Genomic DNA, 57,064 nt, shown 5'->3' with positions numbered 1-57,064 from the left:
CGTCGACCGCAACTGTATCCCCATACTGTTTGGTTGCCGCCACAAGTTCCAGATCAAGGGATGTTGCCATGTCCGGGCTTCTCCATGTGAATGCCATGTTCGGACAGGAAGTCAGCAAGCGTCGTGCCAAACTCAAGGAGTGGCGGAATTCAGCCGAAAAGTCGGGGTGTGTGACAGGTGCTTTCGTAAGCCACGAGTTTAAGTGCACAATAAATTGGCAAATAGAATACACATTGCTCAAAAATTGTATACGATATTTCATTGTGGTGAATGTGCATGAAGAGTAGGATCAGGCCATTGCTTGATCCTTCTTGCCAATCAGACAACGACGAAGACCATGACCAACGCCGCTCTCAGCGATAGCAGCCATCTGCACGAGGTGATCGCCTTGCCTCCGGGACGCGCGCTGGAGATCTGTCGCAGCCTGCATTCGGCTATCCTGGAGCACAAGTTGGTGCCGGGTTTGAAGTTGTCTGAAGACGAGGTCGGAGAAATCTATGGTGCCAGTCGTACGGTGGTCAGGGCGGCATTGCAGGCGCTGGCCCATTCCGGTTTGGTCAGCATCGAAAAGAACAGGGGCGCCTTTGTCGCGAAACCCTCCGTCCAGGAGGCGCACGAGGTCTTTCAGGCCCGCGCTTTGATCGAACCTGCGGTTGCCCGCTTAGCCGCAGACATGATCACTGATGCGCAGATCAAACGCCTTTACGCTCATCTGGAAGCTGAACACAAAGCGCTTCATGACGGAGATATGGGAAAGGCATTGTTGCTCTCGGGCAATTTTCATACAGAAATTGCGGATGTCGCCGATCACAGGGTCTTTGCCGGAATGGTCAGGTCCCTGATCTCACGTTCCTCGCTGGTGATTGCGCTCTATTGGAAACGGTCTGACACGGCATGTGAAAGCCACTCTCACCATGCCCTGATGGACGCTTTGGAAAAACGCGATGCTGAAGCTGCTGAGAGTATCCAGAAAAGCCACATCATCGACCTGCATTCAGGCCTGGACCTCAGGTCAAAATCAGATCAGGGTCTGTCGCTTAGCCAGGCGCTGCAAGGCGAATAGTCTTTCACTGCGGTTGCATTTCCACCACTGAGCAATAGACATCCAGAGCGGTCATCTGAGCAACCGGGAAGCTAGCTAAAGCTGTAAACCCTTCAATGATTTTCGACTTTCGCCGGTTTTTTGAAGAGCTTCAAAAGCGGCAGAATAATCTTGTCTGTTACGGGGATTAGCGCCAGACCTAGCGCAAGTCCGAAAACGCCGTCGAGAGCGGCTGTGACTGCCCAGGTTACGAAACCTTGTGCAACCTGAACCGCATGGGCTGCACCATGACTGATATCGTGGATGATATGATAGAGCCCTCCAAACCCGAGGACTTCGGTTCCATGCAGCACGATCGAGCCTCCAACCCACAACATGGCCGCGGTGCCGACGATCATCAGTAATTTCATGAAACCCGGCATCGCTTTGACAATACCTAGACCAAGAGCCCGGGTGAGTGCCAGGCTGCCTTCTTTGGACATGTGAAGGCCGACATCATCAGCTTTGACAATCAGCGCGACGGAACCATAGACGAGCACCGTGATGCCAATGGCGACGACGGCGAGTGTTGCGGCTTCCATCCAGATATTGCTGTCCGGGATTTCCGAAAGCGCAATCGTCATGATCTCTGCAGAGAGGATGAAATCGGTCTTGATTGCGCCCGACACTTTCTGTTCTTCCAGGTGGACGGGATCAGGCACATATCCTTCCGGCTCATCTGCGTCGTGATGCTTGGGCTGGAACAGGTGATAGACTTTTTCTGCTCCTTCGAAACACAAATACGCTCCACCAATCATCAATAGGGGAGTGATGATCCATGGCAGGAAGGTGTTGAGCAAAAGGCCGACAGGCAGAAGAAAAATCAATTTGTTCTTCATCGATCCTTTGGCAATACGCCAGACGATCGGGAGCTCGCGGGCCGGAGAAAACCCGGCAACATATTTCGGCGTAACCGCTGCGTCGTCGATGACCGCACCTGCCGCTTTTGCTCCGGCTTTGGCTGCCTGACCGACAACGTCATCAACCGATGCTGCGGCAACTTTGGCAATTCCGGCGACATCATCCAGAAGGGCAAGCAATCCGCTCATGTCAGCTCCAAATGTGCAATTTTGAAAAGTGTTCTTACTAGATACCGTGTTTAGCAGCATTTAGCCGACAGCTTGAATTTTTTCCACAACGCCTGTGCTCCAAACCTGAAAAAGATGACGCAGAGTGGTCGTAACTTCTGGCCTTGGGTCTTTGATAGAAGCTTCTGTAACGTGACCTTAGGTGATCTTTGTGTTTACGCTGGTTCCCTTAGAGCATAGGTGCACGAGAGTTGAGCTGATGTGTTTGAAACTGGTTCGCAGCGTTTTTCCCGTTTTCGCGTTTCTTGCCTTTCTGATTGCCGCGGGCCTGCTCGCGCGCGCCGATGAACCCATTGGGGATGGGGTCAACGACCTTCCGCTTTTTGATGCGCATATGCACTACAAGGAACCGGCCTGGGAGCGGTATCCGGTTGAAAGCGTGATTGAACTGATGGACGAAAACGGTGTCGCGATGGCCTTGGTTTCTTCAACGCCTGACGAGGGCACGATCATGCTCTGGGAACATGCTCCTAACCGCATTGTGCCGGAGCTGAGGCCCTATCACGGCAGCGCCGGGTCCGGGAACTGGACCAAAATGAAGGGTATGGATGCCTATCTCGAGCGCCGGTTGGAACAGTACCCGCACGAAGGGATCGGCGAGTTTCATATCCATCGGCTCGATACGTCCGATGAAGCGCTCTTTCGCAAGGTTATCGGGATGGCGCGGGAGAGGGACATTTACCTGCATGTTCACTCGGGAGCTGAACCGGTTCGATGGCTGTTTTCGCTTGATCCCGATGTAAAAATAATTTGGGCACACGCAGGCCTGAGCACGCCGGCACCTGATGTACACAAGTTGATGTCGGACTTTCCGACATTGCTCGCCGACACGTCCTTGCGTGAATGGGAAATTGCAGGCTCAGGGAGCAGTCTTGACCCGGAATGGGCAGAGATCGTTTTTGATTTTCAAGACCGTTTGATGATCGGAAGCGACACCTGGGTGAATGCGCAATGGGACAAATATTCCGACATCATGGCATCCAACCGACAATGGCTTGCGATGCTACCGAAATCGGTTGCCGAAAAGATTGCGTATAAAAATGCTGAACGCGTATTCGGGCGGGAAGTGACGACCGATCTCGTCGGGACACGATGACGTTTGGTCGGTTTCAACCGGTTCTCAAAAGTATTCTTGGCTCGGGTCAACCTTGAGCGATCTTGTTGCCCTCAAGGTGTTGGAGTGCTCCAGAAGGACGCTTCATAAATATCAGAATAGGACGGCACCGTTACAAACTGCATGCCGAGGCGCTCAAAGAATGGACGTCGGTGCTTGCTGCTTGCATTTTCAACATCAATGAACCATGCGGGTTGCCGGAAGCTCTCATCTAGTCGCTGTAGCCGGGCGCGTTCCAGAAACAGCCATCTGAAGAAATTTTCGTCTTTGCCAAAACCGAAACCGAAAATGAGCAGCGGTGAATGAAAAAGGATATCAAGCCAAGTGTCTGAACCGCGCCATGTCGAAGTGTGATCCTTGGCGCTGCGCCGAAGTCCGTTTCCTGCATAGACCCAATGGCGCGCGCGCTGAACAGCACCCATGTAATGCGTAAGACCGAGGCGAATGCTTCTGCGATACCGCATCATCCCGTGAGCATGCCAAATCGCAAAACTGTTCCGAGGTGTGTCGATTGCCTGGTCCGAAAAATAGGAACTCCAGGGATAGTAGTCGGTAAAACCCTCTTTCGACCGAATGAACTTGGCGTCGATTGATCTGGAAAGGTTTTCATCGAAATTGACCGTGATAATAGGCGTGCGCTTGGATTTCGCCCAGGTCACGATCTTTGAATGATGTGAACTGTGTCGCCAATCCGTCATCAGGTCACAAAACGCTTTTTGCAAAGACACCTTTTCTTCGAGCGGCCGGCCGAGGTCCAGGATGTCAAAGAACTCGGTGTTGGACATCTCCTTCATCTCGTCATCGGACAGGGAAAGTCCCTGCTGATTGGAGAGCTTCTTCAAGAGGCCTTCCCAGCTTGCGTTTTGCGAGCCGCCATAACGATTTATGCCGTTGCCGATCAATAAGGCCGGTTTCAGATCCGTCGGAAGCACGTCTTCAAGAAATGGCAATGTCCGTCTCCCTGGGATTAAAGCCAAACGCTCTTTTCAAAGGTAATTCGATCAAGCATTACCTTGAATCACAAGAGGTACGGAGCCTTGGGTTGTGAGGAGCAGAAGGCAAACCTGCATTTGGACCGGACAGGAAAGCCTTTCTAGACCGCCGTCGAGGTGCGTCGGTCCCGGAGACAAAACTCAAGAAGCTATTGAGGGAAAGTTGTTTAGGGCCAGACCAGGTTGTCTGACAGTGAACCGTCCACGCTTCCCGTTGTGACGCGGGCACCTGCGACCTTCGCTTTTCCTGAAGCCACGAGTTCCAACGCTCTGGGATAGATCCGGTGCTCGATTTCCAGCACGCGCGCGGCAAGCACATCGGATGTGTCGTCGTCCAGGACGGGGACAGCGCCCTGCGCAATGATCGGTCCATCATCCATTTCGGCTGAAACGTAATGCACGGTTGCGCCGTGTAATTTGACGCCTTCTTCCAATGCACGTTCGTGGGTTGCAAGTCCTTTAAAGGACGGCAGAAGTGCTGGGTGTATGTTGATCATGCGGTTGGACCAGGCATTGACCAGGAAAGGGGTCAGGATCCTCATGAAGCCTGCCAGGGCGACGAGCTCAATCTTGTGCTGCTTCAATACCGCATCAACGTCTTTTTCAAAGGCTTCCCGGTCGCCTGAAAAATCCTTGTGATCGACCACCGCGGTCGCAATGCCAAGCTCTTTCGCGTGCTCCAGCCCTTTCGCATCTGGGCGGTTTGACAAAACCAGTGCGATTTCCGCCGGGTAGTCTGGAGCCATTGCCGCCGAAATCAGCGCACTCATATTGCTGCCGCGACCGGAAATCAAAACGGCTGTTTTCTTGCGGGTCATGTAGAAAAGCCCAGGCTACCGTCGAATACCACTGGCGCACTGCCTGCTGCTTCTATCCTGCCGATCCGGACTACCTGTTCGCCTTCGCTCTGCAAAACGCGTGTAACTTCATCGGCTTCGGTTTCGGCCACAACAAGAACCATTCCTATCCCGCAATTGAATGTCCGCAGCATTTCCTTTTCAGCAACACCGCCGGTGTTGGCCAGCCAATTGAAAACTGCAGGAGCACTGATGGCCGAAAGATCAATACGCGCGGAAGAATTCTCTGGCAGAACGCGTGGCAGGTTTTCCGGCAAGCCGCCGCCCGTAATATGAGCCAGAGCCTTGATACCGGTCGTAGCTTTCAGGGCTGCCAACAGCGGTTTGACGTAGATCTTTGTCGGTTCCATCAGCGTTTCGCCAAGGGTCTTGCCGTCAGCAAAAGGTGCTGCATCAGACCAGGTCAGGCCGGCAAGTTCGATGATCTTGCGCACCATGCTGTACCCGTTGGAATGAACGCCGGAAGAGGTCAGTCCAAGGAGAACATCGCCCGTGGCAACGTCCTTGCGCGGCAGGATAGCGCCACGCTCAACCGCCCCGACTGAAAAGCCGGCAAGGTCATAGTCGCCTTCGACATACATACCGGGCATTTCAGCGGTTTCGCCGCCGATCAATGCTGCGCCTGCCAGTTTGCAGCCATCGGCGATACCGGCAACGACATCGCTTGCCGTTTCAACGTCAAGTGCACCGGTTGCGAAATAGTCGAGAAAGAAGAGCGGCTCTGCGCCCTGAACAACGAGATCGTTGACGCACATGGCAACGAGGTCGATACCGACTGTACGGTGTTGTCCGGTTTCAATGGCGATCTTGAGTTTGGTGCCGACACCGTCGTTGGCCGCAACCAGGATCGGATCCGTAAAGCCAGCGCCCTTCAGGTCAAACAGGCCACCGAAACCGCCAATATCGCTGTCCGCGCCTGGCCTGGAAGTCGCTTTGACCAAGGGCTTGATGCGGTTCACCAGTTCGTTTCCGGCATCGATATCGACCCCGGTATCGGCATAGGTCAGACCGTTGGACCCAGAGGATTGGCTCATAAGGCGCTCCAAGACATTTCAGGCAGGTGGCTATGCTAACGCGGCTTACCCTCTGGCGCCGCGGAACACAAGTGGTGAGGGGGCATTGCTCCACGCTTTGCCCCAAGGCTTGGGCAAGATTGCACAACCAGAGCGTCTGGTCTCACCACTGGACTTGACCGTTGCTGGCGTATAATCCCATCTGAGTTGGCTTTGATCCGTTTCTATTGTGCCGTTTGAGGAGCGCCATTCATGACCCTTCGCCGTCAGGTTCAGTTCTGGTTGATATCCCTCGCTGTATTCTGCCTGTTTCTCTATGTCTTTTCCGGTGTGTTGCTGCCGTTCGTGGCAGGCATGGCGGTCGCCTACCTGTTGGATCCGGTGTGCGACCGGCTTGAGAAACTCGGCATGGCCAGAATGTGGGCCACCTTGACGATCTTGTTCGCGTTCGTCTTCCTTCTGGTGCTTTTCTTCATTTTGATCCTGCCTTTGCTCGGCAATCAGCTCGCACTTTTTCTGGAGCGGTTTCCGGATCTTGTGCGCAAACTGCAGACGCTGCTTTCGGAGTATTTTCCGGCAGATTTGGCGACCGTGGCCGGGATCAATCCGGAAGATCTGCAGTCCTCCATGTCGGATCTCATCGGACAGGGCGCGAGTTTTGTCGGCAAACTGGCACAGTCCCTGTGGAGCGGTGGTCAGGCTCTGCTGTCGATCCTCTCGCTTTTCGTCATCACGCCGGTGGTCGCATTTTATCTTCTGCTCGACTGGGACAGAATGGTGGAGCGCATTGATGGCTGGATACCGCGAGATCATCTGGGCGAGATCCGCGGTCTTGCAGCAGAAATGGACGGTGCGGTTGCCGGTTTCGTCAGGGGGCAGGTGTCCGTCTGCCTTATCCTTGGTGCATTTTATGCGATCGCACTTGCCGTTGTCGGCCTGAACTTCGGTCTTCTGATCGGCATGGCCGCCGGTCTTGTGAGTTTCATTCCTTTTGTTGGCGCAGGACTTGGTCTTGTTCTTTCAATTGGTGTTGCGCTGGTACAGTTCTGGCCGGAATGGCCATGGATCATTGCGGTTGCCGCTATCTTCGGCGTCGGACAGTTTCTGGAAGGCAACATCTTGCAGCCGAAATTGGTGGGAGACAGCACCGGATTGCACCCTGTCACGCTGATGTTCGCACTTTTTGCCTTTGGATATCTCTTTGGATTTGTGGGGATGCTGGTCGCAGTCCCTGCAGCAGCGATGATCGGCGTGCTTGCGCGCTTCGGATTGAAGCAGTATCTCGCTAGCCCGGTGTACAAGGGCATCGGCCGGGCGACCCCGGTTGGTGACGACAAGGTATCAGAGTAACCGAACATGGCGGAACCTCCGCGCCAGCTGCCGCTAGATCTGCCGCACGAAGCAGCCTTGAGCCGCGACGACTACCTGGTCGGCGGTTCTAACCGAGCTGCGTTCGAGCTTTTGGAACGCTGGCCTGACTGGCCATCGCCGGTCGTTGTTTTGGCCGGTCCGGTCGGTGCCGGCAAAACCCACCTGGTCAATGCGTTTCGGGACGAAACGGGAGCAGCTGTCGTCCAGGCGTCTGATCTCAAGGAAGACGACGTGGAATTGCTTGCGTCAGCGCCGGCAGCAGTCGTTGAGGACGCTCATCTGGGCGTCGATAACACCGCGCTTTTTCATCTTCTCAATTCAGCCAGACAGGCAGGAAATTCGGTATTGATCACCAGCCGAACCTGGCCTGCGAGCTGGAAAATAGTGTTGCCTGATCTTCTTTCCCGACTGCGCGCGGCAACACCCGTGGAAATTCAGGAACCTGACGATGATTTGCTCCGCAGGGTCCTGGTGAAATTGTTTGCCGACCGTCAGATCGCAGTGGAAATCGGCGTGATCGACTATCTGGTTGTGCGCATGGAGCGATCGCTTGAGGTGGCCTTGCGCGCGGTTGAGGCCATCGATCGGGAAGCGTTGGCAGGCCGGGTCAAGATCACAAAGCCTCTTGCGGGCAGGGTTTTGGAAAATGTGCATAAAGGCCAATAATCTGAGGGCAGCACAAAGAACTGTCATTTGCGAGCGGAGCAGTCCATGTTAGTCACGGCTACGAGAGGCAAGCACCCCATGTTTGATGTAGGTGTCCCAATGCCTTACGATGGAAGATGACATGAACGAAGCTACGGATCTTTCAGACATTCTGCCCTCATCTCAAGTCGTTCCCGATCCGCGTATCAAGTCGGACGGACCTGGAAGCGGGCAAGATCTGGCGCTTTCTCCTGCAAGGTTCATGAACCGCGAATTATCCTGGCTGCAGTTTAACCTGAGGGTTCTTGAAGAAGCCATGAACCCCAATCACCCGTTGCTTGAACGGGTGCGTTTTCTGTCGATATCAGCCAACAATCTCGACGAATTCTTCATGGTGCGCGTTGCCGGGCTGCGTGGACAGCAACGGGCCGAGGTCACCAACCTGTCCGATGACGGCCTGACCCCCACTGAACAACTTGAGAAAATCAGCGAAGCTGTTCGGGAACTTCAGGCCTCACAGCAAAAGATCTGGGGTGAATTGGGCCGTGAGATCGCTGAAAAAGGCATTGAAATCCTTCAAGGAGATACGCTCGGCGAAAGCGAACGGGCATGGTTGCAGGACTATTTCCTGAAGTTCGTGTTTCCGGTTCTCACACCACTGGCCATCGATCCGGCGCACCCGTTTCCATTCATTCCCAACCTCGGTTTCTCCATCGTCTTCGAGCTGGTCCCCGTTTCGGGCGGCCGCGGCATGATCGCGCTTCTCAGAATTCCCAATCAGGTGGACAGGTTCGTCAAGCTGCCGGGTGGCGAGGACGGAGCGGCCCGGTTTATCGCTATCGAAAAAGTCGTTAGCCTTTTCATCGGCCGGCTTTTCCCTGGCTACGAAATTCGTGGCAAGGGTGCCTTTCGTGTCATCCGTGACAGCGACCTTGAGATCGAGGAAGAAGCAGAAGATCTGGTGCGGCTTTTCGAGAGCGCTCTGAAGCGTCGCCGACGCGGATCTGTGATCCGGCTTGAGATTCAGGAGACAACGCCGCCGGCCTTGCGTGAGTTTGTGGCCGATGCACTTGATGTCGGTGAAAGCGAGATTTTTCTGGCCAATGGGTTGCTCGCACTGAACAACCTGTCGCAGATCGTGGACCTGGAGCGTTCTGACCTGAAGTTTCAGCCCTATACAGCGCGTTTCCCGGAACGCATCCGGGAGCATGGTGGCGATTGTCTTGCTGCAATCCACCAAAAGGACATCATCGTTCACCACCCGTATGAGTCCTTTGACGTTGTCGTGCAATATCTGCGTCAGGCCGCGCGGGACCCGGACGTTGTCGCCATCAAGCAGACGCTCTACCGAACGTCCAACAATTCACCGATTGTCAAAGCTCTAGCGGAAGCTGCCGAGGCCGGAAAGTCCGTGACGGCTTTGGTGGAGCTGAAGGCGCGTTTTGACGAAGCGGCCAATATCAAATGGGCGCGGGATCTGGAACGGGCAGGGGTGCAGGTCGTGTTCGGCTTTATCGAGCTGAAGACACACTCGAAACTCTCAATGGTCATCAAGCGTGAACATGGACAGCTGAAGACCTACTGTCATATCGGGACAGGCAACTATCATCCGATCACCGCACGCATATACGAGGATCTGTCCTTCTTCACCGATGATCCCGGAATTGCCGAGGACGCGGCAAGGGTTTTTAATTTCATCACAGGGTATGCCCAGCCCGCCGAACTGAACCACCTGATGGTCTCGCCCGTGAATTTGCGCGAGCGCATGCTGGAAATGACCGAGGCGGAAATTGAACACGCCAGAGCGGGCCGTCCGGCACAAATCTGGATGAAGATGAATTCTCTGGTTGATCCGGAAATTATCGATGCCCTCTACCGTGCAAGTCAGGCAGGCGTTCAGATCGATCTGATCATTCGTGGCATCTGCTGCCTGCGGCCAGGCATTGAGGGCCTGTCTGAAAACATCCGGGTCAAATCAATCGTCGGGCGCTTTCTGGAGCATTCGCGTATTTTCTGTTTCGGCAACGGTCAGGGACTGCCTTCGCCAGAAGCACATGTCTATATCGGATCTGCGGATCTCATGCCGCGCAATATCGACCGGCGTGTCGAGGTGTTGACGCCTTTGTTGACGGCAACCGTTCATGAACAGGTGCTTGACCAGATCATGGTTGCCAATCTGAAAGACAACCAGCAAAGCTGGCGGATTCTTTCGAACGGACGGCACGAACGCATCGTGCCAGGCGCAAACGAAGACCCTTTCAATGCCCACCAGTATTTCATGACCAATCCGTCCCTGTCGGGGCGCGGCAAGTCGTTGAAGAGCGATCGTCCAAAGCCGTTCAATGAACGGCAAAAACGAGGATAGTATGAAAGCCCAGTTTCAGCCGGCACGAGGTCGGCTTAACGGGTCCGGACCGATTGCGGTTGTGGACATCGGCTCAAACTCCGTGCGTCTCGTGATTTACGAACGCAAGGCCCGCACCCCCACTATGCTTTTCAACGAAAAGCTGCTCGCGGGGTTGGGGCGAGGGGTCGCTGCAACAGGGCGTATGGCGGACGATTCAGTAAACCTCGCCTTGAACGAACTGGCTCGCTTCAAAGCGTTGATCGAACACACCGGGTGTCAGGAGACCTATGTCGTTGCAACCGCTGCGGCGCGGGATGCGGCCAATGGTGCTGAGTTTGTCGGCGAAGTTGAAGCCTTTCTGAAGTCACCCGTGCGCATTCTTGACGGGAATGAAGAAGCTTACTATTCGGCCCTTGGTGTGATCGCTGGCTTCTGGCAGCCTCGTGGGCTTGTCGGCGATATGGGTGGCGGCAGTCTGGAACTTGTTGAAATCGACAAGAACCTGCCGGGAAAAGGGTCCACCTTTCCGCTTGGCGGATTGCGTCTTTCCGAAGAAGCGGATGGCAAGATACCCAAGGCGGTGAAGATTGCCGAGGCAGCGTTGAGTGACTACGACTGGCTGGATCTCGCCCCTGGCGAACGAACTTTCTACGCAGTTGGCGGAACTTGGCGGTCTTTAGGTCGCCTGCATCTTTTGCAGAACGATTACCCATTGCACGTGATGCACAACTACGAAATTGCTGCGGACGAGGCGATCGAATTCTGTCGCAAGGTTGCGGTGCCTAATCTGGAAGGCGTCGACAAGGGAGAGATTATCTCCAAACAGCGCCGACCGCTTGTTCCGATCGGTGCAGTGGTGCTGGAACAGGTATTGACTGCCATGAAGGCTGAGCGCGTGATTTTCTCGGCCACCGGAGTGCGCGAAGGGCTCTTGCACGAAACCTTGCCTGCAGACATGCAGGCTCAGGATCCTGTCATCGAGGCAGCGCGTGAGCTATGTGTGTTGCGTGCCCGTTCTCCAGAGCATGCGGAAGAGCTGATTGCCTGGACGGACAAGTTGTTCAAGGTTCTGGAAATCGAGGAAACAGCGAACGAAACACGCTTGCGACACGCCGCCTGCCTGTTGTCCGACATCGGATGGCGTGCACATCCGGACTATCGTGGCGAGCAGAGCTTGAACATCATTTCCAACGCGTCGTTTGTCGGTCTGGACCATGCGAGCCGGGCGTATCTGGCAGCGGCGGTCTTTTACCGGCACCAGGGCTTGAGAGAAGGGGCTCTGTCCACAGTGATCCGGCAGCTGTTCACGGACCGACTGCGTATTCGAGCCAAGGTACTGGGTGCAACGCTGCGTGTTGCATCGCTCCTGAGCGCCTCCATGGCTGGTACGCTACCGCATGTGGGCATCTCATCGGTCGAGGGAGGAATTTCGCTCGATCTCGGCAAAAAGCTGGCGGATCTCGAAGGCGAACGCCTGCGCAAGCGGGCGGCACAACTGGGCAAGGCAATCAGCGCGACGGTTGAGATCAACGCCGGCTAGGTCTTGAGCCTCTTGCGAGACGGCATGGTGTTCGTCCGCTTATTCCGCCGCCTGCCTTTTGGGCTCAGCCGGAGCTGGTTGATCGAGAGCGACTATCTGCCGGTTCTGGAAAGCAAGGGCGACTTCGCCGCGCTTCAGTTTCAAAGCAGTTTCTCCGAAGAGCTCCCGGCGCCATCCCTTCATGGCGGCAACGTCAGCAGCATCGTCCGCTGCGATCTTTTCAAGATCGTCGACTGTCGCGATCACCTTTGCCGCAACGCCATTGGCTTCGCTGACAAGCTTTAGGAGAACTTTCAGGAGATCGACGGCGGCCGCTGATCCGTCAGGTGCCTGGCGTCCCTTTGGCAGTTTCGGCAGTTTTTCTTTTGGAAGGGCAAGCGCTTTGCGAACCGACTTCAGGATTTCGTCGGCCGATTTGGAACGCTCGAAACCTCTGGGAATGGTTCTCAGCCGTCCGAGGGCTTCCGTGTCCTGTGGTTGTTGTGCGGCGAGCTCATAGATTGCATCGTCCTTCACAACACGGCTGCGCGGTACATTACGGGATTGGGCTTCTCTTTCGCGCCAGGCCGCGACTTCCATCATCACGGCCAGTTCGATGGGTTTGCGCACCCGAAGCTTCAGCCGTTTCCAGGCTTGCTCGGGAACCGTTCTGTAAGTGGTGACAGACGTCAGCACTTCCATCTCGTCCTGAACCCAGTGACTGCGGTTCTGTTCGGCCAGGTTCGCCTTCAGGAATTGGTAGGCGTCCCGAAGATGGGTGACGTCGGCAAGCGCGTAGTCGAGCTGCTTGTTGGTAAGCGGACGCCGGGCCCAGTCGGTAAACCGGGACGACTTGTCAATCCGGGCACCGGTGACCTTGTAGATTAGTTGATCGTAGGAAATTGAGTCGCCAAAACCACAGACCATCGCCGCGACCTGAGTGTCAAAAAGCGGGGCCGGGATGAGTTCACCCAAATGGTAGATGATTTCAATATCCTGCCGCGCCGCGTGGAACACCTTGGTCACACTTGCGTCACGCATGAGCTCGAAAAAAGGTTCCAGATCAAGCCCTTCGGAGAGCGCGTCGACGATGAAAGCCATGTCTGGCCCTGCCATTTGAATCACGCAGAGCTTCGGCCAGAAAGTGGTTTCACGGAGAAATTCCGTGTCGACCGTAACGTAGTCATTTGCTGCAAGGCGCTGACAGGCAGCGGCGAGGTCTTTTGTTTTTGTAATCACATGCATGGTGATGTTCAGCTATACCTGAGTTCTGCCGCTTTGTCGCCACGAAATGGCATTTTTGGACAGCACTCTACTTGTAAAGGCGCAAAATGTGCGCCTATGTTGAAATGAGCTGAAGCGAAACCTGTCGGGACTGGGAAGTGTATATGCGCAAGATACTTGTGGTGAATTCCAAAGGGGGCTGCGGGAAGACAACCGTGGCCACGAATCTCGCCGTTGCTCTCGCCGCCCGAGGAGAAGACGTGGCTCTCGCCGATGCCGATCGTCAGAAGTCTGCGCTTGCATGGGTGAAGCGTCGTCCCAAGCATCTCAACAAAATCGAGGCTTTGAACTGGACGAAGGAAAGCGCGATTGGTGAAAAGGACAAGAACCTGGACGCGATCGTAATCGACGGACCGGGAGGCCTGAGATCAGAACTGGCCAAGAACCTCATCGCAGAAGCATCCGACATCGTGGTCCCGGTTCTGGCAAGCGCTTTTGACTGGAATGCCACGTTGAAATTCCTGGACGGTATTTCGGACATCAAACGTGTTCGCAAAGGCAAAGCCGAGATATTGGTGGTGGCCAATCGAATCAACAGGCGGTCAACGCAGGTCGCTGACCTTGAACAGACGCTGTCGAAGAAGGGCTACCCGCTGTTGGCCAGAATTTCCGATCGTGTTCTTTATGCGCGGCACGCAGCCGCGGGAACAGGGGTCTTTGATGTGATGGACAACAAGTCTCACGAAATCCGTGGCCAATGGCATCCGCTGCTTCAGGCGGTGGATACCTGATGGTCTTTTCCCGGTTGGAGCGGGCGATGAATGAGCCAAAGACTGCAAGCCTATCGGCATTGCTGCCAAGTTTATCACACAGATATTAAGGATGACGGCATTGCCCCGGACAAATCCGGGGCAGATTTTATCTTGAGCGGCACGCCGAAAACGGGTTTCAGCATGCTTGCGGACGACTTTATGCGCGTTGCTCAGCTTCCCATTTGAGCTGTGCATTGACCGAGACCCCGTACTTGAACATCTCGAATGTGAAATCACGAAGAGGTGCGCCTGAGGCAATCTTTTTCGGGAGGTCCGGATTGAGCATGGCAGCCTTGCCGATGGAAACAAAGTCCGCGAGCTGGTCTGCAATGACCTGGTTCGCCAAGCCAATGTCCTGAAGCCCGCCATTGGCAATCACCGGCAGGCCCGTAAGACTGCGTGCAAAAGCAGTGAGGTTCTCACCTGTTTTTGTTGTGCTGTGGTAGGTGTAACCGCCTTTTTCGCTTGCAAGGTGGATGAAGTTGGCCCCAGCTTCGGCAACCGCGCTGAATATCACTCGGGCATCTTCAAGGCCGTTTGGCCAGAAATAGTCCTGAACAGTTGCCTTGGCCTGGGAAAGGCGCACACCAACGAGGAAATCCGGAGAGGTTTTTTGTTGGCACATTGATAAAATATCGGTTGTCAGGCGCAGCCGGTCTTCAAGGGTCCCTCCATAAGTATCGTTGCGCAGATTGGTTTCCGGTGTGAGGAACTGATCGAGCAGATACCCGTTGGCACAGTGGATCTCCACGCCATCGAAGCCTGCGGCTTCAGCTCGCTTGGCTGCATCCACAAAGGCGGAACATATGGCGCGAATGTCGCTCACCGACAGCTCCCCGGGCGTGTCATAAGGTCCCTGGCGTGGCCCATATCCCTGAAGCATTTCACCCATGGGGCGCACAGGCGACGGCGCAAAGGCTCTCTCCACAAATTGTGACACCGCGCCGGCATGAATGAGTTGCAGTATGATCTTGCCGTTTTCCCGTTTGACCGCTTCGACTACGGTCCGCCAGCCTGCCTCGTGGCTATCTGTAACAAGGCCAGGCTGATTGCCGTAGCATTGCGAATAGTTGGCGTCGACAAAGGCCCCTTCAGCGATCAGCAGACCAAAGCCGCCACGCGCAAAGCCAGCATAGTAGCTCGCCATTTCAGCAGTGGGAGTACCGTCTGGTTCAGCCGATGTACGCGACATAGGTGCAAGCACCAGTCGGTTTGAAAATGATTTTGACCCGATAGTTGCCGGACTCAGGAGTGCAGTTTGGTTGGACATGGTTTTTCCATCTGGTGAACGCGATGGCCCAGAGGTAGAAAACACATGACTTTCTGACAAGTACGCAATATTTTGGTATATACATACAAAAAAGTAACTATTGGGATTTGTTATGGGAACGCTGATCGATCCAATGTTCTGCCCAACCGAAACCGCTCTTGGTGTAATCGGTGGAAAGTGGAAAGGCATGATTCTCTGGTGTATTTGCCGGAAAACAATGCGTTTCAATGAGTTGCACAGGATGATTCCATCAATTTCACAGCGCATGCTGACCAAGCAGCTGAGGGAACTCGAAGAGAGCGGTATTATCGAGCGAGAGGTTTACGCCCAAGTCCCGCCCAAGGTGGAATACAGTCTGAGTTCACACGGACAAAGGCTGAAACCAATTCTGGACCAGTTGGAAGACTGGTCCCGTGAATACCTGGAGCAGCGTCAGCAAGACTGAAGAGACGGGAATGGACCGGGGAGGGAGGGAAACGATCAGGAACTCCCGGTGCGCATGGCGGCGTCTCCCTTGACTTTCGCCTCGCAACATGGCTTGTGCAGCCCGACACGGCCTGCCTCCGGCGGGCCGTAATGATTTTCCATGCCAAGAATAATGTCGAGGAACAAGAATGCACCCCTACCGTAGTCACACGTGCGGTGATCTCCGTCTGACCGACGAAGGCCAGACCATCCGTCTTTCCGGCTGGGTTCACCGGGTCCGAGATCATGGCGGGGTGCTGTTCATCGATTTGCGCGATCATTACGGCGTGACACAATGTGTTGTCGATCCCGATTCGGATGCCTTCGGGCTCGCCGAGACGGTGCGCTCTGAATGGTGCATACGCATCGACGGGAATGTGAAAAAGCGGACGGACGAAACCATTAATCCTGATCTGCCGACAGGTGAAATTGAAGTCTTTATCCGCGAAATGGAAGTGCTTGGTTCTGCCAAGGAGCTGCCGCTGCCTGTCTTTGGTGAGCTGGACTACCCGGAAGAAGTTCGCCTGAAGTACCGGTTCCTCGACTTGCGCCGCGAAAAGCTGCACGACAACATGATCCTGCGGTCAAACGTCGTCCGCGATCTGCGGGATCGCATGTGGGACATCGGCTTCAACGAATTTCAGACACCGATCATCACTGCGTCTTCACCGGAAGGTGCGCGAGACTTCCTGGTGCCGTCGCGTCTGCATCCTGGAAAGTTCTATGCACTCCCGCAAGCTCCTCAGCAGTTCAAGCAGCTGCTGATGGTTTCCGGCTTTGACAAGTATTTTCAGATCGCCCCGTGTTTCCGCGACGAGGATCCGCGCGCTGACCGCTCGCCCACAGACTTTTATCAGCTCGACATGGAAATGTCCTTCGTCACCCAGCAGGAAGTCTTCGACACGATCGAACCGGTGATTGCAGGGTGCTTCGAGCGTTTTGGAAAAGGACGTCCGGTCAACCGCAGTTGGCCGCAGATCTCCTATAAGGATTCCGCGCTCTGGTACGGCACCGACAAGCCGGATCTGAGAAACCCGATCAAGATGCAGATCGTTTCGGAACATTTTGCCGGATCGGGCTTTGCAATCTTTGCAAATCTCCTGGAGCAGCCTGGTACCGAAATTCGCGCTATTCCGGCACCGAAAGGCGGCAGCCGCAAGTTCTGTGACCGCATGAACAAGTTCGCACAGGGCGAAGGTCTTCCAGGCATGGGATATATCTTCTGGCGCAAGGCAGAAGACGGTTCCACGGAGGCTGCCGGCCCGCTTGCCAAGAACATTGGTCCGGAACGCACGGAAGCCATTCGTGTTCAGCTCGGTCTTGAGGTCGGTGATGCCGCCTTCTTCCTGGGTGGAAAACCGAAGCAGTTCACGGCCGTTGCCGCAAAAGCGCGCGTGATCATTGGCGAGGAACTCGGTCATACCGACAAGGAGCGGTTTGAGTTTGCCTGGATTGTCGACTTCCCGATCTATGAACGGGACGAGGAAACCGGCGAGATCGACTTTGAGCACAACCCATTCTCAATGCCTCAAGGTGGCATGGAAGCGCTGGAAGGTGACCCGCTGGAAGTTCTTGGCTGGCAATACGATCTGTCTTGCAACGGACATGAACTTGTTTCCGGTGCTATCCGGAACCACAAGCCGGAAATCATGTACAAGGCTTTTGAGATTGCCGGGTATCCTGCAGAGGAAGTCAACAATCGCTTCGGCGGTATGGTCAATGCCTTCCAATATGGAGCGCCGCCGCATGGTGGTTGCGCTGCCGGCATAGATCGTATCGTGATGCTGCTGGCAGACGAGGCCAATATTCGTGAAGTCATGCTCTTCCCGATGAACCAGAAAGCCGAAGATCTGATGATGGGTGCTCCGAGCGATGTAACTTCAGCCCAGCTTCGGGACTTGCATTTGCGCCTGAATCTGCCCGAAGCTTAAGTAAAAGGGCCACTTGCGGGCGACCGCACTTTAAGAGTACCCCTCTAGCACTGTGAGGGACGTCGAGGCCGGCTGGGCCGGCCTCGCTTCATTCGGGGCGAAAGCCCACTTGAAAAGGCAAGGCGGCGTGCGAAACCCGTTTAAATCGAAGACCTGGACGGACCCGAATGGCACGGTTCAGCTGATCAAGCGTTTGTTCAGCGAGAATTTCAGAACTTACATTCCCAAATACATGCTTGCGTTCGTATTCATGGCCATGATTGCGGCGACAACCGCGGCAAGCGCCTGGATCATGCGCGATGTCGTCAACGAGGTCTTCGTCAACAAAGACGCAGGTATGGTCTATGTCATCGCCTTGGCTGTCTTGTTGATTTTCACGCTCAAAGGCGCATCGACATTTGGCCAGATGGTTGTGCTGGCACGCGTGGGAAATTCTATTGTCGCAGACCTGCAAAGACGGATGTTTGACCACCTCGTGCGACAGGATCAGACCTATTTCGACAAGATGTCTCTTGCGGAAATTGGTGTACGGGTCGCACAGGGAGTTGGGGCAGCAAGAACTACCCTTGACCTGATAATCGTCACGATTGGCCGTGATGTCCTGACTTTGATCGGCCTTGTATTCGTGATGGTCGTGCAGAACCCGCTGCTGAGTGTCTTTGCCCTGATCATCATGCCGCCCGCCGTCGTCGGCGTCGCTGTCCTGGTGCGCCGGGTCAAGCTCTATGTGAAGCGCCAGGTTGTCTCGAGCGCAAAGATCCAGGCGACACTTCAGGAAACGGTGCTTGGTGTGCGCATCGTCAAGGCCTTTGGCATGGAACCGGCGATGCGAAAGCGCATGGAAGTCGGTGTTCTGGAAGTTCAAAGGCAATCGAACAAGATTGCTTCGCTGACGGCACGAACATCACCGCTCATGGACACGCTCGGTGGCTTCGCCATTGCTTTGGTGATTTTCTACGGCGGATATTCGGTGATTGAGCTCGACCAGGATCCGGGTGCGCTGTTTTCCTTCATTACGGCGCTGCTGCTTGCCTATGACCCGGCAAGGCGGCTTGCCAGATTGAACGTCAATCTTGGCAAGCAGATTGTTGGCCTGCGGCTCATGTATGAACTCGTTGACCGCGAGCCGGCAATGAAGGACACCGAAGCTTCTCGGGACCTTGAGGTGCGGGGCGGACGGATCGAACTCAAGGACGTTGTGTTCACCTATGGCGAAAGCGCGGCCTTGTCCGGAACGAGCTTCGTTGCTGAGCCAGGAAAAATGACCGCTCTTGTCGGCGCTTCTGGCGCTGGCAAATCCACTGTGTTTGCGTTGATTGAAAGGTTTTACGACCCTGCGTCAGGCGCAATTCAGGTTGACGGCGAAGACATTCGATCGTTCAAGATCGCCTCCTTGCGCTCCCAGGTTGCCTATGTCGGACAGGATTCGTTTCTATTCAATATCAGCGTTCGAGAAAACATTGCCGTTGGTAAGCCCGGCGCAACTCAGGCAGAAATTGAAGAAGCAGCACGTTCGGCGAACGCACATGACTTCATCGCCCGTCTTCCGGAAGGCTATGAAACACGCTGCGGTGAGGCGGGCAGCAATCTGTCCGGCGGTCAGCGCCAGCGTATTGCGATTGCCAGGGCAATGCTGAGGGACGCTCCCATATTGCTGCTCGATGAAGCGACATCAGCGCTCGATGCTGAATCAGAGGCAAAGATACAGTCGGCTTTGGAAAAACTGATGCAGGGGCGCACCACACTTGTGATCGCCCATCGCCTCAGCACAGTGCGCCACGCATACAAGATCCACGTCATGGATCAGGGAAAAGTCATCGAAAGTGGCACGCACGATGAGCTCTATGAGCATGATGGTACCTACCGGCGTTTGTGCGAATTGCAGTTCCAGAGCCGCAATCAGGCCGCCGAATAGCGGGATTCCAGAATAAGAAATGCCCGGACAGATGCCCGGGCATTTTTTTGTTCAATCGGCTGATCCCGATCACTGGTTGGCAGTAATTCCAACTGAGAGGATCTGCGGGATCATCTGCGGCGCCAGCATGGCCGTTCCCATGATCTGGGAAACTGGTACGGGAGCGCCAGGCGCAGCGGTCACCTCAAGAGAACCAGGCGTATTCAAGAACTCCGTGACCGCTTCGGTAACCTGTGCTTCCAGTTCCTTGTTCTGAAGCATACCGAGCATGAGTGGCAGGGTACCGGTCAGTCCGGCAACGTATTGCGGGGTCTCGACACCAGCCTTCTGCGCTTCCTGCGTGAGAATGCGTCCGGTCAGGGAAGCATCGTCCAGACGGATCTTGGCATTTTCGATTGTGACATTCTGCAGAAGCGCCATTGCTTCTTCCGGCTTGTCAGATGTTTCATCAAGCTGATTGACGACATCTCGCGTGACACCGCCCAGAGACAGGGAAAGCGTGAGGCTTGCCGCATCCTTGGCGTCGATCTTGAGTTCGGGGATCATGAGCGTTGCTGCGTCCGGATCCCACTTACCTTGGCCGGAGATATCCATGGAAAGTGTTTCATAGCCAAGGTCAGCCAGTGCCTTGGTTTCTTTGGCCTCCAGCTGTTTGACGTCGATTGTCGCTCCCGTGACCGCAAAGCTGCCGCTGGTTGGAAGGTCACCATCCATTCCGTCAATGGAAGAAGCGATTTTGGCAATGTCTGCGACCTTGCCGTCTTCATCGCGTATCTCAATAGCGTTGGCTTCGAAGGTCTTGTAGCCAGGGCCAACAGGTGGTGTGCCGGCTTTGACTTCATCAGGAGATGGCAGAAGAAGGTCAGTGACAGTCAGTGAGCTCAGGGACATGCCACCGTCATCAGCTGTAAGCTCCAGCTTTTCAAGATCGAGACCTGATAGCTTCAGCCGTCCGTCTCCTTGTACGCTGCCACCGGCAAGCGTTGTTGCGCCGATAGTCGCCTTTGCGTTTTCATCGGCATCGTTGGAAACGACAATGTCTTTGATCACGACCGTATCGCCAGAAACGTCAACGGAACCGTAGCTTTCAACGGTTCCTTCTTCTGAATCAATCAGTGTCAGAAAGGCGTCGGCAACGTCGTTGCCGGTTGGGTCGAATGCGAGTGCAGGCGAGGCCTGCAGGGCAATAAGGCTAACTGCTGTCGATAGACCGACAACCAAACGGTTTGAACGCGAAAACATCTTTTTATACTCCACCAAACTAGGGCGGCCACACTCTGCTCCAAGTTCTGTCTTGAAACAAGGCGTAAGCAGATCTGACAATGCTTCGCCTATGCTCTTACACAGGCTTGTTTGCCGTCACGCGGCAACCTTTTCCTGAAAGGTTCCGTTGGCGCGTTCGATATCCTCAAGTGTTGGCAAACTGGCTTCATTTCCAAGATGCTGGATGGCGTGGGTTGATGCGCCGCGTGCGAACTTGAAATGCTGGTCCCAGCTGTTTTCCGGCCAACGCAGATATGAGGCGATATAGGCACCGTGGAAGACATCGCCGGCGCCGTTGGAATCGACCACCTTTTCCAAAGGCACCGCCAAGGCAGGCAGGATCTTGTCAGGGCCACCAGCTTCATACCAGACCGTCCCATGTTCACCGAGCGTGACAGCACCGACAGGACAGTTCTTGGACCTCAGGTATTGCAGGGTTTCTCCAGTTGTCTTTCCGAGCTGTTGGCAGAAACGCTCTGAAACGACCGGCACATCTATGTGCTCAAGAAGCTCGTCTGTGTTTTCTCGAACGGCGCCCCCGTCAAGAGACGTCAATATGCCGAGACCCTTGCAGGTCTTGGCGTAGTGCAAGGCGGCATCCGGCATATGGCCGTCCAGATGAAGAGCCTTCATCCCTGTGAGCGTCAGCGGTGGGAAGGGGTGCAGAAATTCATTGTCGCGACAGCGCACAATCGCGCGTTTTCCGCCGTGAGGCATGATGAAGGACAGGGAAGACTCACGCACCTTCCGGCCATGAATGGAGATGCCATAAGCTGCTGCCATATCCAGAAACATCCTTGCCAGCCAATCGTCCGCCTGCGAGCACAGGACATCCGGTTTTCCGCCCAGCTTCGCGCAACAAAAAGCTGCCGTCACCGCATTGCCGCCAAAACTGATGGCATAGTCCTCTGCGATTGCCTTTTCGTCGCCGGTTGGCAGACAGTCGGTCAGAAAAGTGACGTCGATATAGGCCTGTCCAATAAACAACGCCTGCATGCAAACCTCCATTCATCAGGTTCCGCGTTCAAACCGCACCTAAACACAACAGCCTGGCGGACAGCTTTGATCTGGATGAAATTCCATCACATTCAGTCCTTGTTTACCCAGATCAGCGATTGTCAGAAAGAGTTTATTCGCGAACAGGTTCCAGCGTTGTCCTTCCGGTATATGGGTTTTGCTAAGACGGTGATGATCGCCCTCGCGTTGGCGACCGCTCCGCTGTTTGCAGGCAACATCATACTGGACCAATACGCCGAACGTCGTGCCATCACCGAAATGGAGGCGATGGGCAAAGCTTCGATCCAGCGCGCCGAAGAAGTCATCAGTGCCACGGTCGCCGTGCTGCAGAGACTGGACCGGGACAAGATCGAAACCTGCAGTGCTGAAGATCGCGTCATCTTTGAAAAGCAGATTGTCGAGCACGGCATGATCGATGCCATCGGTCTGGTGGATGCCATCGGTCAACGCATGTGCATCATTCCGGACCGGGATCTGGCAGGCAAAGTCGTGCTCCCGCCGCTGCGCGTTGATGGTCCGCTGGTTGGCATTGGCATGCTTGACCGTGCCTATCTCGGTGCGCGTGCCGCCGTGATCAGCTGGGATTTGAAAAATCAGACACGACTGTTTGCCGAAGTTACGCCGGCCGTTATCGCTCTGGATCCGGGACCTGAATACCTGCGGTCCTATCGCCGCACGGAACTGCGCCTGGGCGATAATCTGCTCTGGTATGATGTTGGCGGTTATAATTCCGAGGCAACGACGCCTGAAGAACAGCTCAACGTTGAAGTTGCCTCCGAGCTGTATCCTCTCGTTGCAACCGTGACCGCGCCTGTGTCAGCTGCGGCATTTGTGGTTCAGGATCTGAAGGTCGTGGCAGCGGCGGCCTGCGCAGGCATCGCGGTACTTTTTGTTGCAATCGGTGTCTGGCTGTCCTGGCGTCCCGAGAGCGAAGCCAATGACGAATTTGTTGCGGCAATTCGCAACGGCGAGTTCATTCCGTATTATCAGCCGGTCATGGATATCGAAAGCGGGCGTCTGCGTGGCTGTGAGATCCTGATGCGCTGGCGCCGTCCAAACGGCAATATTGTCTCGCCGGGACAGTTCATGGCCTATGCTGAGAACAACGGACATATCTTCGACATGACGCGTCAGATGATGCGTATCTCTTCAGAGGAAGTTGGCGACCTTTACGGCGAGAACCCGGATCTGAAGATGTCGGTCAACCTGTTTGCAGGCCACTTCCTTGACCGTGAAATCATTTCAGATATCCGGTCTATCTTTGAAAACTCCAAGATTTCCTATCAGCAGATTGTCGTTGAAGTGACCGAGCGCCACCCGCTTGAGGACATGGAATTGGCTCGCAAGATCATGGCCGAACTTCAGGCTCTTGGTGTGCGCGTGGCGCTGGACGACGTTGGAACGGGTCATGGCGGCATGGCCTATCTGCAAAAACTCGGCGTCGATATCATCAAGATCGACAAGATGTTCATCGACACAATCGGCTCGGACGACAATTCAACGACGATTGTCGATTCCATGGTCGAGCTGGCCGACAATCTCGGCATGGGCATCATTGCGGAAGGCGTTGAGAAGGAGGAGCAGATCGAACGCCTCCTCGAACTTGGTGTCACCGCGGCGCAGGGCTATTTCTTCGCGAAGCCCATGTCTGCCGAAGACTTTATTGCCTTCGCAGAAAAGACCGAGGAAGAAGCCCGCGAGCGTGCACGCCTGGCCGCTGAAGCAGCTGCGGCAGAGCAAGCTGCATCAGAAGCGGCGATGACAGCATCTGCTGCCTAAAATTTCCCCAATGGAAATTACTGTTGGTTCCCCAAACGTTTAGGCGTTGAGGTTCGGGCTTCGCCTGAGCGTGATGAATTGAAGCCTCTTGTCTGTACCGACTGGACGGTTTATATGCCCCGTTCAACTGTACTGACTGGACGGTATAAAATGGCGGCGCGCGCGTTACGGCAAGCACAGGACTCCAAGTCCGAAATTCTGCAGGCAGCACTTGATCTCATTCGGCAGTCTGGCGCTGCCAGCCTGACGATTGACGCTGTCGCAGAAAGGAGCGGTTTCTCAAAGGGGGGAGTGCTCTACAATTTTCCGACCAAGGACGCCTTGATCATTGGGATGGTCGAGTTTCTGGCGGGCCAATTCGAGACAGAAGTCAGCACTGCACGGACATCGCACGAAAGCTCGAAAGCACCGACCTTGCATGCCATGATCGACGTGACCGAAGGCTGGCTGCTGGCCAATCGCGACGTCGCGCGCGCCATGCTGGCAACCAAGGCCGACAGGCCGGAACTCGCCGAGCCCTTCATGGTCGTAAAAAAGCGCCTGAAAAATGCCATCACACAAGAAACGGACGAGCTCGCAAAAGCCTGGGCAATTTGGGCGAGCCTGGAGGGCCTTCACTTCTCAGAGGCTCACGGCGTGTCGATCCTGTCTGATGATGAACGGGCTGCGGTCCTTGCCGAGCTTCGCCGGCGTCTTGTTGAAACTTGAGATTTGGAACGGACAAAAAATGTTGGTGTTTGAAAAAACTACTCTCGTTCGTTGGGCAGGCGTTTTGGTGCTGGCGGCCATTGTTTCTGCTTGTCAGGACGATGCAATGGACCCGGTCGCACAGGCCGAAGCGGAACTTCATGCGGCTCCCAGACCTGCAAAGATCTTCACGGTCACCGATCAGATAGGTTTGCTTGAGCGCCGATTTGCCGGTCGGGTTGCGGCAGTCCAAACGGTCGATTTGTCCTTCCAGGTTCGCGGCAAACTGCTCGAATTGCCGGTGCTTGAAAGTCAGCAGGTCAAGAAAGGGGATCTGATCGCCAGACTGGACACCGCCGACTACGACAGAGCCGTCCGTGAAGCGACTATCAATACCGAACAGGAAAAACGTGAGCTGGACCGTCTGAAAACGCTTCTGGATCGATCAGTCATTTCGCAATCAGCATTGGACGAACAGCAAAACACCTATGACTTGGCCGTCGAGCGTTTGAAAGAGGCAAAACAGAACCTCGAATACACGTCACTCGAAGCACCATTTGACGGGGTCGTCTCAGTCCGGCTGGTTGACAACTTCACAACCGTCAATGTCGGCACTCCAGTCGTGCGCATGCATGACGTTTCTGAGGTTCAGGTCGATATCAATGTTGCAGAAGCGCTCTTCGGACGGGTGACAGAATCTGAAGTCGCATCCATCGAGGCGAAGTTTCCTGCATACAGCGAGAAAGTCTTCCCGCTGAACTACCGTGAACATTCCAGCCAAGTTGACGAAGTCGCCCAGACCTACCGGATTACGCTTGCGATGCCGAGGGAAGGGGCTGAACAGCTTTTCCCGGGCATGACGGCGTCGGTCATCGTGAAGTTTCTGCCACAGGGCCTAGAACTGGGCGAACAGTTCCTAGTGCCGACCGGTGCTGTTGCCGTGGACGGTGATGGAAAATCCTTCGTCTGGAAATTCGATGACGGCACCGAAGCAGTGTCGAAACAGGTGATCGAAGTGGGGACCGTCATGGGCGACTTCATACCAGTCAGCCAAGGTCTCGCGGCCGGAGACGAAATTGTGTCCGCGGGCGTTGCCTATTTGAGTGACGGACAGGTCGTGCGCCGGTTGCGCTGATCCGAACGGGTTCAGGAAGAGGATCAGACACGTGGATATCGCACGCTATTCCATACAAAAACCGGTCAACACCTGGATGATCGTCATCATGGCGTTTCTGGGCGGACTGTGGGGCCTTTCCACCGTCGGCAGGCTGGAAGATCCGGCCTTCACGATCAAGGAAGCACAGGTGATCACCGGATATCCCGGGGCAACCGCGGCTGAAGTTGAAAACGAGGTCACGGAAGTTCTGGAAACGGCGATCCAGCAGATGCCTCAGCTGGATCTGATTACGTCGGTCTCCGAGCCGGGCCTGTCTCGCATCGGCGTTGAAATCAAACCAACCTACGATGGCAGCGAGTTGCCCCAGGTTTGGGATGAATTGAGACGCAAGGTCTCTGACGAAGTGCGAAACCTGCCGGCAGGGGCAGGAGCGCCGCTTGTCTATGACGATTTTGGAGACGTTTACGGACTTTTCTATGCCTTCACTGCGGACGGTTATACCAATCGCGATATTCGCGACACGGTGAAACGCATCCGGCGGGAGCTGTTGACGGTGCCCGGTGTCGGCAAGGTTGAGGTCGCAGGAGAGCCTGAAGATGTCATTTATCTGAATGTCGATCAGGACAAGATGGCCGGTCTGGGCATATCCATGACCGACATCATTGGTGTTCTGGACGCGGAAAACCGAATTCAGACCAACGGATCCGGCGTATCGGGTCAAAAACGCATCCGATTGATGACGGCATCCGCATTCGACGACTTCAGAGGCATTCAGGATCTGGTGATAGGCAGGCCGGGTTCGACGGCCATGATCCGTCTGTCCGACATTGCGACTTTGGAACTGGGAGACCCAGAACGGCCTGACCGCCTGATACGGCATGACGGTCATGAGGCGGTGACAATCGGCGTTTCGCAGGTTGACGGCACCAACATTGTTGAAGTCGGCACGGGCGTCATTGAGAAATTGGCGCAAATCGAAACGCAATTGCCTGTCGGTATGCAAATCCACCCGATCTACGAGCAGAATGTGGTCGTCGATGAATCCGTCAACGGCTTCATTTTGAACCTTGCCGCCTCGGTCGTGATCGTGATTGGCGTCTTGGCTCTGTTCATGGGCTGGCGGGCAGCCCTCGTGGTCGGGACCGTACTGCTGCTTACGGTCATGGCGACTGTTTTGTTCATGCGCATATTCGCCATCGAAATGGAGCGCATTTCTCTGGGCGCATTGATCATCGCGATGGGCATGCTGGTGGACAATGCCATCGTTGTCGCCGAAGGCATGATGATCAACATGCAGCGCGGTCAAAAAGCGATTGATGCTGCCAGCAAGGTTGTCAGGCAAACCATGTGGCCGCTGCTCGGCGCGACCGTGATCGGCATCATGGCGTTTTCAGGCATCGGGCTGTCGCCGGACGCAACCGGTGAGTTCCTGTTCTCGCTGTTTGCAGTAATCGGCATATCCTTGATCCTCTCCTGGGTGTTCGCGATTACCGTCACGCCGCTCTTTGGCAAGTACTTCTTCCGCACAGCAAGCGGAAATCTGGATGATCATGATCCCTATAAAGGGCTGATCTATACGATCTATCGCCGTTTTCTCATTGGAACGCTGCATGTCCGATTGTTGACCGTCGCCGCACTCTTGGGAATCACTGTGGCGTGTGTCATGGCCTTTGGAAATGTGAAGCAGGCCTTCTTCCCGGACAGCAACACGCCTATCTTCTATGTCCATTATTGGGCTCCGCAAGGCACCGATATCCGCGCAACGGAAGCAGATCTGACCGAGATGGAAAAGGTTGTTCTGGCAGACGAGCGGGTCGAAGCCGTTACGAGTTTCGCTGGCGGCGGCGCCACACGGTTCATGCTCACCTATGCTCCGGAGGATGCAAATCCGGCTTATGGACACATGATTGTCCGTACCACGGATCGGGAGGCCATCGATGAGCTGGCACTGGACCTTCGGCGACAGTTTGCCGAAAGTTTTCCGGCAGCCCAGGTTATCACCAAAAGGCTCGTATTCGGGCCTGGAGGAGGTGCGAAAATCGAGGCACGGTTTACCGGTCCCGATGCAAACGTGCTCAAGCGTCTTGGTGATGAAGCGCAGTCCATTTTCAATCTGCCGGACAACGGGCTGGCTGACGTCAACACGGATTGGCGCCAGCGGGAACTCGTGGTCAGGCCGATCTTTGACGAAGACCGTGCTCGGATTTCCGGTGCCACCCGTGAAGAGCTTTCGCTGTCTCTGCAGTTTGCAACAGAGGGGGTTCGGGTCGGAGCTTATCGCGACGTTGATGAATCAATTCCGATCGTTGCGCGAAAGGCCGGCCCTGATGGTATTTCGGTCAACGAAAGCGTTTCGGATTCGCTGATCTGGAGCAGCAGTCAACGCCGGTACATTCCCATTGATCAGGTGGTTCAGGAGTTCCTTATGGAACCTCAGGACACGGTGATCCACCGCCGCGACAGAGTTCGCACGCTTACGGTCAAGGCGGAAACGACTGCCGGTGAGACGGCCTCGGCAGCACTGGCCCGGGTTCGACCCCAGATCGAGGCCATGGCCTTGCCTCCCGGCTACAGTCTGGAGTGGGGCGGCGAATATGAGAGCACCAACGATGCCCAGGCTTCATTGGGCGCTCAATTGCCACTCGGCTTTCTAGTCATGCTGATCATCTCGATCCTTCTTTTCGGATCGGTCCGTCAGCCTCTGATCATCTGGTTGATGGTGCCCATGTCGATCAATGGCGTTGCCATTGCGCTGCTCGCAACCGATACGCCCTTCGGGTTCATGTCATTGTTGGGGTGTCTGTCCCTGTCGGGCATGCTGATCAAGAATGCAATTGTGTTGTTGGAAGAGATCGACCTGTTGATCCGCGAGGGCAAAGAGAAATATGCGGCAATAGTTGAAGCCAGCGTTTCACGTATGCGCCCGGTCATGCTGGCGGCGATCACGACCATCTTGGGAATGGCGCCGCTTCTGTCGGACGCCTTTTTCAGAGGCATGGCGGTGACGATCATGGGTGGGCTGGCATTTGCAACGGTCCTGACGCTGATCGCTGCTCCAGTTCTCTACGCGCTGTTCTTCCGTATAAAACCTTCGAAGGAAGGACAGCAAGGCTCTTTGCCTGACAAGGATACGGACCACGCAACGGTCGGTGCACAGCCTGCAGAATAGCGTGAACCACATCTTTTCTAAGGCGAAGAAGTTCGCCTTAGAATATATTTTTCAGTAGGTTGCGTTCGAAATCCGAATCAATTCCTCAACGGAAGTGAGCCGCGACCAATTTGTTATTTTTGGAAAATTGGCATTTCAGGCGCGAGCCGATCATTGGTGATCGAACTACGCGGCTTCAGTGCGGGTGCTGCAAAGTCTTGCAAATAAAAACCCGCCCGCGAGGCCGGTGCGGGCGGGTTGGTCCAGCTATTGGGGCGCTCTATCCGGACCGCGGAAGTCCGGGGGGGCTTTAGGTGCGTGAGGCCATCTCGCGCTGGACTTCAGACCGTGCGGTCTTGATGTTGTCGAGCACCTGGGGGCATGAGGTGCCCGACGCCTGCTTTTCCGATAGGAAGGACGTCATCCGAGCGTTGAGGTCCTGCAACCGGCTCTGTCTGGAGAGAGGCGGTTGCGTTGCAGGTAAAGTCATGAACGGCCAGAACGGGTTCATCGTCGTATTTCCTTGAACGTGATGCGGTTTTTGCAAACTAGTAAACGAGACGGTTTGCGTTGAGAGCGCCCTCGATGCGGCTAATCTCGTCGCGCAGACGGAGCTTGAATTTCTTCAATGATCGGATGTGCTGAGTATCCGGGTAGGGATGCAACTCTTCGCGGCGGATCAGGGAATCAAGAGTGTTGTGTTGGCTGCGCAAGGATTTCAACCGGTTGTACATCGCCTATCTCCACTTCGCTTCGATTGCTTCGTTGACAACAATGATATGGTGACAAGGCGAAATAGAAGAAATACATTGTTTGTATTATATTGATAGGAATAATCTATAACATGCGAGGATCGGATGAGCTTCCGCCCATCACCGCGTCAACTGGAGTATTTCATCGCGCTGGCTGAGACGATGCATTTCGGCAAGGCTGCGGAGAAATGCAATGTCTCTCAGCCCACTTTGTCGTCACAATTCAAGCTCTTGGAGGATCAGCTGGGGGCAATACTGCTGGAGCGGGGAGGCGGCGATATCAGCCTTACGGCTGCTGGCGAGAACCTCCTGCCACTTGCCCGTCAGGCCTTGGAAAACCTAGACGAAATTGTGACGGCGGCGCAGGCCGGCCAATCCAATCTTGGCGGATTGATCCGATTGGGTGTGTCACCGACCTTCGGTCCGTACTTCATGCCGCACTTCCTACCGATTCTAAAACGAAATTACCCGGGGCTTGAACTCTATATTCGCGAGGACAGGCCCAACCTTTTGGAGGAGGGGATCGCCTCCGGTGCACTGGATTGCGTCATCACACCGGACATTTCGCCCAGCAACCAGCTGGTGGAACGGGTTCTTTGTCACGAAGACGTTTCGCTGGCGGTTCCAAAGTCACACCCATTGGCTGGGCTTGATGTTGTTCCGACAGCAATGCTCCGCGACGAAAAGCTGTTGTCTCTCAGTCAGGGATTTCGTCTCCACGACGATGTTCAGGCGCTGGCGCGTGCAGCAGGCGCGGATTTCCGACAAGAGTACGAGGGAACGAGCCTCGATGCCCTGAGGCAAATGACATCCATGGGTATGGGCCTGGCTCTGTTTCCGGCGGCCTATATTGCTTCGGAGTTCGGCAAGGAACCGGATCTGCTCCTGAAGAAAGTCGAGGATCTTCCGATGCTCAGGCACATGTATCTTGTCTGGAGGCGCGGAAGTTCGAGAACAGCTCATTTCGAAACGCTTCTGGAGCTTGCGCTCATGGCGGTTGAGGCAATGAACGTGAAAGGGGTGGAGGTGCCTGGCAAATAACGTTCTCCTTGTTGCCGGGCCATGCAAAACATGCCAGCCTTTTCAGCGACGCGAATACGGGAGAAAAACGATGCCAGAGATTTCTAGTGGCAAAGACTGCCAGACCGTGATCACCACGTTTGAAATGACGCCCGGGACCTGTTTCGATCTTCTGGATGAGTTGAAGGAAGCCTACGAGAATTTCATTCGTCACCAACCGGGTTTCATTGGCGCCGGTCTTCATGTCAATGATGCTCAAACACGCATTGCCAATTACTCCCAGTGGCGCAAACGCGAGGACTTTCTCGCCATGTTACGTACGCAGGAAATGCGGGAGCGTAACCGCAGAATAAGCGCACTTTGCAAGAGCTTTGAGCCGGTCATGTATGACGTTGCAGAAAGCTTCGACTAGCTCAAATCGCCGTTTAAATTGCGTCCTGCTTGACCGGGAAAAACTTCAATCAATCAGAGCATGAAGCGCTGCGATTGGATACGAGGAGAAATTCCAGCAGTCGAAGCGTGTTTTGGTGACCAGGATATATGGGCTCTATGCGCCCAACTTGGAGGGCCAGAAAGGGCCGGATTACGCACATTATTGCCACCTGGTCGAAACCGGGCTCTGTAGTCAGGGACCGCTGAAAAAGGTACCAGTTCCACAAAATGTCATTTGAAATAGCAAACTGCGCCGGAATTGAGCCCACGTTGCTTTGTGGAGCCATGAACATGGCGTTTTCCGATTATGTCGTCCCGCTGCATATGAGCATTGAGAAGTTCACGGACTTTCATAAACAGCGCGGGTTTTCATCCAGACACTCTTTTGTTGCGAGGACAAATGGTGAGATTGCAGCATTCTGGTATTCCGCTGCCCCAAACCCGGATTGGGCAGGGAGCGCCTATACGTTGTCCGTCGGAACACATCCGCAATATCGGCGGAACGGCCTGTTTGGTCAGCTTCTGAAAGTGGTTTCCGGTCAGCTTGCAGCCGATGGTGCCACCGGAATGCAGCTTGAAGTGATCACAAGCAACGACAAAGCCATCGCCGCCTATGAAAATGCGGACTTTCAAGCAAGCAGAGGACTTCGCGTTTGCAAGCTGCCAAAAGATGGGCTTGAGAGATCATCTGCAGAATGGGGCTTGCAGCCAATAGAGATTGGTGAGCTTCCCTCAGATGAGACCGCTTATTTCGACTGGCAACCGACACCTCAAAACAGCAAGAAAGCACTGATTGCACTGGCCGGAAAGACCAACGCAATCGCCGCTCGCTCCGGTGGAGAGATCTTGGGATGGGTCGCTGTTTATCACGATGGTTCGGTCGCGCAGATTGCTGTCAGGAAAGATCACCGCAGAAAGGGCATCGGCAGCGCCTTGCTCGCCGCCGCTGCCGGAAGTGTGGACGGCGAACAATTGGTGTTCGTCAATGTAGACAAGTCAGACATGTCAACGAATGCCCTGTTGGATCGGTTCGAAGCTGAAGACATTCTGGAACAGCAGGAAATGCGCCTGACGTTCTGAAAGCCGACTGAGTTCTTGCTTGTTTTCTTCAGGTCGCATCCCGGTTTTTGAACGGGGCATGGCCAGCAAGCGCTTCGTTTTCCCGTTCGACTGCCCGTCGTTCGTGTTCCAGAAAATCCGCGACCGCATCATGAAGACCTTCGTGTGCGATCCAGTGAGCTGAATAGGTGGTTGCCGGCAGGTAGCCGCGCGCGAGTTTGTGTGCCCCTTGGGCGCCGGCTTCCACCCGCTTCAAGCCCTTGGCAATCGCAAAGTCGATGGCTTGATAGTAGCAAAGCTCGAAATGCAGGAACGGATGATGTTCCGTGCATCCCCAGTGTCTGCCGAACAAGGTTTCCGAGCCGATGAAATTCAGAGCGCCTGCAATATATCGGTCGTGACGTTTGGCTAGCACCAGCAATGTCCGCTCCGCCAGCCTTTCGTTGATCAGTGAAAAGAAGTCTCGGTTGAGATAAGGCCGGCCCCATTTGCGAGAGCCGGTATCCAGGTAGAATTCATAAAAGGCGTCCCAATGGGCTTCGGTGAGGTCTGACCCTGTGACCCATTCCACCTCGATACCGTCGGCGGAAAGGGCTTCTTTTCGCTCCTTTTTGATCGCCTTGCGTTTGCGTGATGCCAGGTCGGCAAGGAAGCCGTCAAAGTTTTCGTATCCGTGATTTTCCCAGTGAAACTGCTGGTCGGTGCGTCGAAGATACCCAAGGTCGCCCAAGGTGTCCCATTCTCCCTTCGAGAGGAAGGTCGCATGAACAGATGAAGCTCCGGTTTTCTGGCAGACCTGTACCAGGCCTGCCGCCAGGGCTTGAAGCCCGGCTTCTCGGTTGACGCCAGGCCCGGTCAAAAACCGTCTTCCCGTTGCCGGCGTGAAGGGAACGGAAATCTGGAGCTTGGGATAATAGTCGCCACCGGCCCGGTAGAATGCGTCCGCCCAACCGTGATCGAACACATATTCACCTTGTGAATGGCTCTTCAGATAAGCTGGCACGGCGCCGAGCACTGTCTCGTTCTCATCTTGAAGCAACATGTGCCGCGGCATCCAGCCGGTCGCATTCGTTGCGCACCCTGAACTCTCTAGTGCTTCAAGAAAATCGTAAGAAAGAAAAGGGTTAAATGAAGTTTCTTCAGAAGTTGGTTCAAATTCTTTTGCCAGGGCGCCAGACAGGTCCTTGAGCGATTTGCAGTCGTCTTCTGGCGTCAGCAATCCGCGCCCGGAAAGCTTCCAGCCTGGATTTGCAACCTGATCCCAGGCCTCTCGGGAGACATTCTTCAATGAAGACAAGATACGCAAGGTAATGGCTTGTCCGGCGTCCGCAGGACTGTCGCTGCCTTGGGATGAAGTGAAGCTCATACGTTCATAAAGACCACAGTTTGAAACCACTATCAAAATGTAGCGCTGCCTTTTTGCGGTGCAAGAGCGGAACGCAGAGTGACGTCAAACCCCGGGGCTTTTATCAGGATCAAACCCTTCGAAGACCACTTGATCTGCATAGCGCGCGGCGATTTCGCGTTGTTCGCGTGTGCGCACGGTCCAGCACATGAGTGGAAGTTTGAAGACCGAGCGCAACAGGCTGGGGCCTGCTTTCGGCAGGTCCTTGACACCATAGGACACGAAATTCGGGCGTGTGCGCGGCGCGTGTAGAAGATGACGAAGAATGAACCGGTCAACACGGCTGAAGCTTACATAGGTGCGGCCTGGTTCCGCGCCATCTGCAACAATGCCGCGCAAGACCTCTCGATTGTGGTCTCGTGCAATCGAAAGCATGTCCGGATCGAAGGTTTTGATGCAAACCGGTCCATTGTATGCGGCAACCTGATCGACAACATGGCGCACAAAGTCGCCCTGCGCATCGCGGCGCATCAGCGATTTGATCTCAATAACAAGCGGAACCTTGCCTTCGACAAGTGAAAAAAGGTCCTGAAGCAACCAAAGCTTGTCGGTCCCCGTTTTCATATGGATCTTTTCGAGTGCCTTCGAACTGTAGTCGATGACCTTTCCAGATCCTTCGGCCAGCCGGTCAAGCGTGTAGTCGTGAAAAACCAGTGCTTCGCCGTCAGCAGTCTCTTGAATATCGACTTCGATCCCGAAAGACCTGTCGATAGCTTCCCGCACCGCAGAGGGTGAGTTTTCCATAATCCCGTTATCCGCATCGTGAAATCCACGATGCGCAATTGGACGGGCAAAGATAGCCTCAAGGTCGGGAGACATGAAATGAAATACCGTTTCGGCGTTTTGGTGGGAACTGTAGCTTAGTCGGCAATCTCGAAGATGGCTTCGATCTCGACGGCGGCGCCAAAGGGCAGGGAGGCTGCGCTAACTGCAGATCGGGCGTGGCGGCCCTTGTCGCCCATGGCTTCCACCAGGAAATCCGAGGCACCGTTGATGACCTGCGGTTGATCAGCAAACTCGCCGGTCGAATTGACGAAGCCGACGATTTTGACAAGTCGAACGACTTTCTCAAGGTCACCAGTGGCTGCTTTTGCCTGAGCAAGCAAATTGATGGCGCAAAGTTTTGCAGCATGTTTGCCTTCATCAACACCCAGTCCGTCGCCAAGCTTGCCGGTAACTTCTATCTTGCCGCCGCTCATTGGCAACTGCCCGGACACAAACAGCTGATTGCCCGTTTTTACGAAAGGCACGTAGTTGGCGGCAGGCGCAGCTGCTTCTGGAAGCGTAACGCCAAGGTCAGCGAGCCGGGTTTCGATGGTGCTGCTCATGTATGGTCTCCGCAGGATTTCGATCCGATTGTTGGTCGCGGTGTCTTCGCTCAATTTGGCGACCGGCACAAGATCAAATTTCCACGATGAGAATGGTGGCAAAATGCAAGGAAACAAACTGCAATTGCAGTCACAAAGCGGATTAATCCTGTGAGAACAGGATATGCAGCACACAAGTTTCCTATCGATTTGCGCATTCGCTGTAGCGAAATGCACCTTTTCCCGAATATGATAGTCCAAACGCATTGGCGGCCAGCGAACCGTCGGTGAAACATGAGGTTCTTGATGCAGACTGTCGTGAAATTTTCGTTCTGTGCCGCCGCGTTTCTGCTCTTGTCAGGGGTCATTAGCGCAACGCCCGTAGCTGCGGCCGGTGCGGCACCGGTCGGGACAAAGCTGGTCCCTCACAGGGCCGTCTACGACATGAAACTTGGCGACACGGAGGAGCAATCGGGCATCGCAGGGCTCTCGGGCCGCATGGTCTATGATTTTTCCGGAAATGCCTGTGAAGGCTACAGCGTCAATTTCCGGTTTGTGACCGAATTTCAAGATACCAGCGGTGGATCTCAAATCACCGATCTGCAAACAACTTCTTTCGAAGAGCCGGAAGCAGAGAGCTACCAGTTCCTGTCCAAGACTTATGTCGACCAGAAGCTTGTTGAAGAAACACGTGGCACTGCGCATTCCGGCGCGGAGGCGAAAAAGGTTGAGCTGAAGGAGCCTTCTGAAAAGTCACTCGAAATAAGCAATGAAGTGCTGTTCCCGACTGAACACCTGCTGTCGATCATGAAGTCTGCCAAGGATGGTATCCGTTTCGTCGCAGCTGATATTTATGATGGCGCGGAAACTGGCGAAAAGGTCTACGCCACGACATCCGTGATCGGAACGAAGGCGGTCAATTCTGTCAAATCGAATTCCAGCAGCGCCGATGCGCCCTTGTCGGGCATGAATTATTGGCCGGTGACGGTTGCCTATTTCGATCCCAGCACGGACGATGCATCCGGCGAACTGCTTCCTGTCTACCAGCTCTCCTTCTGGCTTTATGAGAACGGTATCAGCGGCCATCTGAAACTGGACTACGGTGATTTCACAATTCAGGGCACCATGACGTCTCTGGAACTCTACGACGAGACGGATTGCCAATAAGTGCAAGAGAGCTCTGTCGGTGGGTTACTTGTCATCCTTTGCCGCCTTGGCAGCATGCGTCAGACCCAGTTCAACAGCCGAATTGCCGAACTTGTCCCTTAGCCTGTCGACAGCGCGTTCAGCGCTTTTTCGCCGCTCGGCGGACTCGTCCAAAAGGTCCTGGGGGTCGGCTCTTTCGGCTGTTTCCAAATCACTGACACCAATGCCGATCAGGCGGAAGCGTCTGCCGTCTGTCTCGTTTTCGAGCAACGAAACACCGGCAGAGTAAATTCTATCAGCCAACTGTGTCGGATCTGTCAGATGTCGGGCTCTTGTGATGGTCTTATAGTCCGCCGTCTTGAGTTTCAGGGTTATGCCTCGACCGGAGAGGTCTGATTTTTTGAGACGCGCCGAGACCTTTTCGGACAGATCGCGCAGGATCGGGCGTAGGGTTTCGAAGCTGGAGATATCTGTTCTGAAAGTGGTTTCGGTCGATACGCTTTTGGCACCCCGCTGCGGCTTCACCAGTCTGCTGTCGTCACCCTGAGACAAGTGAGCAAGGCGCAGTCCGATAGAGCCGTATTTGCGCGCGAGATCTGCAGAATCCATCGTTTGCAGCTGACCGATCGTCCGAATGCCATCCTTTTCCAGTTTCTTTTGAAAAACCTTTCCAACGCCCCAGATCCGGCCCACCGGCATGCCCGCCAGAACGGACTTGGCCTCCGCAGCGCCGATCACCGAAAACCCGCGCGGTTTTTCAAGATCTGAAGCAAGTTTCGCCAGAAATTTGTTCGGTGCCAGGCCGACCGAAGCGCTGATACCGATATCTTCCTCAATTTCCCGAATGAATTTGGCGAGCGTTTCAGCAGGTGTTGCCCGATGTAAGCGCTCCGTTCCGGTAAGATCGAGAAAGGCTTCATCGATGGATAGCGGCTCCACCAACGGGGTAAGCGCACGCATGCGCTCTCGCATTTCTTTTCCGATTCTAGAGTACTTCTCCATGTTCGGCTTTATGACAATTGCGTCCGGGCAGGCCTCAAGAGCCTTGAACATCGGCATGGCGGAGCGAACACCGTAGATCCGTGCAATGTAACAACAGGTGGAGACGACGCCGCGTTGCCCGCCGCCCACGATCACCGGCTTGTCGAGAAGGTCCGGGTTGTCACGCTTTTCGATAGAGGCATAGAAGGCGTCGCAATCGATATGCGCTATGGACAAGACGTCGAGCTCCCCATGCTTGACCAGCCTCGGACTGCCACAAGCCGGGCACCGGTTCATATCTGCAGGCAGGCGCGTGACGCAGTCTCTGCAAAGCGCGGGAGCCAGGTTGGCTGAATGGGTGATGTCCGTCGACATGGATATCTCTGGTGCGGAAGCTGTGTACCAAGCTAGCTGGTTTTCGCCGCCGACAGAATACTGCTGATAAAGGTTTCCGTCTCCTGCCAATCTCCAGTCAACAGATCAACATGCTGCGCGCGCGTCATTGACGTCAGGAACCTAGGGTCGGCAATAAATTGGATCTGAATGGACGAGGGCAGGGAGGCATTCACCGAATTATGGTTGGTCGGGCTGTCGTCGATGAAGACGACTGGTGAGGGTCGGCCCGAGGCCAGGGCTGCGACAGCGCCGCCCTTTGGTCCGGAGTTTGTGAGCACCGGGTAGTTGAGACCCTTGGCTGCCAGAAGGTTCTCTCGAACCGGTTTGTTGTGTGCCCCTGGAAGATTTGTCAGCAACACAACGTCCCAATCATCGGAAAGGCTGTGAAGCGCCGTATCAGCGCCGGGAACAAGGTCCTGATGTGGGCTGACTTCATCAAAGAAACTCATGAGAAGCTGCTTCACCTCGGTCGCATTCAGCGACGTGCCGGTCTTCTTGCTACCGATATTTCCGGTCAGACGGTATTCGAATTTCAAAAACATCAGACCGTTGGAATGAAGATAGTCTTCCAGATGCGTTGTCAGATGCAAAATGACTTCATCGACATCACAGATAATCAGCGGCCTGCCTGACGCCGGCAAGGCGCGGATCTGGCTCAAAACCTCTGGAAGTACCGGTGTTGGTTCAGGCATGATCTTCCATGCCTCCGGTCAAGGCATACCGGGCGGCTGCGATCATGGTCGGGCGGATGCCGGCGTTCTCGCAAAAGGCAAGCAAAAGTGCCTCGTCCATCATGTAGAACTCCAGAACGCCTGCAAGAAATCCTGGTTCTCCTGCAGCTTCCCGAATCATTTCTGGGCCAATACCTGAAAAAGCCAGAAAACGGCCTATCTGTTCTGGCTCCCGGCTCAACTGCAGCAGTGCTTCAGTGGCAATTCCTTGTGCTTCTTCAACGGATAATGACTTTCCGTGTACATTTTTCATTGTGTTTTTTTGCCTTTCTGAAACGATTCCGGGTTAGAAGAAACCTAATGCGGACCAGGGAAGGGTTCCATAGCGGATCAGAAATGCCGCAAATTGAAAGATGGGACCGGCCCTGAGCCGGGCGAAGGGCCGGACTTATGGCAAAATCGGTGTTGATCGTCGAAGACAACGAGCTGAACATGAAATTGTTTCATGATCTGCTTGAGGCGCACGGTTACGACACTTTGCAGACACGGACCGGAATTGAAGCTCTCAAGCTTGCGCGGGAACATCATCCAGACCTTATCCTGATGGACATTCAGCTTCCGGAAGTTTCCGGGCTTGAGGTCACCAAATGGATCAAGGAAGACGAAGACATCTCGTCTATTCCCGTGATTGCGGTGACTGCATTCGCAATGAAGGGTGACGAAGAGCGTATTCGGCAGGGCGGGTGTGAGGCCTATATCTCAAAGCCTATCTCGGTTGCCAAGTTTCTGGAGACTGTGCGCACCTATCTGGGCGAAGCCTGATCAGCGCATCGAAAAATACTGCGTCAGCGAAAGATTTCGCAAAGACTTCGAGCAATCACCAGTTGTCGAAACCCGATCATGAGCTACGACTTTGGTCAATGAAAACGAGATTCGAGCTCACATTAAGGTTACGAATTTACTAAAACCGCATTGTTTCTGTGTATATTTTGCGGAATTTATTGCAATCAGGCAACAATACGGTACTGTGGCCGAAGATTAGGGATTTCCCTGATGGCCTTGTTGGCGCGGTTGTGATTGCCGCGACGTTAATCTGGCAATTAGTTTCCCCTCGGAGTGCTCAGGTCCGCCGCATCTCCTGGGTCCGTGGGGCAGGTCGGTTGGGAACCGGCCGATGAGTGGCCTCCTCGAATGCCGTGTTCCCGCCGACCACAAATTCTCTCAGAACATCAGGCTTATGACTTTGTGCGCCTTTTGCCGTGTGCGCGGGCGCGCCCAAAAAACAAAACCCGCCGAATTGGCGGGTTCCAGTCGTTCCATCATTCAAAACCAAATTACTTGATCTTGGCTTCCTTGAACTCGACGTGTTTTTTCGCAACCGGGTCGTATTTCTTCTTGACCATCTTTTCGGTCATCGTGCGGGAATTCTTCTTGGTGACATAGAAGAAGCCGGTGTCCGCCGTGGAGAGGAGCTTGATTTTGATTGTTGTCGCCTTGGCCATGGCCTTGGATCCTGTTCTCTTGTGTCGGGCAAACAATTCTCGCGGCCAGATTGGCTGGCGGTGAATCTACCCCAATGTCTGAAATCAGCGCGCAAAGTACTCATCAGGTTGCTAAAGTCAAGCGCTGCGTGCCGTCCCGGACGATTTTTAATGGGCAATGGCAATGCGCGCGCGTCGATACATGGGGATGTGTGTTGTCATGGCTGGAAATCCTAGTCGGATTTCGGTACTCGGTTGGCAATGGCCTTGATTTCAATCACGGCCCCATCTCGCACAAATCCAGCCACTTCAATTGCGGTCCAGGCCGGATAGGGTTCCTCGACATATTCCGCGCGTATCTGCTTGAAAAGTTCAAGATGCTCTTTCAGGCCAACGTGATAGGACGTCATTTCCACAAGCGCATTGTAGCTCAGGCCCGCTTTTGCAAGCACCAGTCCCACCTTACGGAAGGCCATGCGAATCTGTGTTTCAGGATCATCGGAAAGGTTTCCGTCAGCGTCGGCGCCGGTAAATCCCGAAAAGAACAGGAAATCCCCACAGGCCAGCCCGGGCGACATCTTCCAGTCGCGGTAATAACCCTCTAACTCGTCCGGAACGATAGCGCGGTCTTTCATGGAACAAGGCTCCATTTGTTGCAGCTGTTCAATTATAGCATTGCATCGGGAGATCCGTTGCCCGGAATTTCAAACACCTACAAAAGGTCACGTACAAATGCGCCGTTCCTAAAGTAATAGTAGGGGACGGGGGTGTCTGGAGACAGGTCTGGATCCGTTTCCAGACGGCTCTCCAGATCGGCCAGTATCTTCGTTGTGATCAGCGGCAGTTCTTTTTCCCGTGCCTCTTCAAGCGTGAGCCAGGCGCAGTCTTCCAACTCCCCTGAAGGACCTTTCCCATCTGGCAGTCGGTCGGCGATCGCATCGGCCCAGACCGAAAAGAAACGCGTGTCGAAGCGGCGAGGGCGTTTTGTCGGTGTGACGGCTCTGGCGATCATACGCAGGCCACCAAGGTCCGGCTGAATGCCACGTTCCATGAAGGCTTCGAAACCGGTGCCCAGCCGTTGAGAGGTTCCGTTGCCTTTCTGGCCGATGAAAAGCCCCGCTTCTTCATAGGTCTCTCGGATTGCCGCCAGCGCGAAGGCACGGACGCGCGCTTCGGTTTTGACCTTCTTCAAACCTTTCGAAAGACGCGCCTGAACGTCCGGATGATAGGGAAGCACATTCGCCACTCTGGAATCTGCCGGATCTACCCGCCCGCCGGGGAAAACGAATTTTCCGGGCATAAATGTGTGGCGCATGTGCCGACGGCCCATCAGCAGTCTGACGTCACCTGATCCGTCCCTGTCGAGGATAAGTAGTGTGGCGGCATCCTTCGGTCGAATGTATGGGTAATCGCCGGCTTTTTCGTCTTTTGCCAACTGCTTTTCAAAAGAACCGGTCATTGGGTGCCTTCGTGCCTTGCCGGCATGTCAACAACGAGCATGTCGTCTTCGGCTTCCGGATCGAAACCGTGCATGTAGAGGGCCCATTGCAAACCGACCAGCGCCCCTTTCACGGGTCGCATGAGAGCGAGTGCCAGGAAAACGGTGAGTGGTAACCAGATCGACATATGGATCCAGATTGCCGGGCGCCACATGACTTCGACAACCAGCAGGGCAGGAATAATGATGTGGCCGACAATCGTGATCGTGAAATATGGCGGTGCATCGTCAGCGCGATGATGATGAAACTCCTCACCACAGTTCGAGCAGGCATGGCGCGTTGTCAGGAAACCGTCAAAGATCTTTCCTTCGCCGCAGGCCATGCAACGATTGAACGCGCCCCGCATCATGGCCGGCATGACCGCGCGCCGCGGCTTTGCTGCCTTCTCAGGTGGTGCAGAAAGGTTTTCATTCAACTCATAGCGAACCGTCACTAGGCCCTCCTTCGGCTTTGCTTCCGTGTGGAGGACTTGTTGCGTCCGCCTTTGGGCGGACCGCGCCGCACCTTGGGTGCTGCTTTGCGAATACGTTTCCCGGCCATCCGTCCATGGCTGAGAATCTCGAATGTGAGAGCTCCGGCAAAGGGCGCAGCTTCAACAAGCCTGACTTCCACCTGATCGCCAAGTTGATAAGTCTCGCCGGTTTTGTCACCTATCAAGGCATGCGACCCTTCGTCGTAGCGATAATAGTCGACACCAATAGTCGATGCCGGAACAAATCCATCTGCACCTGTCTCTTCAAGGCGCACGAACAGTCCGGACTTTACGACACCGGCAATACGCCCTTGAAACGTCGCACCGATCTGATCGCTCATCCAAAGTGCGATCAGGCGATCGATGGTATCGCGCTCGGCAAGCATGGCCCGGCGTTCGGCCGATGATATTTCTGCACCGATTGCTTCGAGTTTGGCTTCAATGCCGTCTTGCAGGCCGTCATTGCCAAGGTCCAGGGCCGAAATGAGGCCGCGATGGACGATCAGATCCGCGTAGCGACGAATGGGAGAGGTGAAGTGAGCGTACCGACGCAGGTTCAGTCCGAAATGCCCGATATTTTGCGGCGTGTATTCGGCTTGCGCCTGACTGCGCAGGATCACCTCGTTGACCAGATGCGCTTGCGGCGTGTCCTTGACCTTTGCCAGAATTCCATTGAACACGGCAGGCCTCAATCCACCGGAGGATGGAAGCTTCATGTTCAAAGTCGACAGAAAGTCCTTGAGGCTTTCAAGCTTTTCCGGGGTTGATGCGTCGTGCACCCGGTAGAGCAGGGGCGTCTTCTTTTTTTCCAGTGTCTCTGCCGCCGCGACATTCGCCTGGATCATAAACTCTTCGATGAGTTTGTGTGCGTCGAGACGCTCAGGCACGTAGACATGGTCAACAGTGCCGTCAGGCTTCAGTTTGATCTTGCGCTCAGGCAGATCGAGTTCCAGTGGCTCTCTGGCCGTGCGGCCCTTCTTCAAGACCTGGTAAGCTGCCCAAAGAGGCTTCAGAACGCCTTCAAGGAGCGTTTCGGTCTTTTCGTCGGTGACACCGTCTATGGCCTTTTGGGCCTGCAGATAGGACAGCTTTGCGGCCGAGCGCATCAGGACCCGGTGAAAAGTGTGGCTGATCTTGCGCCCGGTCTTGTCAAAGACCATGCGCGCGCCCATTGCCGGCTTGTCTTCTTTTTCCCTGAGAGAGCAAAGCTGATTTGAAATGCGCTCCGGCAACATTGGGATGACGCGATCCGGGAAATAGACCGAATTTCCGCGCAAGTGCGCTTCGCGGTCCATCGGCGATCCTGGTGTCACATAGTAAGCAACATCGGCAATCGCGACATAAACGACGTGTCCGCCTGCATTCTGCGGATCGTTGTCCGGTTCTGCATAGACGGCGTCGTCGTGGTCCTTGGCATCGGGCGGGTCGATGGTGATCAATGGTACCTGGCGCCAGTCTTCACGTGTTCCCAGTTTTTCAACGGGTTTCGCACTGTCTGCCTGCTCAGTTACCGAGGACGGAAAGACGTGCGGAATGCCATGAGACTGCAGCGCAATCTCAGAAACAGCCTTTTCCGAGTTCATGGAACCGAACCGCTCGACAATGGATGCCCGCGGCTGACCATATCGACCGGACCTTGTCACCTGGACACTGACGAGGTCGCCGTCGTCAGCTTCCTTCATCTCTGCCGGGTCAACATCCAGTTCCCGTTGTTTTCGGTCTATCGGCTCCAAATACGCGGGACGATTGCCGTCGCGTTTGCGAAGAATGCCGAGGATGGCGCTCTGTCGCTTTTCCAGAACCCTGATGACACGGCCCACATGCTCCGCTTCCGGACCGGTCTCTGCTTCGGTCAGGCGGATCAGCGCCCTGTCTCCAACCCCGGCCTGCGTGTTTTTGGTCTTGCCGGTCAGGACAAGAATTTTTGGTGGCGCACCCGCTTCCTCGTCCCAATCAACCGGGGTTCCCAGAAGCTCGCCATCCCGGTCACGTGCGTTCAAACTGACGACAAAGACGGGAGGCAAGTCGCCTGGCCTGATCATGCGCTTGTTGCGTTTTTCAATCAGACCGTCATCTGCAAGATCCTTGAGCATTTTCTTGAGATGAATGCGCGCGCCGCCGATGATCCCGAAGTGACGCGCAATTTCCCGTTTGCCTGCGCGTCCCGGATTGTCGGCAACAAAAGCGAGAATGTCCTCACGGGAGGGCATTTCGCCGGGAACTTTGGCGTGCTTGCGTTTGGTATGTTTGCGCGTGTTAATGCGTTTTGCGCTCAAGAGGCGTCATCCCAGGGTACCTCGTCGGAAGAAGCATCCACTTTGGCCTTGGTCGCGGTTTTCTTTGGAGCTGTCTTCTTGGTCGTGGTTTTTTTAGCCGTGCTTTTCTTTGCAGCCGCCTTTTTCTTTCCGCCGCCCTTGGCGGCCTTGGCAGCGATCAATTCAAGCGCTTGTTCCAAGGTGACTGCTTTTGGATCTGAATCCTTTGGCAACGTGGCGTTGATTTTACCGTGTTTGACGTAAGGCCCATACCGTCCGTCATAGACATTGATGGGACCACCCTCGTCGGGGTGTTCGCCGAGTTCCTTCAGAGGCGTGGCCGCCGCCCCACGCCGACCGCCCCCTTTGGCACGTTTTTCGGCAAGCGCATCGACGGCACGGTTGATGCCGACGGAAAAGACCTCATCCGGTGTGGATAGATTGGCGTAGGTGCCTTCATGAAGGACGAATGGACCATATCGGCCGATACCGGCGCTTATCATCTTCCCGTCTTCCGGGTGCGGTCCAACTTCGCGCGGCAAGGACAAAAGCTGCAGAGCCTTGTCCAGGTCCATATCAGGCGCGGACCATCCCTTGGGCAGGGAGGAGCGTTTTGGCTTGGCTTCTGTGCCAAGTTGAACGTAGGGGCCGAAACGACCGGTTCTTAGGGAGACTTCCTGTCCGGTTTCGGGGTCGACACCCAAGACTTTCGGACCTTCATCTGCATCGCCGTCTTCGCCGCTCGGTTTGCCCAGCTGACGGGTGAAACCGCATTCGGGATAATTGGAACATCCGATAAATGCGCCCCAGCGGCTGACTTTCAGTGACAGTTGCCCGGTGTCGCATGACGGACATTTGCGCGGATCGGTGCCGTCTTCCTTGGGCGGGAAGATATGCGGACCAAGCAGTTCGTTCAGTGCGTCGATGACCTGCGCAACGCGCAGATCCTTGATTTCATCGACAGCGCCGGAAAAACCGGTCCAGAAGTCTCGCAAAACATCGAGCCAGGACAGCTCACCCGCTGAAATCTTGTCGAGTTTTTCTTCAAGACTCGCGGTGAAATCGAATTCGACATAGCGCTGGAAGAAACTTTCAAGGAACGCAATGACGATCCGGCCCTTGTCTTGGGGGACCAGCTGCTTCTTTTCGAGTTCGACATAATCGCGGTCGCGCAGCGTTTGCAGCGTCGAAGCGTAAGTCGATGGCCGGCCGATGCCAAGTTCTTCCATCTTCTTGACGAGACTTGCCTCGGTGTAGTGGGGCGGAGGCGTCGTAAAGTGCTGACTTGATTCGATCGCTTCTGTCGTTCCGTCGACGGAAGTCGCGCTTAATGAAGCGCCTTGATCGACTGGTGGAAGACGTTTGGAATTTTCGTCATCGTCATCGTCGCGGCCTTCCTGGTAAAGAGCCAGAAAACCGTCGAAGCGCACGACGGACCCTGTTGCGCGCAAGTTAGCGCGCTTGCCCGAGCCGTCCGCGACAATTTCTATGGTTGTGCGCTCCAGGACCGCGGATTCCATCTGCGACGCCATGGTGCGTTTCCAGATCAGTTCGTAAAGTCTGGCCTGGTCGGGGTCGAGAAACTGGGCAACATCCTTGGGTCGACGCGAGAGGTCGGTTGGTCGGATTGCCTCGTGCGCTTCCTGAGCATTCTTTGCCTTGGAGGAATAAACACGCGGCTTTTCGGGTACGTATTTATCACCGAAATCCTTGCCGATCACCGAGCGCGCAGCAGCAATTGCTTCTCCGGCAATCTGCACGCCATCGGTACGCATATAGGTGATCAGACCTGAGGTCTCACCGCCAATGGAAATGCCCTCATAAAGCTTCTGCGCCACCTGCATTGTACGGGATGCAGCAAACCCGAGTTTACGCGAAGCTTCCTGTTGCAGAGTGGACGTTGTGAACGGGGCGGCCGGGTTCCGTTTGGCGGGCTTGGAAGCAACACTGTCGACCTTGAAACTGGCGCTTTCCAGCATTGTCTTGATCGTGGTGGCTTCCGTCTCGTTTTTGACATCGAGACGGCCGATCTTCCGGCCGTCGAACCCGGTCAGTCCCGCCTGAAACATATCGCCGGCAGGTGTCTTCATATTGGCGAAGATCGACCAGTATTCCTGCGGCTCGAAGGTTTCGATCTCCATTTCCCGGTCGCAGATCAGTCTCAGGGCAACGGATTGAACCCGCCCGGCTGAACGCGCACCCGGCAATTTGCGCCACAAGACCGGAGACAGGGTGAAACCGACCAGATAGTCGAGCGCGCGGCGGGCAAGATAGGCATCGACAAGGGGTGCATCCAACTCGCGCGGATTGTCCATTGCTTCCAGGATGGCCTTCTTGGTGATCGCGTTAAAGACCACCCGTTCCACCTGCTTGTCCTTCAGGACACGTTTCTTCTGCAACACTTCAAGCACATGCCACGAGATCGCTTCGCCTTCCCGGTCGGGGTCGGTTGCGAGAATAAGGCGATCTGCTTCCTTGACTGCATTTGCAATCTCGGTCAGGCGTTTCTGGGACTTGGAGTCCACCTGCCAGCTCATGGAAAAATTGTCGTCCGGCAGCACCGAGCCGTCTTTCGCCGGCAGGTCGCGCACGTGGCCATAGGAAGCCAGAACAGTGTAATCGGAGCCTAGATATTTATTGATCGTCTTGGCTTTCGCCGGCGATTCCACAATGACGACGTTCATTCTTACCCAAATAATTTTTGCCGGAAACGGGGCTGCCGCCCGGTGGAGAAGGGGATCTTTCAGATACTGTGTTGGCGCAGACGATCAAGGATCATGCGTCGCCTGTCAAATGGACCTTTGAGACACATCGGTCAAGTTGTTCGCTGCTGATACGAGTTATCCACTGAGATTCAAGAGATTTCTTCCAATCACATCAGGAGTGAGATTTTGTTGCCCGGATGCCTCTCCAGGCGTCCGCCAAGCTCCAACTCAAGAAGCAGGACGTGAAGTGTACGGGCATCGACTTCGGCAAAGCGAATGAGTTCGTCGACATCGATCGGTGTCGGGCCGAGTGCCGAAAGAAGCTTGTCCCTAAGTTTTCCACTTGGCTCCGCCCCGCCCGGGGAAGGCCTGTTCGGTTCCAGCAGTCTTGGCTGAAGAGGCAGAATGGGCTCAAGACGCCCCGACAAGCCCTCCAGGATGTCCTCGACACAGGTTATTAGTGCTGCGCCTTGCCGTATCAGTCCGTTCGTTCCAGCTGATCTCGGGTCGAGAGGCGAGCCGGGAACGGCAAAAATGTCTCGGTTCTGTTCCAGGGCATAGCGCGCTGTGTGAAGTGAACCGGACGCCTTGGCCGCTTCGATCACGATCACACCGAGGGAAACTCCTGATATCAGCCGGTTTCGCCTTGGAAAATCACGCCCGCGCGGCTTCCACCCTAAAGGCATTTCACTGATAGCGGTTCCGCCACCATCCAATATGGCGGCAAGCAGCCGGTCATGTTCCGGTGGATAGAGAACGTCGATGCCACCGGCAAAGGCGGCAATCGTACCGGACCGGGTCGCAGCTTCGTGGGCTGCCGCGTCAATGCCTCTGGCCAGCCCCGAAGCTATGACAAATCCCTCTTCGCCAAGTTCTTTTGCAAATCTTGCCGCGATCTTGCGACCCGAAAGCGAAGCGTTCCGTGCGCCGACTATTGCGATCATGCGAGGCTGACTGAGTGCATTCCCGCCCTTCACTGATAAAAGGGGCGGCGGCGCATCAATATGCATCAGATGCTGCGGATAGCCTTCTTCGCCAAAAGCGACAAGCCGGGCACCTTTGGAGTGGTGAGAAGAATACTCGGCTTCAGCTTCTTCGGGCGAACAGATCTTGATCGCCTTCTTGCCGCCGCGACGGGACAGTGCCGGCAGCATCTCCAAGGCACTTATGGCAGATCCTGCATGATCCAGCAGATCGTGGAACGTTGCCGGACCGATATTCTCAGATCGTATTAGCCGAAGCCACGCAAGTTTCTCGGCCTCCGGGAGACCCTTGCTTTTATATTGAGCTGAGCTGCTCACGAGCCTCCATTGTCCGGCTCAAGTGCCGTTTCTGCTGCCGGTTTGGAAGTTGTGCCGATTTTGCTCTCCTGTCCCTTGAGAAGACGGCCAATATTTTCATGGTGCTTTAGCCAGAGCAGGACTGAAAGCAGCAGAAAAAGTTCAGCGATCTGTGCCTGTTGGAAAACCAGAAAGAGCAGGACTGGCGTTAATAGGGTCATCGACAACGCGGACAAGGATGAATAGCGGAAAACGAAGGCCATCCCGACCCAGATCGCGGCAGCCAGTAGAAACATTGGCCAATAAAGACCGAGCAAAATGCCCAAATAGGTGGCGACACCTTTACCACCTTTGAATTTCAGCCAGACGGGGAAAAGGTGCCCGAGAAACGCTCCGAGGCCTGCAACAACAGCCATATCCTGACCATAGAACGAACCAGCGACCAGAACCGCTACAGTTCCCTTCAGCCCATCCCCCAACAGCGTCGCAGCTGCAACGGCCTTGTTGCCTGTACGCAGGACGTTGGTCGTCCCGATGTTGCCGGAGCCGATCTTGCGAATGTCCCCAAGGCCCGCCATGCGCGTGAATATCAGGCCAAACGGTATTGACCCGAGCAGATAGCCGAAGACAAGCGCGGCAACAAAATAGGGCCAGGCGAATTCCCAGCTGATCGGATCAGGCACGCTGTTTTCCTTCAGGTAGTGCGCGAAGCAATTTGCACCGGCACTGTAACGGTATCGCTTACCGGATCAAGGAGATCGTGGTCAAAACAGCCTGCCAGGTGGAATAGGGTGTTGATCACCAACAGAAATCGGATCCTGCACTCAATCTGACAGTTTGTATTTTTCAGCTTCGACCACAAGGGAGCCAAAGGGAAGCGAAATAGCGGCCCGGAGAGGCACCAGATAGGGTTTGTTGCCAACTGGTGCGAGCCAGACCTCCATGGACTTGTTGGCAGCCAGCTCCTGAATAGCCTTACGCTTCGGCCGGTGACCTGAAACGGGCTCATAGCGGACGCGGCAGACGAGCACCTTTCCCTTGAACCGGCGGTCAGCTGTCTTTGTGGTCCTCGTGCTCTTATAGCTCAGATGCGCGTCGTATCGCTCTTTGCCATCGTAGATACGCAGAGTTCTGTTGCAGCTATCTTTCTCCAGCCCGTTGGGTGCAGGCATGATTGCTGCAGACAAGGGATCTAGAACGTTTTTCAGATGACCAGCTGACACCTTTATTCGTTCTTTCATTCGATCCTGAGGAGGGATGACTTCAACGTCCTTGACGTTTCCGGATCGCATCGTCATGGCAACCGTGCCGCTGTCGTCCTCACTCTTGATGTCAAGTGAGTAGGTTTCAGGCTGGAAACTGAGATCTCGCACGCCACCGCGTACATCGGCTGATCCCTTACCATCGGAAACCAATCGGCCAAACGCGGCAGTCTGGCCTTTTGCGCTCAGCGAATAGTTGTTGTCGTTCACATCCACCAGAAGGACGCCCGACCCGACGGGGAGTCCAAGCGCGTAAAGCTTGTATTTCAGATAAAGATCCGCTCCTGCAGCCGGTGAGAGGCCTAGAAGCTGAAGTGAGAAGAAAAACGCCAACAAGCGCATAGGGCTATCCAGTCCGGTTCGTCGTTGACCACAAGATCCTGGAGAATTGTGGCGCCAAACAGGTCGTTGGAACATCCTGCGCCTTGATTGCAGTCTGGTCTGGACGCGTGTCCGCCAATGAATACGGCAGATGAAGAGGGTAAAAGAACGGATTGAGAGCACCTCGATTGGGTCGGTTCAGCAGACCTGAGACCCTGACAACCGCTTGTGTTGGAGAAAATCACACTTAGATCTCAATGATAATCACGAGGAGGTTGGTGAGGATGCGAAAGTCGATTTTCAGTTGGATGATCTCGGCTCTCATCCTGATTCTGAGCCCCAATTTCGCATTGGCACAGACCGCTTTTCCAGACCATGGCCGCGTGCTGGAAGTTGAAGTGCCTGCGCCCGCTTTGAAAGGCAATCTGGTCGGGACGCTCAGCGTCCAGAACATTGCGATTTATCTGCCTCCCAGCTATGACCTGTCAAAGGACAGCCGGTACCCAGTCATCTATCTTCTGCACGGCATATTTGATGATTATGGCGTCTGGGTTGAAAATTTTGACGTCCCGAAGATCCTTGACCGGCTGATCGCCAGTTACGAGATCCCTGAATTGATTGTCGTAATGCCCAATGGCGGCAACAGATATGGTGGGGGCTTTTACCGAAATTCGCCGGTGACCGGCAATTGGGCCGATTATATTGCAGATGACCTGGTTGCCTATGTTGATAAGGAATTTCGCACGGTAGCAAACACCGCAGCTCGCGCCATCATGGGCCATTCGATGGGCGGCTACGGTGCGCTCAATCTGGCAATCAAGCGATCAGATGTTTTTTCGGTCGTTTGGGCATTCAGCCCTTGTTGCCTGGTGCCCGAAGAAGATCTGAGTTTCGGTAACGATGCCTGGCGACGTGCGGCGGCAATTGAGAACACCGAAGACCTTCAAAAGCTACTGGAAGCTCGGGATTTTTATCCGATCGCTCTCTTGGGGATCGTGACAGCTTTCAGTCCCGATCTTCATGCCGCTCCGATATACGGGGACTTTCCATTCGATATCGTTCGCGGTGAAATAGCACTCGATGGTGAGGTCCTCGACCGGTACCTGGATCAGTTCCCGGTGCGCCAGATAAGAGGTTCTCGTGAAAGTCTTCGCGGTCTTCGCGGTTTGGGAATGAGTGTCGGGCTGGATGATCAGTTTCTTCATATCCCTTCAGGGACATTGGAATTTTCGCAAGAACTGGGCAAAGAACGGGTTCCCCACAGACTGGATGTCTATGACGGAGACCATCGTGAGCTCGTTGAGGAGCGTCTGGAAAGAACGGCATTCCCATGGGTGGCCGAGCGATTGGCCTTAACCGAATAGGGAAAAGGCAAAGCGCATCTTTGTGCGCTCAAGGCGCCTTGGAAACTGAGGAACCTTGCGCATGGCGAGGGCCGGTGTTTTCGGGGCTATCAGTCTAGGAGTAGCGATAAACTGTTTTGCCCGCGACGACGGTGGTCAGAACGCGGCCTGAGAACCTTGCATCTTCAAAAGGCGAATTCTTGGACCGGGATCTGATGGCGTTCTTTTCCAGCACCCATGGCCGTTCCGGGTCGAAAACCGTGACATCCGCCGGAGCACCTTTTGTCAGCCGTCCTGTTTCAAGACCCAGTCTGTCGGCAGGGTGGCAGGTCATGGTCTTCAGAAGAGTTTTCAGATCAACCTGTTCTGCATGATAGAGCCGCAATGCCGCCGCAAGCAGGGTTTCCAGACCAATGGCTCCGTCTTCAGCTTCCGCCCACGGATGGCGCTTCGTTTCCACGTCCTGAGGATCGTGATTTGAACAGATGATGTCGATGGTTCCATCTGCAACTGCTTCGATCATCGCCTGCCGGTCGTCTTCATCTCTGAGAGGCGGGGACATCTTGAAGAAGGTCCTGTAGTCCCCGATGTCGTTCTCGTTGTGGGTGAGGTTGTTGATCGAAATGCCGGCCGTTATGTCCAACCCCCGCTTTTTCCCTGTCCGAATGACATCAGCGCTGTCGGAAGTCGAGATCAGGTTCGCATGGTATTTGCCTTTCGACATGCCGACCAGGCGTAAATCCCGTTCCAGCATGATGATTTCCGCTTCACGGGGGACACCTGATAGGCCTTTCCAGCTTGCGTTGAGACCGGCATTCATGACACCTCCTGCAAGATCAGGATCTTCGGCGTGATGGATAACAAGAGCGTCGAAATCGCGGGCATAGGTCATGATGCGTCGCATGACCTGAGCATTTTTCAGGGAAAGGTGCCCGTTTGTGAAAGCAACGGCACCTGCTTCCTTGAGCAGACCGATTTCGGCCATTTCCTTGCCCGCGAGCCCTTTGGTCAGGGCAGCAAGCGGATGCACATTGACAATTGCCGTGTCGCGGGCGCGCCTCAAGATGAAGTCGACCAGAGCCGGATCGTCAATGACTGGATCCGTATCGGGCATGGTGCAGATGGTGGTGACGCCACCTGCTGCGGCTGCCTGTGACGCGCTGGCCAGAGTTTCACGGTGCTCAGCGCCTGGTTCCCCCACTGAGACGCACATGTCAATCAGGCCGGGGCAGGCAATCGCCCCCTTGCAATCGATGATCTCAGCCCCGTAAGGCGTTCCCTGGTTGGCTGCTTCCGGTCCGGCAGCCAGTATCGTGCCATCGGCAATGATGACCGATCCCGGTGCATCCAGATCCCGTACAGGGTCGATCACTCTGGCGTTGGAAAGAACCAGAGGTTTTGGTGTGTCGAGTGCCACGGTGTCTGTCCCCGGTTCAGTTGTTCGGCAAGTTGGCGGCGAGTGCTTCCAGAACGGCCATGCGCACGGCCACACCCATTTCGACCTGTTCTCGGATCAGGCTTTGAGCACCATCGGCAATGGAAGCGTCTATTTCGACGCCGCGGTTCATCGGGCCGGGATGCATGACCAGTGCGTCGTCACGCGCAAAGCCGAGCTTTTCTGCATCAAGGCCGTAGTAGCGATAGTACTCGCGAACGGAAGGTATGAAGGCTCCGTTCATGCGTTCGCGCTGAAGACGGAGCATCATGACGATGTCAGCTCCCTTGAGACCCTCGCGCATGTCGTTGAAGACCTCGACACCCATTTTGGCGATGCCCGAAGGCAGCAAGGTCGACGGTGCGATTGCCCGGACCCGAGCACCGAGAGCATTCAGCAAGATGATGTTCGAACGGGCAACCCGCGAGTGGGCAATATCACCGCAGATGGCCACGGTAAGCCGGGCAATTTTGCCTTTGTGCCGCCGGATTGTCAGTGCGTCGAGAAGCGCCTGTGTCGGGTGCTCATGCGGACCGTCTCCGGCATTGACAACTGAACAGCCGACCTTTCGGGCCAGCAAGTGAACGGCACCAGCTGCATGATGGCGCACAACCAGCAGGTCCGGATGCATCGCATTCAGCGTGGCCGCCGTGTCGATCAGCGTTTCGCCTTTCTTCACCGAGGATTGAGACACCGCCATGTTCATGACATCTGCCCCAAGTCGCTTGCCGGCCAGCTCAAAGGAGCTTTGGGTGCGTGTTGAGTTCTCGAAGAAGAGATTGATCTGGGTTCGTCCCGCCAGCACATGCTTGCGTTTGTGGATCTGGCGGGAAACTTCAACAGCTTCCTCGGCTCTGTCCAAAAGGCCCAGAATTTCGTGGGGGTGAAGACCCTCTATGCCCAGCAGGTGACGATGGGGATAGGGGTTGTCTCGATGGGTATCTGTCGCGGTCATCGAGACCATCCCTATATGGGGAATCGCTCTCCTGTACAAGACACAATTCGCATCGTGCCCGCTGTCCACATGTCAGCTAAGGATTTGAACAATTGGACAAATATTGGACGCGTTGCGCATTCCTGTCTGCGGCGTCACGTGAAGATCAGCAGAGCAACGGGAATAGTCACGGTGGCGGCCAATGTCTGCAACGTGATGATTTCCGCCATGAGTTTGGCATCACCGCCAAGTTGCTTGGCCAATAGATAGGAATTGCTCGCGCATGGCACGGAACAGGCAATGATGACAACAACCATCGCCGGACCGGAAACACCGAACAACATGGCAAAACCAAAGCCAAGGAATGGCATCAGGACAGGTCTCAGGAATGTTCCCATGGTCAGGGCCGGACCGGGTCTTCTCAGTGAACTCAGATCGAGACCGGCACCGACACAGATTATACCGATCGGCAACGCAGCTCTTGAGAAGATTTCAAGCGTGTCGTTGATTACGAAAGGAAGGGTCAATCCGCTGATGTTAAAGACAATACCGGCAGCGATAGAAATGATGAACGGATTTGAATAGAGATCCTTGAGGACCTTGGCAGCGCTCGGTGCAGGACCGCTTGCATAGCGGGACAGCACTATAATGCTCATGATGTTCAATGGCAGGATCATGAACACCATTGCAACGGCCATCAGCGCAAGGCCTGTGTCTCCCAGGATATTGTCTGCGATCGCGAGCGCTATCATGACGTTCCATCGCAGCGTGCCTTGAAAGATGGAGGTGAAGCGGGTCGCGGCTATTCCCCAGATGCGTTCGATAACCGGTTGAAGCAGCAACAAAATACCGGCCATAACAAGAATTGCGACAAGCAGAGCAAGGCCGAGATCCAATGTCGGAAAGCTGGAAAAGTCAGCCTGTGAAATTGTCCGGAAGAGAACGGCTGGAAAGAGCGCATAAAAGGCGAGCTTTTCAACGCCGCGCCATTGTTCACCCGTAATCAGGCCAATGCGTGCAAGAAGGTAGCCAGAGGCAATAACAAGAATAACCGGCGTCAGCGCGGCAAGGGTCGTCAGCATATTGTGATGGTCGCGAATTGGATACGCCCGGCTCGTTCAATAGCGGGAAAGCTATTCAACCAACGGCAGGGCAGGTTGTCAGCTATCTAATCCCATAAACCCCAGTCGGTCCAGAAATCCCTGAAGAATGAAAGCTGCGGCCATTTTGTCGACTGCCTCTGCTCTTTTTGCGCGACTGGAATCGGCTTCCAGAAGTGTCCGTGTCACGGCAGCGGTAGAGAGGCGTTCGTCCCAATAAGTTATCGGCAAGTCGGTTTTCTGCGACAGATTGCGCGCAAACGCTCGCGTCGCTTGCGCACGCGGGCCTTCGCTGCCATCCATGTTCAGAGGAAGACCGAGGACGATGCCAGCGACGTTCTGACTGGCACACAAGCTCAACAGATGCTCCGCATCAATGGTGAATTTTTTGCGCTTTATTGTCTCCATTGGCGTAGCTATGCCGCGGCCAAGGTCAGAAAGTGCAAGACCAATTGTCTTGGTGCCGAGATCGAGGCCAATCAACCTGGTGTTTGCAGGAAGAGTGGACACAAAATCTTCAAGTGAAAGCGCGGGATCATTTGCCATGCGGAGCCTTTAACAGGACAGGTGCCTCTGATCCAGCGTGAAAAGGGTCCGCAAAGCTGAAAGCTTGGCTGGGGCCACCATTGCGTCTGGTCATCTAATTCAGGTCAAATTCGAGTGGTTCCATTGCGCAACAGGCGCTCAAATTCCGTTGGCTGGACATTGTGCAATCACATCAAAAGAAGTTTCATAGGGGCGTGATGACCACGCGCGGCACTCAAGCAGAGTGCCCGGAATACGAGCAGACAAAGAGGCGGCGCAGATGAAATTGACGTGGTACGGCCATTCCGCATTCAAGGTCGAAGTCGGTGATGCGTCCATCCTCATCGACCCGTTCCTGACAGGAAATCCTTCGTTTCCGGAAACGCTCGCGATTGATCAGGTTTGTGAGGGCGTGAACCACGTTATTCTGACCCACGGTCACGACGATCATATTGGAGATGCAGTCGCGATCCTGAAGAAGACCGGTGCGCTGTTGACCGCAAACTTCGAGATTTGCATGTGGGCCGGTCGACAAGGCGTCGAGAACATCAACCCGATGAACAGTGGTGGATTGGTGGATACCGGCGAATTCAAAGTTGCGTTGACATCGGCTTTGCATTCCTCATCCAAACAAGGTGACGGTGAAGCGATCTATCTTGGAAATCCGCATGGCGTGATTATCGATGCGCCAAATGAACCGGTTCTCTATCATATGGGCGATACGGATATTTTTTCCGACATGGCACTGATCAACGAAATTTATCAGCCGAAGATCGGGCTCGTGCCGATTGGTGACCGGTTCACCATGGGCGGCAAGGTGGCCGCAATGGCATGCCAGAGGTTCTTTGACTTCGATGCAATTGTCCCATGCCACTATGGCACCTTTCCGATTATTGATCAGACGGCAGAGACATTTGTTTCGGCACTCGGGGCCGACTCAGGCAAAGTAAAAAGCATGGAGCCCGGTTCCGGGATAAGCCTCTAACCGGTATTTGGAGAGAAGTGAAAGTGAACATCACCGTGAAGTCGCTGCTGGGATTGCCGGCATGTTTATGTTTGACGCTGGCACTTGTTGCAAATCCGGTTGTTGCTGCTGACAAATCCATTACGCCGGACGGAAAACCGGCTCCGTCGCAACCTCTGGCAAAGCCCGGCTCCAAGGCAGCGATCGAGGCCGAAAGTGCCGCCAAGACGCCTTATGAAAAAATCCAGGAAGTGTTTTCCGGCGATCTGACGGTTGCAGGCGAGAAGGTTACTTTTCCGCAGGACAATCCATCGGTGAAGGCTTTGATCGTCACCATGGAACCGGGTGAGGTAACTGGTTGGCATCAGCACCACGCGCCTTTGTTCGCTTATATTCTGGAAGGCGAAGTAACGGTGACCTACGAGGAAATCGGCAAGAAGGTCTATCGGGAAGGTGAGGGTATTCTCGAAGCGATGAATGTAACCCATCGCGGTGAAAACACAGGAAGCGTTCCTGCCAAGATTCTGGCTGTCTTTCTGTTGGGCGATGATGGCAAAGCGACGGTTGATGAGGCCGCGCCCGGTTCTAACGGGGTCAAGGTCGAGTGAGCTTTCGATGCTGATAGCCGCTACGTCGCGACGCCGCAAGTGATGGCGAGCGCGGGCGAAGTTGGACCAAGATAGAAGTAGTTATCGAGCCCGATCGCAAACACCGAAACGCCGATCAGTGTGTGTTCCAACCACACGGCCGCGAGAGATCTGTATTTCCTGTATGTGCGATAAAAGGAAAGACCAGCGACAGCGGCAAGAAAGACCGATAGCCAGGTGCCGAAGATGATGTGTACCCATCCGAAAAGCGTGGCAGAGACCAACAGTGCTGACACATAGGGAACATTGAAAGTGTCCATCCGCCAGGAAACATACGCCCGGAAGGCAATTTCCTGAGGCAGAACAGAAACAAGCCCGTAAAAGACCACTATCGCTGCCATTGCAAGAGGGTCTGCGCGTGGAATGCAAAAGAGCCTGTCCGGACTGACGAGAAGAACGATAAGCGCAATCGCTCCAGTGCCCAGGAGCCATCTGGCAAGAAGGCCAGGCAACGCTCGGGTGCAGCCTTCCCAATTGATTGCGAGATAGATCATCTCGACGCCATTGGCCTTTAAGCGCCAAAAGCAGTAACCGGCGACTAGGAAGATCGTCGAGAGCCGGAGCAATTGAGCGCTTAGACCGGCAAGGGCAATCGGACCGGCAACAATCACCAAAAGCTCAAGAACAAGCAGGGCTTTCCCAGGTCCGGGTTTGGCCGTGCGGCCACCGTCAGAATTTCGGAACCCATGCTCAAACACAGTCCTGCCATTTCAACGAATATGGCACATCATAGCAGCTGGCGATGCGGGTCCAATCTTCCAATTCGCTGGGTGACCGAACTACCGTTTCTCTATACGCGTCGCTCGCGCCGTTTCAAATGCGCCTGCGTCAAAGTCGATTGAGCAATGCAGGGGTGGGCCAGGCATCTGCTGGCATGCCAAGTCGTTCCTGAACTGCCTGGACGGCCGCACGAGTTCCAGCTCCAAGAATACCGTCGATTTTGCCGACATTGAATCCCATGCTCTGAAGCTTGGTTTGCAGCTGTTTCATCTGAGCATCATTCAGGCCTGGATCAGG

The 57,064-nt window shown here is 54.9% G+C and carries 54 protein-coding genes (2 of these 54 running past the window's edge); 22 read left to right on the top strand and 32 right to left on the bottom strand.

The genetic code is table 11. The features are described 5' to 3' along the window. Nucleotides 1–70, bottom strand: partial view of an ABC transporter ATP-binding protein gene (locus tag FIV00_RS18990; protein ID WP_152502225.1) — the 5' portion only. It extends 923 nt beyond the left edge of the window; only the first 70 of its 993 coding nucleotides appear in the window; the start codon lies at nt 68–70; its stop codon lies beyond the left edge, outside the window. A 267-nt stretch (nt 71–337) separates the two neighbouring features. Here FIV00_RS18990 and FIV00_RS18985 point away from each other — a divergent pair, with 267 nt between their 5' ends. Next, a complete protein-coding gene (locus FIV00_RS18985) occupies nt 338–1,063 on the top strand; it encodes a GntR family transcriptional regulator (protein WP_152502224.1) in 726 nt (241 codons plus the stop codon). A gap of 92 nt (nt 1,064–1,155) precedes the next feature. Here FIV00_RS18985 and FIV00_RS18980 read toward each other — a convergent pair whose 3' ends face one another. Further along, nucleotides 1,156–2,130, bottom strand: coding sequence for a DUF808 domain-containing protein (locus FIV00_RS18980; RefSeq protein WP_152502223.1), 975 nt, complete (start codon nt 2,128–2,130; stop codon nt 1,156–1,158). 238 nt (nt 2,131–2,368) lie between these two features. On the opposite strand from FIV00_RS18980, the gene FIV00_RS18975 reads away from it, so the two are divergent. After that, nucleotides 2,369–3,265 carry an amidohydrolase family protein gene (locus FIV00_RS18975; protein ID WP_152502222.1) on the top strand — a complete coding sequence of 299 codons (897 nt, stop codon included), beginning with the start codon at nt 2,369–2,371 and terminating at the stop codon, nt 3,263–3,265. A gap of 71 nt (nt 3,266–3,336) precedes the next feature. On the opposite strand, the gene FIV00_RS18970 is transcribed toward FIV00_RS18975, so the two are convergent. The 3 genes from FIV00_RS18970 to purM all read right to left on the bottom strand — a co-directional run bounded on the left by FIV00_RS18970 (nt 3,337) and on the right by purM (nt 6,166). After that, on the bottom strand, nt 3,337–4,233 hold the full coding sequence (locus FIV00_RS18970; protein ID WP_152502221.1) for an SIR2 family protein: 897 nt from the start codon (nt 4,231–4,233) through the stop codon (nt 3,337–3,339). A 209-nt stretch (nt 4,234–4,442) separates the two neighbouring features. Beyond that, the gene (gene purN, locus FIV00_RS18965) at nt 4,443–5,093 is read right to left on the bottom strand and encodes a phosphoribosylglycinamide formyltransferase (RefSeq protein ID WP_152502220.1); all 651 of its coding nucleotides are present in this window, start codon (nt 5,091–5,093) and stop codon (nt 4,443–4,445) included. Next, on the bottom strand, nt 5,090–6,166 hold the full coding sequence (gene purM, locus FIV00_RS18960; RefSeq protein ID WP_152502219.1) for a phosphoribosylformylglycinamidine cyclo-ligase: 1,077 nt from the start codon (nt 6,164–6,166) through the stop codon (nt 5,090–5,092). The genes purN and purM overlap by 4 nt, the downstream gene beginning before the upstream one ends. A gap of 231 nt (nt 6,167–6,397) precedes the next feature. Between purM and FIV00_RS30325 the strand changes: the two genes are divergently transcribed. The 4 genes from FIV00_RS30325 to FIV00_RS18940 all read left to right on the top strand — a co-directional run bounded on the left by FIV00_RS30325 (nt 6,398) and on the right by FIV00_RS18940 (nt 12,048). Continuing rightward, complete coding sequence (locus FIV00_RS30325) at nt 6,398–7,495, top strand: AI-2E family transporter (protein ID WP_152502218.1); 1,098 nt, start codon at nt 6,398–6,400, stop codon at nt 7,493–7,495. A 6-nt stretch (nt 7,496–7,501) separates the two neighbouring features. Beyond that, complete coding sequence (locus FIV00_RS30320; protein WP_152502217.1) at nt 7,502–8,182, top strand: DnaA ATPase domain-containing protein; 681 nt, start codon at nt 7,502–7,504, stop codon at nt 8,180–8,182. Nucleotides 8,183–8,303: 121 nt separating this feature from the next. Continuing rightward, a complete protein-coding gene (locus FIV00_RS18945) occupies nt 8,304–10,526 on the top strand; it encodes an RNA degradosome polyphosphate kinase (RefSeq protein ID WP_152502216.1) in 2,223 nt (740 codons plus the stop codon). Nucleotide 10,527: 1 nt separating this feature from the next. Next, nucleotides 10,528–12,048 (top strand): Ppx/GppA phosphatase family protein, encoded by a 1,521-nt coding sequence (locus FIV00_RS18940; RefSeq protein WP_152502215.1) that lies wholly within the window; start codon nt 10,528–10,530, stop codon nt 12,046–12,048. 39 nt (nt 12,049–12,087) lie between these two features. Here the strand turns inward: FIV00_RS18940 and rnd are convergent, their stop codons facing one another. Further along, a complete protein-coding gene (rnd, locus tag FIV00_RS18935) occupies nt 12,088–13,272 on the bottom strand; it encodes a ribonuclease D (RefSeq protein ID WP_152502214.1) in 1,185 nt (394 codons plus the stop codon). Nucleotides 13,273–13,466: 194 nt separating this feature from the next. On the opposite strand from rnd, the gene FIV00_RS18930 reads away from it, so the two are divergent. After that, complete coding sequence (locus tag FIV00_RS18930) at nt 13,467–14,042, top strand: ParA family protein (protein ID WP_247649256.1); 576 nt, start codon at nt 13,467–13,469, stop codon at nt 14,040–14,042. Nucleotides 14,043–14,220: 178 nt separating this feature from the next. Here the strand turns inward: FIV00_RS18930 and FIV00_RS18925 are convergent, their stop codons facing one another. Next, complete coding sequence (locus tag FIV00_RS18925; protein ID WP_152502212.1) at nt 14,221–15,333, bottom strand: NADH:flavin oxidoreductase; 1,113 nt, start codon at nt 15,331–15,333, stop codon at nt 14,221–14,223. A gap of 112 nt (nt 15,334–15,445) precedes the next feature. Between FIV00_RS18925 and FIV00_RS18920 the strand changes: the two genes are divergently transcribed. The 3 genes from FIV00_RS18920 (at nt 15,446) to FIV00_RS18910 (ending at nt 19,644) form a co-directional block, all read left to right on the top strand. Continuing rightward, nucleotides 15,446–15,778 carry a helix-turn-helix domain-containing protein gene (locus FIV00_RS18920; RefSeq protein WP_152502211.1) on the top strand — a complete coding sequence of 111 codons (333 nt, stop codon included), beginning with the start codon at nt 15,446–15,448 and terminating at the stop codon, nt 15,776–15,778. A 169-nt stretch (nt 15,779–15,947) separates the two neighbouring features. Further along, a complete protein-coding gene (gene aspS, locus FIV00_RS18915) occupies nt 15,948–17,729 on the top strand; it encodes an aspartate--tRNA ligase (protein WP_152502210.1) in 1,782 nt (593 codons plus the stop codon). A gap of 127 nt (nt 17,730–17,856) precedes the next feature. Beyond that, on the top strand, nt 17,857–19,644 hold the full coding sequence (locus tag FIV00_RS18910) for an ABC transporter ATP-binding protein (protein ID WP_152502209.1): 1,788 nt from the start codon (nt 17,857–17,859) through the stop codon (nt 19,642–19,644). Nucleotides 19,645–19,713: 69 nt separating this feature from the next. Here the strand turns inward: FIV00_RS18910 and FIV00_RS18905 are convergent, their stop codons facing one another. Further along, complete coding sequence (locus FIV00_RS18905; RefSeq protein ID WP_152502208.1) at nt 19,714–20,886, bottom strand: hypothetical protein; 1,173 nt, start codon at nt 20,884–20,886, stop codon at nt 19,714–19,716. 117 nt (nt 20,887–21,003) lie between these two features. Then, nucleotides 21,004–21,903 carry a sugar kinase gene (locus tag FIV00_RS18900; RefSeq protein ID WP_152502207.1) on the bottom strand — a complete coding sequence of 300 codons (900 nt, stop codon included), beginning with the start codon at nt 21,901–21,903 and terminating at the stop codon, nt 21,004–21,006. 75 nt (nt 21,904–21,978) lie between these two features. Between FIV00_RS18900 and FIV00_RS18895 the strand changes: the two genes are divergently transcribed. The 4 genes from FIV00_RS18895 (at nt 21,979) to FIV00_RS18880 (ending at nt 28,676) form a co-directional block, all read left to right on the top strand. Continuing rightward, nucleotides 21,979–23,703, top strand: a complete 1,725-nt coding sequence (locus tag FIV00_RS18895; RefSeq protein WP_173006055.1) for an EAL domain-containing protein — start codon at nt 21,979–21,981, stop codon at nt 23,701–23,703. Nucleotides 23,704–23,817: 114 nt separating this feature from the next. After that, nucleotides 23,818–24,411, top strand: coding sequence for a TetR/AcrR family transcriptional regulator (locus FIV00_RS18890; RefSeq protein ID WP_209006615.1), 594 nt, complete (start codon nt 23,818–23,820; stop codon nt 24,409–24,411). Between the two features lie 19 nt (nt 24,412–24,430). Continuing rightward, nucleotides 24,431–25,525, top strand: a complete 1,095-nt coding sequence (locus FIV00_RS18885) for an efflux RND transporter periplasmic adaptor subunit (protein ID WP_152502206.1) — start codon at nt 24,431–24,433, stop codon at nt 25,523–25,525. Nucleotides 25,526–25,556: 31 nt separating this feature from the next. After that, nucleotides 25,557–28,676, top strand: coding sequence for an efflux RND transporter permease subunit (locus FIV00_RS18880; RefSeq protein WP_152502205.1), 3,120 nt, complete (start codon nt 25,557–25,559; stop codon nt 28,674–28,676). A 289-nt stretch (nt 28,677–28,965) separates the two neighbouring features. Here FIV00_RS18880 and FIV00_RS18875 read toward each other — a convergent pair whose 3' ends face one another. Next, nucleotides 28,966–29,166 (bottom strand): hypothetical protein, encoded by a 201-nt coding sequence (locus FIV00_RS18875; RefSeq protein WP_152502204.1) that lies wholly within the window; start codon nt 29,164–29,166, stop codon nt 28,966–28,968. 37 nt (nt 29,167–29,203) lie between these two features. Beyond that, the gene (locus FIV00_RS18870; RefSeq protein ID WP_152502203.1) at nt 29,204–29,389 is read right to left on the bottom strand and encodes a YdcH family protein; all 186 of its coding nucleotides are present in this window, start codon (nt 29,387–29,389) and stop codon (nt 29,204–29,206) included. Nucleotides 29,390–29,512: 123 nt separating this feature from the next. On the opposite strand from FIV00_RS18870, the gene FIV00_RS18865 reads away from it, so the two are divergent. The 3 genes from FIV00_RS18865 to FIV00_RS18855 all read left to right on the top strand — a co-directional run bounded on the left by FIV00_RS18865 (nt 29,513) and on the right by FIV00_RS18855 (nt 31,939). After that, nucleotides 29,513–30,448, top strand: coding sequence for a LysR substrate-binding domain-containing protein (locus FIV00_RS18865; protein WP_152502202.1), 936 nt, complete (start codon nt 29,513–29,515; stop codon nt 30,446–30,448). 70 nt (nt 30,449–30,518) lie between these two features. Further along, complete coding sequence (locus FIV00_RS18860) at nt 30,519–30,839, top strand: antibiotic biosynthesis monooxygenase (protein ID WP_152502201.1); 321 nt, start codon at nt 30,519–30,521, stop codon at nt 30,837–30,839. A 311-nt stretch (nt 30,840–31,150) separates the two neighbouring features. Then, on the top strand, nt 31,151–31,939 hold the full coding sequence (locus tag FIV00_RS18855) for a GNAT family N-acetyltransferase (RefSeq protein ID WP_173006054.1): 789 nt from the start codon (nt 31,151–31,153) through the stop codon (nt 31,937–31,939). Between the two features lie 28 nt (nt 31,940–31,967). Here the strand turns inward: FIV00_RS18855 and FIV00_RS18850 are convergent, their stop codons facing one another. From FIV00_RS18850 to FIV00_RS18840, 3 genes are all read right to left on the bottom strand, one after another. Beyond that, nucleotides 31,968–33,284, bottom strand: coding sequence for a GNAT family N-acetyltransferase (locus FIV00_RS18850; RefSeq protein ID WP_152502199.1), 1,317 nt, complete (start codon nt 33,282–33,284; stop codon nt 31,968–31,970). An 84-nt stretch (nt 33,285–33,368) separates the two neighbouring features. Continuing rightward, nucleotides 33,369–34,067, bottom strand: coding sequence for a glycerophosphodiester phosphodiesterase family protein (locus tag FIV00_RS18845; protein ID WP_209006614.1), 699 nt, complete (start codon nt 34,065–34,067; stop codon nt 33,369–33,371). Nucleotides 34,068–34,183: 116 nt separating this feature from the next. After that, entirely contained in the window at nt 34,184–34,651 is a 468-nt protein-coding gene (locus FIV00_RS18840) for a RidA family protein (protein ID WP_152502197.1), read from the bottom strand. Between the two features lie 297 nt (nt 34,652–34,948). Between FIV00_RS18840 and FIV00_RS18835 the strand changes: the two genes are divergently transcribed. Then, the gene (locus FIV00_RS18835; protein ID WP_209006613.1) at nt 34,949–35,797 is read left to right on the top strand and encodes a cell envelope integrity EipB family protein; all 849 of its coding nucleotides are present in this window, start codon (nt 34,949–34,951) and stop codon (nt 35,795–35,797) included. A 24-nt stretch (nt 35,798–35,821) separates the two neighbouring features. On the opposite strand, the gene FIV00_RS18830 is transcribed toward FIV00_RS18835, so the two are convergent. From FIV00_RS18830 to FIV00_RS18820, 3 genes are read right to left on the bottom strand one after another with little or no spacing between them, the layout of a single operon-like run. Continuing rightward, entirely contained in the window at nt 35,822–37,132 is a 1,311-nt protein-coding gene (locus FIV00_RS18830; protein WP_152502195.1) for a DNA polymerase IV, read from the bottom strand. Nucleotides 37,133–37,164: 32 nt separating this feature from the next. Beyond that, nucleotides 37,165–37,845 carry a hypothetical protein gene (locus FIV00_RS18825; RefSeq protein WP_152502194.1) on the bottom strand — a complete coding sequence of 227 codons (681 nt, stop codon included), beginning with the start codon at nt 37,843–37,845 and terminating at the stop codon, nt 37,165–37,167. Beyond that, nucleotides 37,838–38,137, bottom strand: coding sequence for a DUF3572 domain-containing protein (locus FIV00_RS18820; protein WP_152502193.1), 300 nt, complete (start codon nt 38,135–38,137; stop codon nt 37,838–37,840). The genes FIV00_RS18825 and FIV00_RS18820 overlap by 8 nt, the downstream gene beginning before the upstream one ends. A 137-nt stretch (nt 38,138–38,274) precedes the next feature. On the opposite strand from FIV00_RS18820, the gene FIV00_RS18815 reads away from it, so the two are divergent. Further along, the gene (locus FIV00_RS18815) at nt 38,275–38,646 is read left to right on the top strand and encodes a response regulator (RefSeq protein WP_152502192.1); all 372 of its coding nucleotides are present in this window, start codon (nt 38,275–38,277) and stop codon (nt 38,644–38,646) included. 512 nt (nt 38,647–39,158) lie between these two features. Here FIV00_RS18815 and rpmG read toward each other — a convergent pair. The 9 genes from rpmG to FIV00_RS18770 form a co-directional block, all read right to left on the bottom strand. Next, nucleotides 39,159–39,326 carry a 50S ribosomal protein L33 gene (gene rpmG / locus FIV00_RS18810; protein ID WP_055676652.1) on the bottom strand — a complete coding sequence of 56 codons (168 nt, stop codon included), beginning with the start codon at nt 39,324–39,326 and terminating at the stop codon, nt 39,159–39,161. 212 nt (nt 39,327–39,538) lie between these two features. Next, nucleotides 39,539–39,940, bottom strand: coding sequence for a RidA family protein (locus FIV00_RS18805; protein ID WP_152502191.1), 402 nt, complete (start codon nt 39,938–39,940; stop codon nt 39,539–39,541). A gap of 77 nt (nt 39,941–40,017) precedes the next feature. Further along, a complete protein-coding gene (locus FIV00_RS18800) occupies nt 40,018–40,764 on the bottom strand; it encodes an NUDIX hydrolase (protein WP_152502190.1) in 747 nt (248 codons plus the stop codon). Continuing rightward, on the bottom strand, nt 40,761–41,237 hold the full coding sequence (locus tag FIV00_RS18795) for a DUF983 domain-containing protein (protein WP_152502189.1): 477 nt from the start codon (nt 41,235–41,237) through the stop codon (nt 40,761–40,763). The genes FIV00_RS18800 and FIV00_RS18795 overlap by 4 nt, the downstream gene beginning before the upstream one ends. Then, nucleotides 41,237–43,486, bottom strand: coding sequence for a ribonuclease R (gene rnr / locus FIV00_RS18790; RefSeq protein WP_152504329.1), 2,250 nt, complete (start codon nt 43,484–43,486; stop codon nt 41,237–41,239). The genes FIV00_RS18795 and rnr overlap by 1 nt, the downstream gene beginning before the upstream one ends. A 62-nt stretch (nt 43,487–43,548) precedes the next feature. Further along, a complete protein-coding gene (topA, locus tag FIV00_RS18785) occupies nt 43,549–46,215 on the bottom strand; it encodes a type I DNA topoisomerase (protein WP_152502188.1) in 2,667 nt (888 codons plus the stop codon). Between the two features lie 188 nt (nt 46,216–46,403). Further along, nucleotides 46,404–47,537: a DNA-processing protein DprA gene (dprA, locus tag FIV00_RS18780; RefSeq protein ID WP_152502187.1), complete on the bottom strand. Its 1,134-nt coding sequence runs from the start codon at nt 47,535–47,537 to the stop codon at nt 46,404–46,406. Continuing rightward, nucleotides 47,534–48,199 (bottom strand): glycerol-3-phosphate 1-O-acyltransferase PlsY, encoded by a 666-nt coding sequence (gene plsY / locus FIV00_RS18775; RefSeq protein WP_152502186.1) that lies wholly within the window; start codon nt 48,197–48,199, stop codon nt 47,534–47,536. Before plsY ends, dprA begins: the two co-directional genes overlap by 4 nt. Before the next feature lie 141 nt (nt 48,200–48,340). After that, on the bottom strand, nt 48,341–49,120 hold the full coding sequence (locus tag FIV00_RS18770) for a DUF3108 domain-containing protein (protein WP_173006053.1): 780 nt from the start codon (nt 49,118–49,120) through the stop codon (nt 48,341–48,343). A gap of 263 nt (nt 49,121–49,383) precedes the next feature. Here FIV00_RS18770 and FIV00_RS18765 point away from each other — a divergent pair, with 263 nt between their 5' ends. Beyond that, on the top strand, nt 49,384–50,463 hold the full coding sequence (locus FIV00_RS18765) for an alpha/beta hydrolase family protein (RefSeq protein WP_173006052.1): 1,080 nt from the start codon (nt 49,384–49,386) through the stop codon (nt 50,461–50,463). A gap of 94 nt (nt 50,464–50,557) precedes the next feature. On the opposite strand, the gene FIV00_RS18760 is transcribed toward FIV00_RS18765, so the two are convergent. The 4 genes from FIV00_RS18760 to ruvX all read right to left on the bottom strand — a co-directional run bounded on the left by FIV00_RS18760 (nt 50,558) and on the right by ruvX (nt 54,457). Continuing rightward, nucleotides 50,558–51,859: a dihydroorotase gene (locus FIV00_RS18760; protein ID WP_152502183.1), complete on the bottom strand. Its 1,302-nt coding sequence runs from the start codon at nt 51,857–51,859 to the stop codon at nt 50,558–50,560. Between the two features lie 16 nt (nt 51,860–51,875). Further along, nucleotides 51,876–52,832: an aspartate carbamoyltransferase catalytic subunit gene (locus FIV00_RS18755; protein WP_152502182.1), complete on the bottom strand. Its 957-nt coding sequence runs from the start codon at nt 52,830–52,832 to the stop codon at nt 51,876–51,878. 134 nt (nt 52,833–52,966) lie between these two features. Further along, complete coding sequence (locus tag FIV00_RS18750) at nt 52,967–53,893, bottom strand: AEC family transporter (RefSeq protein WP_152502181.1); 927 nt, start codon at nt 53,891–53,893, stop codon at nt 52,967–52,969. A gap of 78 nt (nt 53,894–53,971) precedes the next feature. Then, entirely contained in the window at nt 53,972–54,457 is a 486-nt protein-coding gene (ruvX, locus tag FIV00_RS18745) for a Holliday junction resolvase RuvX (protein ID WP_152502180.1), read from the bottom strand. Nucleotides 54,458–54,716: 259 nt separating this feature from the next. Between ruvX and FIV00_RS18740 the strand changes: the two genes are divergently transcribed. Both FIV00_RS18740 and FIV00_RS18735 read left to right on the top strand, forming a co-directional pair. Then, nucleotides 54,717–55,421: a metal-dependent hydrolase gene (locus tag FIV00_RS18740; RefSeq protein ID WP_152502179.1), complete on the top strand. Its 705-nt coding sequence runs from the start codon at nt 54,717–54,719 to the stop codon at nt 55,419–55,421. A gap of 23 nt (nt 55,422–55,444) precedes the next feature. Then, on the top strand, nt 55,445–56,008 hold the full coding sequence (locus FIV00_RS18735) for a cupin domain-containing protein (RefSeq protein WP_209006612.1): 564 nt from the start codon (nt 55,445–55,447) through the stop codon (nt 56,006–56,008). 20 nt (nt 56,009–56,028) lie between these two features. Here FIV00_RS18735 and FIV00_RS18730 read toward each other — a convergent pair whose 3' ends face one another. Together FIV00_RS18730 and FIV00_RS18725 are read right to left on the bottom strand one after the other, a co-directional pair. Next, entirely contained in the window at nt 56,029–56,745 is a 717-nt protein-coding gene (locus tag FIV00_RS18730) for a CPBP family intramembrane glutamic endopeptidase (RefSeq protein ID WP_152502178.1), read from the bottom strand. 130 nt (nt 56,746–56,875) lie between these two features. Further along, a protein-coding gene (locus FIV00_RS18725; RefSeq protein ID WP_152502177.1) for a lytic murein transglycosylase crosses the window boundary here: on the bottom strand, nt 56,876–57,064 show its final stretch. Its footprint extends 1,008 nt past the window's final position; 189 of the gene's 1,197 nt are visible here — the last part of the coding sequence; its start codon lies beyond the right edge, outside the window; it ends in the stop codon at nt 56,876–56,878.

Origin of the sequence: Labrenzia sp. THAF82 (assembly GCF_009363435.1) — a bacterium.
Lineage (GTDB): Bacteria > Pseudomonadota > Alphaproteobacteria > Rhizobiales > Stappiaceae > Roseibium > Roseibium porphyridii.
This window is presented reverse-complemented; position numbering and strand designations above follow the sequence as displayed.

Excerpts from the sequence above, each read along its gene's own strand:
- FIV00_RS30325 (WP_152502218.1), top strand. The coding sequence starts at position 6,398 with ATGACCCTTCGCCGTCAGGTTCAGTTCTGGTTGATATCCCTCGCTGTA.
- FIV00_RS18980 (WP_152502223.1), bottom strand. The coding sequence starts at position 2,130 with ATGAGCGGATTGCTTGCCCTTCTGGATGATGTCGCCGGAATTGCCAAA.
- FIV00_RS18855 (WP_173006054.1), top strand. The coding sequence starts at position 31,151 with ATGGCGTTTTCCGATTATGTCGTCCCGCTGCATATGAGCATTGAGAAG.
- FIV00_RS18755 (WP_152502182.1), bottom strand. The coding sequence starts at position 52,832 with ATGACCGCGACAGATACCCATCGAGACAACCCCTATCCCCATCGTCAC.
- FIV00_RS30320 (WP_152502217.1), top strand. The coding sequence starts at position 7,502 with ATGGCGGAACCTCCGCGCCAGCTGCCGCTAGATCTGCCGCACGAAGCA.
- FIV00_RS18875 (WP_152502204.1), bottom strand. The coding sequence starts at position 29,166 with ATGAACCCGTTCTGGCCGTTCATGACTTTACCTGCAACGCAACCGCCT.
- FIV00_RS18800 (WP_152502190.1), bottom strand. The coding sequence starts at position 40,764 with ATGACCGGTTCTTTTGAAAAGCAGTTGGCAAAAGACGAAAAAGCCGGC.
- FIV00_RS18890 (WP_209006615.1), top strand. The coding sequence starts at position 23,818 with ATGCCCCGTTCAACTGTACTGACTGGACGGTATAAAATGGCGGCGCGC.
- FIV00_RS18860 (WP_152502201.1), top strand. The coding sequence starts at position 30,519 with ATGCCAGAGATTTCTAGTGGCAAAGACTGCCAGACCGTGATCACCACG.
- FIV00_RS18900 (WP_152502207.1), bottom strand. The coding sequence starts at position 21,903 with ATGCAGGCGTTGTTTATTGGACAGGCCTATATCGACGTCACTTTTCTG.
- FIV00_RS18830 (WP_152502195.1), bottom strand. The coding sequence starts at position 37,132 with ATGTCGACGGACATCACCCATTCAGCCAACCTGGCTCCCGCGCTTTGC.
- FIV00_RS18825 (WP_152502194.1), bottom strand. The coding sequence starts at position 37,845 with ATGCCTGAACCAACACCGGTACTTCCAGAGGTTTTGAGCCAGATCCGC.
- FIV00_RS18820 (WP_152502193.1), bottom strand. The coding sequence starts at position 38,137 with ATGAAAAATGTACACGGAAAGTCATTATCCGTTGAAGAAGCACAAGGA.
- topA (WP_152502188.1), bottom strand. The coding sequence starts at position 46,215 with ATGAACGTCGTCATTGTGGAATCGCCGGCGAAAGCCAAGACGATCAAT.
- purN (WP_152502220.1), bottom strand. The coding sequence starts at position 5,093 with ATGACCCGCAAGAAAACAGCCGTTTTGATTTCCGGTCGCGGCAGCAAT.
- FIV00_RS18945 (WP_152502216.1), top strand. The coding sequence starts at position 8,304 with ATGAACGAAGCTACGGATCTTTCAGACATTCTGCCCTCATCTCAAGTC.
- FIV00_RS18815 (WP_152502192.1), top strand. The coding sequence starts at position 38,275 with ATGGCAAAATCGGTGTTGATCGTCGAAGACAACGAGCTGAACATGAAA.
- FIV00_RS18905 (WP_152502208.1), bottom strand. The coding sequence starts at position 20,886 with ATGTTTTCGCGTTCAAACCGTTTGGTTGTCGGTCTATCGACAGCAGTT.
- rpmG (WP_055676652.1), bottom strand. The coding sequence starts at position 39,326 with ATGGCCAAGGCGACAACAATCAAAATCAAGCTCCTCTCCACGGCGGAC.
- FIV00_RS18870 (WP_152502203.1), bottom strand. The coding sequence starts at position 29,389 with ATGTACAACCGGTTGAAATCCTTGCGCAGCCAACACAACACTCTTGAT.
- ruvX (WP_152502180.1), bottom strand. The coding sequence starts at position 54,457 with ATGGCAAATGATCCCGCGCTTTCACTTGAAGATTTTGTGTCCACTCTT.
- rnd (WP_152502214.1), bottom strand. The coding sequence starts at position 13,272 with ATGCATGTGATTACAAAAACAAAAGACCTCGCCGCTGCCTGTCAGCGC.
- FIV00_RS18925 (WP_152502212.1), bottom strand. The coding sequence starts at position 15,333 with ATGTCCAACCAAACTGCACTCCTGAGTCCGGCAACTATCGGGTCAAAA.
- FIV00_RS18895 (WP_173006055.1), top strand. The coding sequence starts at position 21,979 with ATGAAATTCCATCACATTCAGTCCTTGTTTACCCAGATCAGCGATTGT.
- FIV00_RS18750 (WP_152502181.1), bottom strand. The coding sequence starts at position 53,893 with ATGCTGACGACCCTTGCCGCGCTGACGCCGGTTATTCTTGTTATTGCC.
- FIV00_RS18865 (WP_152502202.1), top strand. The coding sequence starts at position 29,513 with ATGAGCTTCCGCCCATCACCGCGTCAACTGGAGTATTTCATCGCGCTG.
- FIV00_RS18985 (WP_152502224.1), top strand. The coding sequence starts at position 338 with ATGACCAACGCCGCTCTCAGCGATAGCAGCCATCTGCACGAGGTGATC.
- FIV00_RS18920 (WP_152502211.1), top strand. The coding sequence starts at position 15,446 with ATGGGAACGCTGATCGATCCAATGTTCTGCCCAACCGAAACCGCTCTT.
- FIV00_RS18765 (WP_173006052.1), top strand. The coding sequence starts at position 49,384 with ATGCGAAAGTCGATTTTCAGTTGGATGATCTCGGCTCTCATCCTGATT.
- FIV00_RS18940 (WP_152502215.1), top strand. The coding sequence starts at position 10,528 with ATGAAAGCCCAGTTTCAGCCGGCACGAGGTCGGCTTAACGGGTCCGGA.
- purM (WP_152502219.1), bottom strand. The coding sequence starts at position 6,166 with ATGAGCCAATCCTCTGGGTCCAACGGTCTGACCTATGCCGATACCGGG.
- FIV00_RS18845 (WP_209006614.1), bottom strand. The coding sequence starts at position 34,067 with ATGGAAAACTCACCCTCTGCGGTGCGGGAAGCTATCGACAGGTCTTTC.
- FIV00_RS18805 (WP_152502191.1), bottom strand. The coding sequence starts at position 39,940 with ATGAAAGACCGCGCTATCGTTCCGGACGAGTTAGAGGGTTATTACCGC.
- FIV00_RS18770 (WP_173006053.1), bottom strand. The coding sequence starts at position 49,120 with ATGCGCTTGTTGGCGTTTTTCTTCTCACTTCAGCTTCTAGGCCTCTCA.
- FIV00_RS18740 (WP_152502179.1), top strand. The coding sequence starts at position 54,717 with ATGAAATTGACGTGGTACGGCCATTCCGCATTCAAGGTCGAAGTCGGT.
- FIV00_RS18850 (WP_152502199.1), bottom strand. The coding sequence starts at position 33,284 with ATGAGCTTCACTTCATCCCAAGGCAGCGACAGTCCTGCGGACGCCGGA.
- aspS (WP_152502210.1), top strand. The coding sequence starts at position 15,948 with ATGCACCCCTACCGTAGTCACACGTGCGGTGATCTCCGTCTGACCGAC.
- FIV00_RS18975 (WP_152502222.1), top strand. The coding sequence starts at position 2,369 with ATGTGTTTGAAACTGGTTCGCAGCGTTTTTCCCGTTTTCGCGTTTCTT.
- FIV00_RS18885 (WP_152502206.1), top strand. The coding sequence starts at position 24,431 with ATGTTGGTGTTTGAAAAAACTACTCTCGTTCGTTGGGCAGGCGTTTTG.
- rnr (WP_152504329.1), bottom strand. The coding sequence starts at position 43,486 with ATGCCCTCCCGTGAGGACATTCTCGCTTTTGTTGCCGACAATCCGGGA.
- FIV00_RS18840 (WP_152502197.1), bottom strand. The coding sequence starts at position 34,651 with ATGAGCAGCACCATCGAAACCCGGCTCGCTGACCTTGGCGTTACGCTT.